The sequence below is a fragment of the Heliomicrobium gestii genome (assembly GCF_009877435.1).
Taxonomy (GTDB): Bacteria; Bacillota; Desulfitobacteriia; order Heliobacteriales; family Heliobacteriaceae; genus Heliomicrobium; species Heliomicrobium gestii.
Genome location: NZ_WXEX01000005.1, coordinates 115,344 through 171,795 on the forward strand (window position 1 = coordinate 115,344; position 56,452 = coordinate 171,795).

Here is a 56,452-nt window from a genome sequence, read left to right on the forward strand (position 1 = left end):
GCGAGCGCCCGCAAGCCTCGTTGCAGGCTGTCGATGGGATCTTCGCCGCCGGCGACGACGCTCACCCGTTTGTCCCCGGAATAATAGCTGCTCAGCGCCTCCGGTCCAACGATGACGATGCGATCGATCGCGCGGCAATGGCGCAGGGCCTGAACCACGTAATCGACCATGGGACGACGCCCGATGGGGATGAGGGCTTCCATGGACACGCCATGGCAGGAACGGAGCCGCCCGTTGTTCACACCCGCCGCCAGAACCAAGGCATCCATGCCGCTCCCACCTCCCGGCGGTTACGATTGCAGTTTTTGCTTCACCACACCCATCGCCTCGAGCATGCTGTTCTCGGCGTTTTCGATGTGTTCCCAGGCCAGCGACTGGGCCAGGACCACGTTGCGGTCGGCAATGGCCTCGACGAGCTTGCGGTGCTCCTCCCAAGCCTCGCGCATGCGGCCCGGATGACTGAGGGATGTTGTGCGGAACCGGCGCAACTGTTCGCGCAGGTTGTTGATGATCTGGACGAGCCGCTGGTTGCGGCTGGCCCGGTAGACCATGTCGTGGAAGTCGATGTCCGTTTCCACCAGGTCGTCGAGGTTGTCCTCTTCAAAGCAGGCCATCGTCTTGACGAGCAGCCGCTCCATCTGCTCCGTCTCGTCTTCAGTGATCCGTTGGGCCGCCAGGCCGGCCGCCAGCGATTCGAGAGCGGCCCGCAGTTCGAAGACATCGGTTATATCTTTGACCGAAATGTTGGAAACATAAGCGCCCTTGCGCGGAACCATGACGACAAAGCCTTCCAGTTCGAGTTTGCGGATGGCCTCACGCACGGGCGTGCGGCTCACGCCCATCTCCTCGGCCAGTTGGATCTCCATCAGCCGTTCCCCCGGCCGCAGCACCCCCGTGATGATGGCCTCGCGCAGGTTGTCAAAGACGATATCGCGCAGGGGGCGGTAGTTGTCCAGCTTTATCGGCAGCAGTCGGCGCTCCATTCGTCGGCCTCCTCTCGTTCCAGCGTGCGGGCGGTCAGCACCCGGTATTGTTGCGGTCCCCACTGTTCGTTCATGGCGGCGGCGACGGAACGGGCCGTCGCTTCCGACGCGGTAAAGCCGAGGATGGTCGGTCCGCTGCCCGACATGAGCGCCCGGTCACAGCCCAGCCGTTCCAGTTGCCCTTTGATCTCCTTCAGGACCGGATGCCACTCCAGGGTCACCTGCTCCAGGTCGTTGCCGAGCGCCGCCAGCAGGGCGCCGTAGTCGCCGGCCTGCAAGGCCGCCATCACGCGCTGGGAGGCCGTGCCGGTCGGTGTCGTCTCCGGCGTCATCGCCTCCGGCCAAGGCAGCGGCTCCGGCAGCGCCGGCGCGCCGAGGGCTTTGTACACCTGGGGCGTCGACGCGCCGAAGGGCGGCTTGACCAGGACGACCCAGAAGTTCGGCGCAGGGGGCAGCCTATGTACGATCTCCCCCCGCCCTGTCGCCAGGGCGGTGCCGCCGCGCACCAGGAAGGGGATGTCCGATCCCAGGCGCGCCAGCAGGGCTTCCATGTCTATATCACTCCACCGGAGGCCGAAGAGACGATTCATCGCCTTGACCGTGGCGGCCGCGTCCGAACTGCCGCCCGCCAGGCCCGCCGCCACAGGGATCACTTTTTCCAAATGGATCTGAACGCCGCAGGACAGGCCGGCCGCCTCTGAAAGGAGATGAGCGGCGCGGTAGACCAGGTTGTCCCGGTCCGGGGGGGCCTCTTCCGTCCCGCCTGCCAGGCGGATGGCGGTGTCGCCTTCATTGACGGTGACCGTCACCGTGTCGACGAGGGAGATCGTCTGCATGACCATGACCACCTGGTGGTAGCCATCGGCGCGACGACCGAGCACATCGAGGGCCAGGTTGATTTTGGCTGGCGCCAGCAAACGCAAGATTAGAAACCTCTCCTTTCCCCAAGGGCGGTTTCCTCTTAATTCCCCGGGAGTCCACGATTTTCCTTTATTTCGACAACTTGCGGCAGATCAGGAAAGGAGGCACTTTCAGCGTGACCCCGCCGCCAACGCCTTATACGGCGCAACCACAAGAAGCCTCATCGCCCGGTTTCCCGTCCGGCGCAATGAAGCTCACGAGGCCCTCCACACGGAAAGGGCGGGCGGCCCTTTTGAGAAGCTCGATATCCGCAGGGCGGTCATCGCCATCGCACCCGCTTGGCCTTCGCAAGTGCGGGATTCCGCCCCGCCCTAAAGACCTATGCGACCCCGTCCAAGGGTATGCGAACAGGAAAACCAAAAACGAAAACGACGCCGCTCGGAACGGCGTCAATCTCGATGTAAAATGGAATTGGCTTTGAATGGGGGCTTTGATGGATGGATTCCATATATATTGTAACATATATCACAAGTAATGAACATACCTGAGAAGATGATCGCTGTCACTTTTTCGTCGGGCTTTCCCGCGTATAATGGGGCCAAAACCATGCGGAGGTGAGGCCCGTGTCGGAACGTCCCGGAGGTTCCCCACACCATCCATACATTCCAAAGGTCCAACACAGTCAGAACACTACGAGCGCCCCACTCGGTCCGGGCGCCAACGCCCCACATGGCTCCGGCCATTCTCCCTATGACGTCGCTACCTGCCGCGGCGGTCATCCCTGTCCCGGCGGCAGCGGTTGCCCTCATCTGATCACGAACCCCGGCGACTTGGCCCAGCGGATCACAGCGCTGCTGCGTCGGCAGTTGGCTTCCCGCCCGGCGTCATCACCCCACAACATCCTGCGCGTCGCCCTCGCCGGCTGCCCCAACAGCTGTTCCCAGCCCCAGATCCGAGACTTTGGCCTGCAAGCGCGGGCGCCCGTGGACATCACCGAAGCGCCCTGCCTCTTCTGCGGGGCCTGTGTCGACGCCTGTCCGGAGCGGTTTGTCGAACTGACAGCCGCAGGTCCGCACATCTCCGCCGGCTGCCTCGCCTGTGGCCGCTGCGTCAGAGCCTGCCCCTCGGGGACGCTGCGCTCGGGCGCGCCTGGCTGGACCCTGCTGGTCGGGGGCAAGCTGGGCCGCACCCCCCAACTGGCCGAACCGATCGGCCATGGGCTCGATGATGACGCTGTCATAGAGCGGATCACCGCCATACTCACGGCCTATTTGCGCCAAGAGGCGCAGGGGGAGCCCATTCGTCAAGGAGAGCGGTTGCGAACCTGGCTGGACCGGACTAAGTGGGAGGTATCCCCCCTCGGAAGCCAGCCCGGTTCGGGCAAAATGGCCGATTAATGCCGATTAATATGGATAGAAAAAGCGCGCCCCCGTTCCCTTTGACTGGATTTTTCATATATTTCTAGTGCTTAGGCAACGCATTACGTAAAGGGGTGCGGTTTTCATGACCTACCGGGAACCCTATGGTTACTGGTATCCTTATCCGAGCGGATGGGCCTACTCCCCTGCGCCCGGCTGTGCGCCAGGATGCCGCCGGACCGTCTATCCCCTGCCCGGAGCCGCTTTGCCGGGGTCCGATTGGATAATGCCGGGTGACATCGCCCCAGGTGATTCAGGGGTCCAACTCCGCGAGCAAACGCTGGCCGCCATCGAACCGGTCGTTCAGTACGGCCTCCGGGAAGCCCGCTCGACCTCTGTTCCTCACGCCATGCGCGAAGTCGCCGCCATCACCCTGCTCATGGGCCGGGGGTATGATGCGTCGACAGCCCGCCGGATCGTCGAGTCCTGGGAGATCGATGAGCGGTTCCCTCGGGTGCGGGAAGGATAGGCAACGGGGCCGAGAAAATGGATGGCACTGAACCGGTATGAGAAAGCAAAAGAAAAACCCGCTGCCATCGAGCGGGTTTTTGCTTGCACATTTCAATTGTTGGTGTATGGGCGTACCGTTTTGGTATCGTATCGCTTGTCGATACCCCGATTTATACTTTCTTATCGATAATCGCGCCTACATACTCCCTGATTTTCCCGATCGTATCCAAAAATTCCTTTGGGGGATAGGTGCGCAGAACCTTTTCGTTCCGGTGGTCGTAGACCTCCACCATCATCTGCTTCGCTTTTTCGTGCCAGCGGAACCGGATGTCCGTGTTGATCGACTCCAAAAAGGCATTCGTGTCATCCATCATTTTCGTCAATGCATCCTGGGACAAGGGCGCCTCTTGGGCGGCTTGGGCTGATTGCTCCGCCTTCTCCCTTTCGTCTTCAGTAACGGTCATGGCGTTCTGGTCGCTGTTCAGAACCGTGGAGGCCGCGTTGGATGTCATATAAGACGTAGAAGGCGTGGGTACAGCAGCAGCGTTGACATTCATGTCAAATCCCCCATCGGCAGAAAAATGGCCCTTATCATCGATTGGTTTTTTAATTCTACGTTGCTATAAAAAATCCTTCACTAATTTACTATAAATCTGCTTCAAATTATATTAACATTTAATTAAATATCGATCGGGGTGTAACACCTAAAGGCGATAAATCAACTAAGGTTCTCCCAACCAATCTCCGTAACTTTTTATCATACCGGTGTACTTTGAGGGATGTTTCTTTTTAAGGTGGATTGGCGTGTACAAAAATATCAAATTAATAATTATGACAGCTAATAAATCAAGCATCACGGAAACACTTGAAAAACAGCAGCCCAAATCATTTACGTATCAGGCAACTTATTCATATTAAAAACATATATTTCTTTTTTTGTTATTCAATCCCTCGGACGACATCGATTATAGTTTAGCGCAACCGCTATTTCAACCTTGTTTATCTTAAAAAATGCACCCGAAGATTATGCGATTACACGACAACGCCCATGGCGGGCGCACTAAAAAACCTGCTGTTAGAAACAGCAGGTTTTTTAGCTGACAGACAGTATGAATCATTCAATAAATCCGTCGCGCGTTCCCCCAGCGAAAACAGCCCCTCGTCTTGATCCCGCCGATGCCTTCGGGGCCGCTGATGGTGTTGGCCAAGACATCCTGGACTTCCACATACTCGTGGACAGGCGTATAGGCGACTTTTTCAGCGATCAACACCGGATCCAGGGCATGGATCATGACACGATCCGGCGAGGAAGCGTAATTGGCGCCGGCTTTCAAGAGGGCTTCGAAGTTGGACTGGCAGCCGCCGGCGAAGATGACCAACTCATCGGGATCGTCGACGACCTTGCGCACCGCCTCTACGGCTTCGACAAAAAAACGAGAGTTGCGATACGCCTCTGCCTCCCCCGTGTCATTTGTGCGCTTTACAAGGCTGTCATGGCCGGTGATGATCAGGATATCGGGCTTGTAACGCTCCAGATGGCGGACGACGACGTCCGGAAAGTGTTTCTCGGGATAACAAAAGCCGCGCGCGCGGATGTTCAATTGTTTGTACGTCTCCAGGCAAAGCTCCAGGTATTCCTCATTGCCGTCGATGTGCAGCACCGAACCCGGCATGTGACAGGCCAGTTTCCGCTGCTGCTCCCGCGTCGGATCGTCATCAAGCGGGAGCGTGGACAACTGGCGCCGGTCGACCAGCCGGGCGATGCGCTTGTAGTTTTGCAATAAAACCCGCTGTTTGTATCTGAATATCTCCAACAGCGGCGGTGTATCGAGATCGCTCACCGGCGCGTCCGCCTCTAGTCGCACATCCAGCCCCAACAGCCGGACTTCCGGCTCCTCCTCCCCCGGCCAGATCTCGGCGATGCGGAAAAAGATGTCGTTTCCATATGAATGACGGGTCACGATGGTCCCGACGCGCATATCCTCCATTTCGCTGCATCTCCCCCATTTGCTACGCTCATACTCCACGTCAGTAATATGAGTATGAGGGGAACGGAGGATGGTGCAGGGGAATCGTCTTCCATTCCTGCCCGACAACGGTGCCGCCCACTCCGGTGTGCAGCAACAGCCGTCCTTTTGCGTCTCCGTCGCATTCCGGCGTCTCTTTCGCGCTGCTGTACAGGCCGAGTCCCTGCAACATGATATAAAAACCTGAACCCAGGGATCCTTTGGTCGAATAGCGATCCATCAGTGTGGCCTTCGGTATTTCTTCTAAGGGGATCCCCGGCCCCTGATCGGCAACCCAAAACCGCAGCGCGCCGTGCCATCGGGCAGGGCTTCCCTTTTCCTGACAAGGAACCGTCCCTGCGTCGCTCGCCGCCGCTGTTACCATTCCCACCGGCTCCGCTTTTTCTTCCTGCGCCCAACGCAGTTCAAAGCCTCCCTGACCGGCATGCTTCACCGCATTCGTCAGCGCCTCCATGCAGCACAAGAGGAACAGGTTGACCTTTCTGTCCGACCAAACCGGCGCTCTCCCTGCCGCAGCAACGGTGTCGGAGGGGCTGTCGGTGACATGGCCCACTTCCGTCTTGCCCTGTTCCGCCATTTTGGCTACGGTCTCGCATAAGACCTTTTTGATCTCGCTCCTCGCTTTTCGCACGTCGGCAGGGTTGCAAACCTCCCCCTCCGCCAACAGCACTCCTTCATCCTTCAACAGGCGCATCTCCGGCTCTTCCAGCAAAACCAGTCTCCCCTGTGTCGCCGCCAGGATCACATCGCGGTACACCTTCCGTTCATAGTCGCGACCAAAACGTTCCTTGCGAACCACCTCAGTGATGTCCAAGGCGACCACACCGCCCCGCCGGGGAGACAGGGGCAGAAAGTGCAGGTCGTAATAGCGCCCCTCCTGGGCGAGAAAATCCCGTTTGGCCGCTCCGTCGGCCAGGGCCGCTTGCATACCGCAAACCAAAAAATCATAGGGAAGGCTTAATTGGCCCCTGCCCAGCGATCGCAAGCCGCTTTCCCCGTAGGCCCAAATCTGCCCCACCGCCAGTTCGTCGATCAGTTGCAGCTTCTCCAGCCGCTCCAACAGTCGCCCTCGCACAGCGCCCTGCACCGATTCGGGCATATACTGGCAGACCATATCGATGAATTGCTCCGGCTCTCCGACGAGAAGGGCATATTCCTCATTGGACAACCGCTGCCCGACGATCCCGTCCCGCAACACCTCGACGATATCGTAGCCGCGGACGCCATCCAACTCCCGCCCGAATATCCCCCGGACGATGACATCGAGATTGGCCGACAGCCGCACCCGGTACCCTTGCTTCCACGGCGCGTCACTGCGGATGCCGAGTCCTGTCGGGCTGATGATCACGACGTCGCCAAAGAACCGTTCCTCCGTCCGGATATCGAGCATCTCGATAGCCAGCGGTTTCTCCAGCTTTCGCCGCAGGTTTCCCCCGTCAATCAAGTCGAGCCATGCCTTCATCGTTATCCCTCTCTCCATAGCCCGACGGCGGTCATATCATCCCACTGGGCGGCATCTTCGGGAAAAGCCCTCGCTGTTTCAAAAACCCCATCCAGCAGCCCTTTTGCTCGCCCGGTTTGAGAGCCGGAAGCCATCTTCCCGCCTGTCGCCTGGGCGGCAGCCTGTTCGCCTTGGGGCAACGGCGCCTCCGGCGTCTCTCTCGAAACCGCTTCGACGGCTCGAATCAGGCCATCCTTCCCGATCCGCCCTCCTTCGGCCGTCCTCGAATCGACCAGGCCGTCGGTAAAGAGCAACAGCCCGTCCCCCGGCCGCAGCGACTCCATCAACACAGGATAGACGGCCCGCTCCTGAAGCCCCAAGGCCGGTCCCTTCCCCGGCAAAAACTCCGCCTTCCCGTCACGGACGCGCAGGGGCGGATAATGGCCTGCATTGACATAGGTGAAGCGACCGCTGGCCACATCGAGGACGGCGTAAAGCAGGGTTACAAAGGTGTTCGACTGCGCCAAATCACGATACAGGCCCCGTTGTATCGCCTCGACCGTTCCACCGGTGTCCTGGTATCTCGTCGTCGCCTGACGGATCACCTGTCGCACCATCACCATCTGCAAGGCAGCCCGGACCCCTTTGCCCATCACATCGGCGATGACCAGGACAATCTTGCTGCCGCCCTGGATGGGGATGATGTCATAGTAATCTCCCCCCAAGGCCCGTGCCGCCATACTCCGTCCGACGATCTGCCAGCGGCCCGGGAGACTCCAGTCAGCCGGACGCATCAGGTGAAGCAGGTTCGCCGCAAGCCGGTCATCCTTCTCTCGGTGGGTCTCACGGGCCGATCCGGCCGGCTTGGCCGGCGTTTCTGCCAGCGCTCCCCCCCGATGCGCCTCTTGCCCTGCCGAAGGGGACGCCGCAGGTGTTGCATCCGCCGGCGCCACCGCCGCATCGGCTGCGCTCGTCGTCATCCCCCGCAGAGTGGCGATGACGCCCTCAAAACCGTTTTCTCCCCGCAGGGGCGCCATCGTTGCCTCGACAAGGGCCCACCCATCTGATGTTCCCTGCGTCTTCCGGACTTGGCCCGGCTTCGGTGTCTCCCCCCCGTCCGGCAGTTGCTTCCGCAGGATCGTGATGTCTGTGCTGTCACGATAGCGGTCGATGTCCAACTGCAACCAGGTGGCCACGCCGACCAGTTGGGAATCGGGCGTATCGCCCTTGAAATGACGCAAAAAGTCATCAGCCGCCCGATTCAGCCAGGGCAACCGGGCATCGGAAAAGAAGACGATGATCGGGTATGGGTAACTCTGGGCCATGGCATGGACAAGCGATGGCCTGATCGGGTAGTTCTGGCGTCGCAAAGCCATGGCATCTATTCCTCCAGCACCCCGAAGACTCCGATCAGTTCCAGGGCGTCTTGAATTTCCGGACTGTATCCCGCCAAGCGACAGACAACGCCCTGCTCCCTGGCGACCCGGATGACCTGCATGAGAGCGCCCACGCCAGTCGAATCCATAAACTCCACCGCTGACAGTTCGAAGACCAGTTCCTTCATACCCAGGTTCTGCGCCAAAAAGGCTTTGTTATCGTGGACAAAGTCTTCGGCGGACTGCATATCCAGATCCTCCGCAAGCCTACACATCCCCGTCTTGCCTTGCAGGGAAAACTGCATTTCCATCGCAACCACTCCCTTCCGACTCGATCGCTTCCGATTCGGTTGCATCCGATTCAGGTGCTTCCGATTCAGGTGCTTCCGATTCGATCGCTTTATATGATCGACTTCGATTCAATCGCTTGCGATGCGATACCTCTCCATAGAATCGCGTCGGTTCAAGGCCTTGCGGCTCGTCACTTCCCTTTCCCCTTCTCGACGACAATGGCTTCCCGTTCACGGTCGCCGCGACAATGGGCTTGCAGTTCCACACGCATGTTTTTCATGCCGTACCGGCCGATCCGCATCGCTACGTTGGGATGGAGCACCCGGGCGATGATGACACCGTCGTCTTTTCCATCGCCTTCGCCGACTTCTGCTCGCGTCTCCACGTTCCCTGTCGACCCCAACTCGCCGCAGACCACCTTTCGCCCAGCGCTGACGACACCGCCTCGAAAGGCGCCGTTGACCACCACGTCGACACCGGCTCTCACCTGCGCATTCACGGCCCCTTGCCCCGTGATCAGCACCGAGCCCGCGGCGGCGATCTGCCCGTTTTGCACATTCGCCACCGTCACATCGGCTGCTGTCGCGACAGACTTCAAGATATCCTGCTCCACCCTGCCCACTTCATCGGCAAGGGGGCTCAAGTCTTCCACTTGTTTGATCAACAATGGTCCCGAGCCGGTGAAGGCGCTCTTCAGCTTTCCCATGAGTTCGGTCAGGGCGGGCGCGCCGACGGCGACCATGGCATGGACATACTCGGGAATATCTTTATACCGGTTTTCCAGCATCAACTTCACGAGGGGGCCGTCGCCGGACAGGCGCAGATCCTTTTGCGAGAACCTGCTGTTTTGTTTTAATTCTTCAATCGCCTGAATGCACTCTCTCAACCGCTGCGCCAGCGGCGTCAATTGCACCAACAGCGACCGCAGCGACGACTTGTCCTTTCCCGACACCACCGTGCCGCCGATCAGGTTGCCCCGGATGGTCACATGGCCTCCGGCCTCGATGCGGGCGCCATAGACAAAGCCCGCCACCGACACCATGCCGGTCGCCTGGACGACAAATCCATCGAGCACATCGCCGGCGACCTGAACATCGCCAGGGAAGTGCACATTCCCGCTTCGGTAATCGACAGTCCCCACATCGAAGAGCGGCAGGATTTCCAATACCTTGGAAACGGGATCCCAATGGGGGCGTCCCGGCGCCGTTGCCACATACCGCCGTCCCATTTCCTGAATGCCGGGGCCGGCATGAACGGCCAGGGCAGCGCCTGATTTGGCAGGAACCTCCTCCCGGCGAACGTTCCATCCCGGGCGACCTGTCGTCTCTCCGGTCTTCACGGCGATCAAGGCGCCCACATCGACGCCTTTTACGGCGTTGCGCTCCCGGTAGTCGACTCGGTCCGTCTCTTTGATCTCCTGTTTCGATGGAAGGGCCAGCAGGCGCAGCACCTCGTCTTCTCCATGGGCCGGCGCCTGTCCATGGGCGATGAGGTAGGTTCCGTTTCGTTTTTCTTTCAGCGCCGCCGTGATCTCTTTCAATTCCAGGGGCGCGACGATTCCCGCTTTTCGCACCGCCTGGACGAGTTCCCACTCGGCTACATCCCGTGGAGGTATGACCTCCTTTACCTCTGCCTTCAGATACAACGTCTCCTGGGGCGGTTGATCGATGAGGTGAAAGACAAAGCCCGAGGCAAAATCCAGCGTTACCGACGCCTCTAACCCGTCCTTGGACACCTGAATCGTCATGTCCGCCCTTGCTTCCACCGGTTGCAACCGGACTTCAATTCGCGATTCCTGATAGATCACGCCTGTCCCCTGGATCTCCTGTTCATCCACCCAGACCTGCATGTGTTCGCCCGGCGCGAGAACGGCGTAATTGCAGGTGCCAACAGGGTTTTGCACATGAACGACGCCATTGTGAACCCCTGCTTTGCCATTGACACAGTCCTCGTCGCGCAGTGCTACTGCTGCGCTTTCTGAGGTTTTGTTCGCCAAGCCCATCCCTTTCTCACCACCGAAAAAGAAATTTTACGACAATTATTCGTGAAAAATTACGCTATCCCTTTTATTTTTGTAAAAAGTTCTTCTTTTCACGGTGAAGACGCGGCAAAAAGCCACAGCCGCCCTGTTGGAGCGGCTGTGGCTTTTTGGTGGGATTTTTTTACCCGGATTTTTTAGCCGGACTTAGTGGCTGTGGACCACACTGGAGCTGGTGCTGGCGCCGGTGTAGGTGACGGAGGAGAGGCCGCCGGCTTGCACAGCGAAGTCGGGGTAGCCTTCCTCGCCGTGTTGGGTGATGTCGAGGCCCGTTTCTTCGTCGTCCGCAGTGACGCGGGCTTTGAAGATGGCGTTGACGATGGTGTAAATGACCAGGGTGCCGATGGCGGCGAAGGCGTAGCTCGCGCCGACAGCGATGAGCTGTTTCACCAGCAGTTCGGACGTGCCGGAGTAGAAGAGGCCGTCGGCGCCGGCGGGGTTGACGGCGGTGGTGGCGAAGATACCGGTGGCGATGGCGCCGAAGGTGCCGCCGACACCGTGGATGCCAAAGGCGTCAAGGGCGTCATCGTAGCCGAGGCGGGGCTTGAGGATGACGGCGAAGTAGCAGAGGACGCCGGCGATGAGACCGATCACGATGGAGGAACCGGGGGTGACGAAACCAGCAGCCGGAGTGATGGCGACGAGACCGGCCACTGCGCCAGAAGCGGCGCCCAGGACGGTGGGTTTGCCTTGGCGAACCCATTCAGCGATGATCCAGCTCATGGCGGCTGCGGCAGCGGCGGTGTTGGTGGTGACGAAAGCGCTGCCGGCGAGGCCGTTGGCGCCGAGGGCGCTGCCGGCGTTGAAGCCGAACCAACCGAACCAGAGGAGACCGGCGCCGAGAACCGTCAGGGGCAGTTGGTGGGGAGGCATCGGGGTGCTGCCCAGGCCGCGGCGTTTGCCGAGCAGGATGGCCAGGACGAGACCGGAGACGCCGGAGCTGATGTGGACGACGGTGCCGCCGGCGAAGTCAAGAGCGCCCAGGTCGCGGATCCAGCCGTGGAGACCCCAGACCCAGTGGGCCAGCGGGAAGTAGATGACGGAGATCCAGACGGCGGTGAAGACCAGGAAGAAGGAGAATTTCATCCGTTCCGCATAGGCGCCGCTGATCAGGGCGGCGGTGATGACAGCAAACATGAGCTGGAACATGGAGAAGACGGAGTGGGGGATGGTGGCGGCATAGTCGGCGTTCGGTTCGGCGCCGACGTTGTTCAGCATGGCCCAGTCGAGAGAGCCGATGATGCCGTTGACATCGGGACCGAAGGCCAGGGAGTAGCCGTAGAGCACCCAGAGGACAGAGACGAGACAGATGATGATGAAGCTGTGCATCATGGTGCTGAGGACGTTTTTCTTGCGGACCATGCCGCCGTAGAACATGGCCAGACCCGGCGTCATCAACAGGACGAGGGCGGCGGAGATGATGATAAAGGCGGTGTCACCGGTATCCACTTTCGGAGCTTCCGGAGCAGCGGCAGCTGCGGTGGCGTCGGCGGCAGGGGCGTCCGTCGTTGCGGCTGCGGCGGTCGCAGCGGCGGGAGCGGTCTCATCGGCGAAGGCGGGCGCCAGGCCCAGGCAGGTCACCGCAATCATCAATAAAAGTGCAAATAAGGCAATGCGCTTCATGAGAAGTCCTCCTCTTCTATACCACTAGTTTTTGGGCTTTATTTTTATGTCGGAGAAACACATAGGGCTCCCGAAGGAAGTTTCACCTCTTCCCTCGGGAGCCCCTATGCTCCCCTAGGCAACCGTTCGGTTCGTCGGAACCGGCAAGGGCCTTTTGCCCCCATATCCTTAGAGCGCCACATCTCCCGTTTCTCCGGTGCGGATGCGGACGGCGTTTTCAATCGGTGATACGAAGATTTTCCCGTCGCCGATCTCTCCGGAACGAACCTGATCGGCGATGACCTTCACCAGTTCGTCGACAAGATTGTCGGCGACGACCACTTCCACCTTCACCTTGGGGAGAAGGTCAATGGTGTACTCGGAACCGCGGTAGAAACCTTTTTTCCCTTTCTGCAACCCGCAGCCGGCTACCTGAGTGACCGTCATCCCGCGCACCCCGATGCGGTTCAGGGCCTCTTTCACTTCATCCAGTTTCGTCGGGCGGATGATCGCTTCGATCTTCTTCATTGAAACCTTCACTCTCCTTACACACTCTGTTTGTCTGCAACGCTCCCGCTTTTACCCGGAGGCGCCGCCCCTCTCCGCCCATGTCGGTTGGCTGGTTCCCGCCAGACCGTGCCGGAAGAGATGATCTTCAGAAGGAAAACAAAAAAACAGAGACAATCCGTGTGGATACACCGGACGTCTCTGTCTTACTTTTATTGTAGCGATTCGGGGCCGAATTGGCAATCCCCCAAATGAACTTTTTTTACTGCTTCAGCGCGATCTCCACATAATTGTCGTTGAAGGAGGACCCGCCGGCCAGCCGTGTCCCCTTCCCGGCGGTGAGGTGATTGACGTTTTTCCCACCGGGCACCCGCGACTGCCAGCGCACCCCTTCCACCACGACGACGCCGGCGGGCACATCGGCGGTGACGCGGGCTTGGAAAAAGGCTTCTCCGAGGGCGTTGAAGGCCCGCACCGTCGCGCCGTCGACGATCTGGCGTTCAGCGGCGTCGGCTTCGGCGATCCGGATCTGCTGGGGACCTTCGCGGCGCTCCGTCTCGCTGGCGCCGCCGAAGGTGCTGTTGAGCAGGTGGTGACCGGGGTTGGCCAGCAGCCGCAAGGGATAGGGCCGCTCGGTCATATCCTTTACGCGGGCGCGGTACTCCGGCAAGGTGGGATAGCCTCGCTCGGCCAGCGCCGGATTCTCAAACATCAACCGGCCGGACTCTGTCTGAAAGCGACCAAAGCGCAGGGGCGGGTTGTCGCCCACATTCAGCCGGACGGCGCGGCCCGCCGCCAGGGCTGCCCGGTCGATCCCTTCCAGCAGCGGTGTTGGCTGGGCCAGCAGATCGTCGATCAGGTCGTCGGCGGTCTTTTGAAAATGAGCTTCCCCAAATCCGAAGGCCGTTGCCAGCAACGTGAAGACCTCCAGGTTGCTCTTGGCCTCCCCCGGCGGCGGCGCGACGGGACGGGCGCGCTGGATGTAAAAATGACCGTAGGAGCGGTAGAGGTCGGCATGTTCCGGCGCCGCCGTCGCCGGGAGCACCAGGTCGGCGTAGCGCGCCGTATCGGTGAGGACCTGTTCGTGAACGACGGTGAACAGGTCCGGTCGAAGCAGCCCCTGCAGCACCTTCTCCGATTCAGGCGCCACCGCCGCCGGGTTGGCGTGATAGACATAGAGGGCTTGGATGGGCGGATCCCGCCGTTCCAGCAGCGCCCGGCCCAGTTCGATCATGTTGATCTCCCGCGCCGGCTTCGGCTGCAGATCGTCGCGGGTGACGACGGCTGTGGGCAGCGCCTGGCCCGTGTTGGAGGAGGCGTGGATGCCGCCGCCTTTTTTGGCGAAGGCGCCGACGAGTCCGGGGAGGCAGGCCAGGGTGCGGTAGATCATCGCCCCGTCCCACTGGCGGTTAGGGCCGTTGCCGACGCGGATGAAGGGCGCGCGGGCGGCGCCGTAGGCGCGTCCCAGTTCCGTGACGGTCGAGGCGGTGATGCCGGTCATGGCCTCCACCTGTTCGGGAGCATAGTCGCGGAGCACTTTTTCCTTGAGCGCCTCATACCCCGCAGTGTGTTCGGCGATGAAGGCATGGTCGAGGCAGTCTTCGCTGATCAGGACGTGCATCATGCCAAGGGCCAAGGCGGTATCGGTTCCCGGCGGGATGAGGATGACACGATCAGCGACGGCGGAGGTGCGATTTTTATAGCAGTCCACCTGGATCACCTGGGCGCCTTTTTTGCGGGCTTCCTGGAGAAAGGGCAGCAGGTGGATGTGGGTGGAGGCGACGTTCATGCCCCAGATCAGGATCAGGTCGGCGTCGACCATCCCTTCAATGTCGCTGCCCATCGTATCCCCCAATGTCATCGACCAGCCCACATCAGCAGTGGTGGCGCAGATGGTTCGCTTGAGACGGCTCGCCCCCAGCCGGTGGAAAAAGGCGTGGCCGCTGTTGCGCTGGACGAGGCCCATGGTGCCGGCGTACGAGTAGGGCAGGATCGCTTCGGCGCCGCTCTCGTCGATGACGGCCTGAAAGCGGCGGACGATGGTGTCGATGGCCTCGTCCCAGGAGATGGGCGCAAAGGCGGCCGTCCCTTTCGGCCCGATGCGGCGCAGCGGTCGGGTCAACCGTTCCGGAGAATGGAGATGCTCCGGAAAGCGGCCCATCTTCCCACAGAGGAAGCCGCGGGTGAAGGGGTGATCCGGGTCGCCTTGACAGGACAGGACCTTGTTTCCTTCCACATCCAAGAGAAGTCCGCAGGCGTCGGGGCAATCGAGAGGGCAGACAGACGGCAAAAGGGGCATCGATTTCATCCTCCTTGTGCTTCAACAGGCAGTGCGCGCGTTCGCGCGTTATTGTCATTGATTCGATGTTTCTTTTATCGATGTTCCTTTGAGCGCAAGCTCGTCTTTCTTCATTTATACCTGAAAGGACCTTCTTCCTGCCTGTGAACCTTCCTCCATCGTAAAATCGGCCTTCCCCCGTCGCCGGCGAAGCAAAAAACCGGCCACAGACCTGACTGGTCCTGCCGGTTTTCTCTTTCCCCTTGCACGCCTGACGGGCTTCGACCTAGAGGGCCGACGCTTCCCGGTACAGGGCGTCGGCCGCTTTGGCAAACTCCTCCAGGTTCAACGTCTCCCCCCGCCGTCCCGTGTCGATGCCGGCCGTCGTCAGCCGTGTGGCCATCTCTTCCTTAGTCAAGGGCACGCCCAGGGCGCCCAGGGCGTTCAACAGCGTCTTGCGCCGCTGGTTGAAGGCGGCCCGGACGACGCGAAAAAAGGCAGCCTCATCGGTGACATCCACCGGAGGCGATGTCCGGCGGTCCAGGCGCACAACAGCGGAACTGACCTTTGGCGGCGGAATGAACGCGCCCGGCGGAACCTTGGTCACCAGTGTGGGAGCACAGCGGTACTGGATGGCCACCGAGAGGGCGCCATAGTCGCTGTGACCGGCCGGCGCAAGCATCCGATCGGCCACCTCCTTCTGCACCATGACCACCAGCCGCGATACGGCAAAGCCGCCCTCGAGAAGGCGCATCAGGATCGGCGTGGTGATGTAATAGGGGAGATTCGCCACAAGGACGAAGGGCTTGTCTCCCCGCCAGGGTTGGGTCACCGCGTCATAGTCGACCTTCAAGGCGTCCTGCCAGAGGATATCCACCTGAGGATGATCCCGGCACAGATCGCTGAGCAGCGGTCGCAGGCTCTCATCCACTTCGACGGCGATCACTTTGCCGCTGGGGCCGACGGCGCGGGCCAGATCGCCTGTCAAGGTGGCCGGACCCGGGCCGATCTCGACGACCACGTCGCCGGCGGACAGATCGGCCGCATCGATGATGCGCGCCACATAGTTCGGGTCGGCCAGGAAGTTCTGGCCCAGTCCCTTTTTGGCGCGAATGCCATACCGATTGAGGTTTTGTCGGAGTTCACCGGCCATCGTCTGTCTGTCTCCTATCTCTGCTTCGCCTATTGTTGCCTGTCTTCTCCTAGCGTTCCCTGCCGTCGATCGCGTCCAACGCCTGTTCGATCTCGCTCCGGCTGAGGCCGAAGTGGTTGACTCGCTGCAAAAACTGCTTGGCATTGGTCCGGCCGATGCCAAGGCGCTCGCCGAGGGCTTCGCGGCGCTGTCCCGCGCCCGGGACGCCGTCGATCCCCCACAGCCGCAGGTCGTCGCGGTTGTACATCTCTCGCTGCGTCCCCGGCGATCGCACCTGAGCCAGGGCCTCACGGATGGCTTGGGAAGAGGCATGTTCAATGCCCACTTTGCCGTCTTTTTTGGCCAGCGCCGCCGGCAAAAAGGCGTGCTTGGCGCCAGGCACGGCTTCGGTCACCCAGCGACGGATCCGTTCGCCCGGTCCGTCGGGATCGGTAAAGACGATGACGCCGCAGCGTTCCTGCGCCCTGCCGATGACCGCCATGGTTTCGGGGCTGATGCCCAATCCCTGTGTCACGATCACTTGGGCGTCGACAGCGCGCCGCACGGCCAGCAGGTCGTCGCGGCCCTCGACGACGATGACTTCCTGTATCTTTTCCCTGGACAGTCGATTCACCTCATTGTCGGTTTTCCCCGTTTGTAAACAAACCAAACCCGCCCCGGATCGGGGCGGGCCAAAAAGGCGCCCTTTGCGCGTTCGCCGCGCTGGATTACATTGCCTTATTCGAGCACATACACCTTTGTCGTCCGTTTGCCCCAACGCCTCGCCTCTTCCGACGACTCCACGAAGACGTCGATGCGCTCGCCGACGATGGCGGAGCCGCGATCAGCCGCCCGGGCAAAGCCATAGCCCTCAATATAGAGGCGTGAGCCCAAGGGGATGATCGATGTGTCAACAGCCACCATCCCTACTTCCGGATAGGCGCCGGAGGCGGTGTTCCGCCCTGTGTGGGAGTAGGCGGTCGCCACCATGTAACGGGCTTCGCGGATGTGGAAGTTAAGGCCGCCCCGCGAGACCTGGTCGATGGTGCCCATGGCCACCACCTGATTGACGGGAGAACGGACGATTTGCTGGGCGATCAGGTCTTTTTTCACCGGTTCGCCGTCTTCATAGGTGACCACCATCCGGTTCCGTTCGAGGCCGGTGCTGCCCCGGGAAACGATCTTGCGCAAGCCCTTTTCCAAGGTGTTGTCCGGTTTTTGCTCTGTCCGGTAGGGGACAGTCTCCTCCTCGACGACCTCTTCCTGGGTGACGCGAACGATGCGGACGGTGGAGGGCTTGTCTACCGTCTGATCGAGCGCTGGTTCCACGCGGTCAAGGGCGCCCAGTTGGATGGAGGTTTGGGCCAGGATATCCCGCACCGAAGCAGGCGTCGTGATCAGTTCCTGCTTTTTGCCGTCGGCAAAGACAGCGATGGGAAAGGCCCGGATGATATGTACGGTCAGCTTTTCTTGCAACAGTGTTGAAACGGGCGGGTCCACTTTGTCCTTTTCGGCCAGAGTCACGCCGGCTTCCGCCAGCGCTTCCCCGACGGTCGTCTTGAAGGTGCCGATGGCTCTTTGTTCGCCATCCACGTCGAGTACAATGTCTTTTTGGAGGTAGCTGTAGATTCCGAAGAGGACGAGCGCGATGCCGGCAAAGAGGCCCAGCGCTGTTCCCCACCGCCGCAGTTCGCCGCCGGGCGGCGGATCGGAGAGCCGTTTGGCCCGCCGGGGCGGGCCTGGGTGAAGTCGCTCGGTCAGATCAGTGGTGTCATCCAGCATGACGGATTCCCCTTTCGACCAAGTGCTTACCGGTAGTGTGCTCTCATTTTACTGAACGAAAGGGGGCTTGTCAAAGCCAAGAATGTTGAATAATGGAAGGAAGTCCATTTTTTATTCGACCTATTTGATCATTTTTTTACTTATGCCTTTTTACAGGCGTTGCTTATTTAAGTGAAGCCATGGTCATTCCAGAATATGTACGGTTACTTGCCGTCTTCCCCATTGAAAACACTCGGCATTGCTGTCGAAAAAAACATCAATGATTGAACCCCGGATGGCCCCGCCCGTGTCGGCAGCGCGCGCCAGCCCGTATCCCTCGACATACAGTGTGGAACCCAGGGGAATCACACTCGGATCGACCGCGACGATGCCCACATGGGGCCAGGTCCCTGTGGCGGTGCGGTTGCCCGTGTGGGTGTAGGCGGTGGCTTCCATGCGCATCGTCCGCCGGATCGCTGCGGCGACCTCTTCTTCGCTGTTCCCCTCGCCCTTTGTTGACGCGGCGATGTCCCGCTCGCCCGGCGCCGCGCCACGGCTGCCCCCCCGCGAGGCGACCAGCCGTCGTTCTCCGCTCCCGCCTCCCCCCCGGATGACCACCTCTGGCCGGGGACGTTGCGTCACTTCCCGCTCGACCGCCTCCGCCGAAACCTCCTGACCGTCTTCGAAGGTCACCTGTTCGCGAACAACAGCCACCCCGTCGGCGCCGGCCACGGCCACCCGCTCGACGCCTTCCGGGAGGGCGCCGTCGTAGATCACCTGCCGGGGGAAGGCAACCGGTTCGCTCCGTTCGCGGGTGCTCCGGGTCAGACGAACCAGCCGCCAACGGCTGGACGCCCCCCCTTCGACGCCGTCACGGCGGTCCAGGCGGTCTTCGGCGCCGACAGCGACACCCAAACCGGCGATGCGCTCCATCGACAGGTCGCCGATCTGGCGAAAGGTGACGATGCGGTTGTCGACGAGCAACTCGACCCAGCGGGATTTGCGAAACTGTACAACCATCCCCGGCAGGATCGGTTTGTCGGCGTCGGGATAGACCCAATCGCCGGGCTCACAGGCGATCCCCTGCCCCCTCAACATTTCACCGACCGTCCGTCCGTTGGCGCGGACAGCCCGCGCTTCCCCATCCACCTCCAGCATGACGGTTTTCCCTCGGACGTCATCAGAAAAAGGGGCCAAAAAAAGCGCGACGACCAATGAAAGGGAGAGCCCCATGACAATGGCCAGACGCGCGGCGCGGCTTTTCTGCCCTTTTTCCTTTGTCGTCATACCTGCAATTGTCATCATGCAACCCCTCCCTACCGCGTAGGATTGTCTTCCGGCATGGCGGCGATGGTCCAGAATATGAAGGGGTATAAAAAAAAAGAACCCCCAGAGGGGGGCTCATGACGAAGGGTTCTGTCAGGTGTTGATTCGCCGTCTGCATCGACAACGCGCCGGGACAGGCAAGGCTGCCCTTTCAGGGGTTCTCCCGTTGCGCCGGGAAGGGGAGCCGAAAGAGGGCGCAACCGTTGTGCAACAGTTGTTCCGCCAACTCATCGGGATCGTCGCCCCGCAGTTCCGCGACTTTTTTTGCCACCAAGGCCACATTGCCCGAGTGGTTGCGCGTCCCCCGCAGGGGATGGGGCGACAGGTAGGGGGAATCGGTCTCGACAAGCAAACGGTCGCGAGGAACCTGCCGGGCGATGTCGAGCAGACCCCGGGCATTCGTATAGGTGACCGGACCGGCCAGCGAGATATAAAAACCGAGATCCAGGCAGAACCGGGCCATCTCCCAACTGCCCGAAAAGCAGTGCAAGACGCCGGAAAGACCGCGGGCCTCCTGATCAAGGATCGCCATGATGTCGCCATGGGCGTCCCGGTCGTGGATGATGACAGGCTTGTCCAGACGCCGCGCCAGCGCCAGCTGGTTCACAAAGACCTCCCGCTGACAGTCGCGGGGCGACAGATCGCGGTAGTAATCGAGGCCGATCTCGCCAATGGCCACCACCTTGGGGTGGGCGGCCATCCGCTCCAGCGACCGGTAGTCGTCCTCGTCGACCCCCTCAGCGTCATGGGGGTGAATGCCGACAGCGGCGTAAATGAACGGGTAGTCCTCGGCCAGTTGGACCGAACGCTCTGACGACGGGATATCGTAACCCACGTTGACGATCCGTTCCACGCCCGCCGCCTGCGCTTGCCGCAACAGGGCCTCCCGGTCATCGTTGAAGGACTTGTCATCCATGTGGGCATGGGTGTCGAAGAGCCGCATCCTACTTCACCCGGCTGCCGGCGGGGATGTCGGCGGTCACGGTGAGGGCCTCGAGGACGCCGTCTTTGGAGGCCGCCAGGATCATGCCCTGCGAGAGGATGCCCCGCAGTTTGGCCGGTTTCAGGTTGGCCACCAAGACGAGCTTCTTGCCGACCAGTTCCTCCGGCGCGTAGTGCTGGGCGATGCCGGAGACGACGGTGCGCGTCTCGTCGCCCAGTTTGACCTGCAGCTTGAGCAGTTTGTCTGTCTTTGGCACCTTTTCGGCGGCAAGCACCTCAATCACCCGCAGGTCGACCTTGGCGAAGTCTTCAATGGTGATCTCCGGCAGGAGCGGCTCCATGGCCGGCTTTTCAACGGCAGTTTCGGAAGCCGCTTCGGCAGCGGCTTCCACGGGGGCTTCCACGGGGGCTTCGATGGCTCCTTTTTCGGCAATGGCTTCTTGGTTCGTCACGGAAGTCGCCTCCTTCGCAGGTGTGGATGTTTCTGGCGCCGATGGGGCGCTCTCTGCCAGCATCGCTGCCAGATCGATGCGCGGGAAAATGGGATCGCCCTTTTTGACGTTTACGCCGCCGGGGAAGAGACCCCACCGGGCGGCGTCCCATGTCGTCAGGTCGCTTCCCGACAGGCCCAACTGGGCAAAGATGTTGCCGGGAACCTTGGGCATGGCCGCTTGCAACAAGATGGCGGCGATGCGCAGGCTTTCGACCATCGTGTACAACACGGCCTCCAGTTCGGCCCGGGACTCCGGCTTTTTCGCCAGCGCCCAGGGGGCGCGCTCATCGATGTACTTGTTCATGCGGCCGATCAGCTTCCAGAGGGCGCCATGGGCGTTGGCCAGTTCAAAGCGGTCCATCAGGGCGCCGAAGTCGGCGACGGTTTTCGCGGCCAGTTCCTGGATCTCCTTCTCCAGGGGACCTTCGGCGGTCGCCTCGGGTTTTTGGACGATCCCGCCGGTGAACCGCTCCACCATGGACAGGGATCGGTGGAGCAGGTTCCCCAGGTCGTTGGCCAGGTCGGTGTTGATCCGGCCGACCAGGGTCTCCTCGGAGTAGACGGCGTCCTGGCCGCCGATCATCTCGCGGATGAGGAAGTAACGGAAGGCGTCGACGCCATAGCGGTCGGCGAGCATGAAGGGGTCCACGACGTTGCCCTTCGATTTCGACATTTTCCCCGATTCAAGCAGGAACCAGCCATGGCTGAAGACCTGTTTCGGCAGCGGTTCGCCCAGGGCCATCAGGATGATCGGCCAGATGATGGTGTGAAAACGGACGATGTCCTTGCCGACGAGGTGGATGTCAGCCGGCCAGTACTTCCGGTATTTCTCGTCGTTATCGCTGCCGTAGCCAAGGGCAGTGATGTAGTTGGACAGGGCGTCAAACCAGACATAGATCACATGGTTGGCGTTGATCGGCACGGGGATGCCCCATTTGAAGGTCGTCCGGGAGACGCAGAGGTCCTCCAGTCCCTGTTTGATGAAGCTGACCATCTCGTTGCGCCGGCTCACCGGCTGGATGAAGTCGGGGTGATCCTCGATATGTTGGAGCAGCCGGTCGGCATACTTGGACATGCGGAAGAAATAGCTCTCTTCCTTCATCCGCTCGACGGCGCGCTCACAGTCGGGGCAGAGCTTTTCGCCGTTTTCGCCGGTCTTCAGCTGCCGTTCGGGCCAAAAGGCCTCGCAAGGCGTGCAGTACCAGCCTTCATACTCCGACTTGTAAATGTCGCCGTTGTCCCAGATCTTCTGGAAAATGACCTGGACGGCTTGTTTATGGCGGTCCTCGGTGGTGCGGATGAAGTCGTCATAGGTGATGTCGAGCCGCTCCCAAAGCCGTTTGAACGTGTCGGCCACCGGATCGAGGTATTCGATGGGCGACAAGCCTTTTGCCTGGGCCGATCGCTCGATCTTCTGGCCATGCTCGTCCAATCCCGTCAAAAAACAGACGTCATACCCGCGCAACCGCTTGTAGCGCGCCATCGTATCGGTGGCCACCGTCGTATAGGCATGACCGATGTGCGGGTTGCCGCTCGGGTAGTAGATTGGTGTTGTGATATAGAAGGCGGGCCGGGTCTGATTCACCATGGGGACCTCCTCGCAAAAATCGTCAATTTCTCGCAAAAGGGAAGGGGTGAACAGCCAAATCATCAGATTCCTGGAAACTAAATATGCGGTATTTGCCGTTTTTTAAAGAAATTAGGGGTTGACTGTTCCTGGAACCCCTGGTACCATTAGGGTGCAGATTGTTGTCGAATTTTGTTGATACGTCAGAAGGGAGGGCATTTTTCGATGAAATCTACGGGCATTGTACGGAAGGTTGACGAACTGGGACGCGTCGTTATCCCGATTGAACTGCGCAGAACCCTGGGCATCGATGAAAAGGACGCGCTGGAAATCTACGTCGACCACGAGAAGATCATCCTCAAAAAGTACGAGCCGGCCTGCGTCTTCTGTGGCAGCGCTGTTGATGTTCAAAACTTCCGCGGCAAGATTGTTTGCCGGGAGTGCGCTGTTTCGATGGCGCAAAACGCCGGCTGATCATGGGATTGGTTTGATTGGCTACATAATACCATTATTTCCAGCCAATCAAAAGGTCATGTTCTCGCAATAGGACGGGATGGGTTTTCACCCATCCCGTTTTATTCGTTTTCGGGCGCTTCCTCCCCGTCCGGGTCGAGCAATCGAAGCCGGTAGGCCTCCCGTCGCGATAGGCCCAGTTCCTGGGCGGCCGTCTTGAGGGCGGCTTTGCTGTCCATGCCCTGCCCTTCCAGCCGCTCCAACCGTCGCCGGAGCAAGGCGGCTCGCTCGCCCTCGCTCTCGGGAAGGGCAGCCATGCCATAGAGGCCGCCATCGGCTTCGTTCCAAAAGCCGCCGGCGCTTTCTCCAGGTTGATCGATGTCACCGCTGGCCGCAGGCGATGCGAGGCCCCCTTCCCTCGACGAGGGGGCGCGCCCGGCGACGACAAGGGTGCATTCGCCGCGGACCCCCTCCCGAACCGATTCGACCAGTTCGGTCAAGGAACCCCGGCGCACCTCTTCAAACTTTTTCGTCAGCTCTCGCACCAGGGCGGCGGGTCGCTCCGGTCCGAGGGCGTCACGGAGGCTTTCCAAGGTCTCCCGCAGGCGATGGGGCGACTCGTAGAGGATGATCGTTCGATCCTCAAAAGCGAGCCGGCGGAGCCGTTCGCGAAACTCTTTTTTCAGCCGGGGCAAAAAACCCTCAAAGACAAAGCGGCCTGTGGGCAGACCTGACAGCACGAGCGCCGTCAGCGACGCCGACGGTCCCGGCAGGACCTCCAAGGGCAGCCCGCGCGCAACGCACTCCCGGACGATGTCTTCGCCGGGATCGGAGATGCCCGGCAGCCCGGCGTCGGAGACGAGGGCCACTGTGGCGCCGGCGGCCACCTGGTCGAGGATGACCGCGCCCTTGTGACGACGGTTGTGTTCATGGTAGGACGTGAGGGGCACATGGATGTCAAAGGCGCTGAGCAGTTTGCGGGTGTGACGGGTGTCTTCAGCGGCGATCAAGTCGGCTTCCTGCAAGGCTTTGAGCGCCCGCAGGGTGATGTCGTCCAAATTGCCGATCGGTGTGGCGCAGAGGATCAGTTTACCTGGACCCGAAGGCTTGTCTGTGGCGCCGTCATCATGGTCGTTCATCAAGGGGGCCTCATTCCTTATGGAGAAAGTTCACGCAGAAGAGACAATCGTCTCCCCGGCGGGGTTGGCCGAAGTTGACATGGCAGATATGAAAGCCCTCTTTGTAGAGGCGGCTCAGGTTTTCATAGCCCTCGCCCTGCAGTTGGCGCACATTGTCGTTGATCCGGCCCACCGCTTCGGGCGTCATGTTGGCCCGCTCCGCCCGCAGGCGGTCGTTCTCCTCTTCGAGGGTATAGATCTCCATCTTCAGGGCTTCGATCTCGGTCAGCATCTCCCGCAGTTGTTCTTCCAACGCGATCAGCCTGGCCGTCAGTTCTTTGTTCATCTGATCCACCTCCGCTTCAAGAGGGGCCTGCGCCTTGGTCGCTCACTGGACTTCCGGCCCGGGCATTTCGGGCGGTTTTTCCCTGCGTCTTCCCATTTCCTTGCGCTCGTAGCAGTCGTTTTCGAATTTGAGGCAGCACATCAACCGTCCGCAGATGCCGGAGATCTTCGTCGGATTCAGCGACAGGTTCTGGTCCTTCGCCATGCGGATCGATACAGGCTCAAAATCGCCCAAGAAGGAGGCGCAGCAGAGCACACGGCCGCAACAGCCGATGCCGCCGATCATCTTCGCCTCATCGCGGACGCCGATCTGGCGCAGTTCAATGCGAGTGCGGAAGACAGAGGCCAGGTCCTTGACGAGTTCCCGGAAATCGACGCGGCCATCGGCGGTAAAGTAGAAGATGATCTTGGAGGAGTCAAAGGTGTACTCCACATCGACGAGCTTCATGGGCAACTGGTGGGCGTTGATCTTTTTCTGGCAGATCTCATAGGCGGAGGTCTCCCTGGCGCGGTTTTCCTCCACCTGCTTGATGTCTTCCGGCGTGGCCACGCGCAACACCTTTTTCAAGGGGTTGACCAGGCTCTCTTCCGAAACCTCCCGAGGGGAGATGACGATCTCGCCAAACTCAATGCCGCGCGCCGTCTCGACGATCACCTTTTCCTGCAGCGGGAGATTCAGGTCGTCCGGGTCAAAGTAATACACTTTCCCGGTTTTCTTAAATCGGACACCGACAATTTTGACCAAGGACCCTTCCTCCTCAAGGTTTGGGCCGGATCGTCCGGCCTCGGATACTCTTATCTTCGGGCTGCAGTCGAGGGCGTCAGGGACTCGCCCCGGGCCAGATCGCGCAGCTTGAGCAGCGTGTCCTCCACCAGCAGGCGCGCGCTGGCGTTTGTGTCCAACAGGCGGCGCGCCGCCATCACCATATCCAAGGCGTTCAACAACACCGGCAAGGGCCAGCCGTGGGCGTCGCCGGCGATGTCGCCGTTGATGACCGGCACCTCGGCGCCGCCGGCGCCGGCGATCAGCAGCCGATCGCGCAGCAGGAGCGCCAGGTAATCGAAAAACTCGGCGATGCCTTCCTTATCCTTGTCCCATTCCTCGGCGACCTGAAAGATGCGGCTGTCGCCGGTCTGGACCAGACTGTCCAGCAGTTGGCGGGCCTTTTCCCGGCCTGCCGGCAGGCCCTCGGCCGCCAGTTTGGCCGCCCGGTCCCAGCGCCCGTCAGCCAGCAGCGTCAACAACGGCACATGGCCGGCGGGTACGCCCTTTTGCTGCAGGAAGCGCGCGATCTCGCCGCTCGGCGCCGGTTGAAAGTGGACAGGCAGGCAACGCGACCGGATCGTCGGCAAGATGCCGTGACCGCGATCGGTGATCAGGATGAACACGGTCGGCCCCGGCGGCTCTTCCAGGATCTTCAGAAGGGCGTTGGCCGAGGGCCCCTGCATCGTCTCGGCCTGTTCGAGCAAGACGACCTGATGGGCGGACAGGTACGGCCGGTAGCGGATGCGTTTTTGCAGATTCCGGATCTGATCGATCTTCAGCGTCGCTCCGTCAGGCGCCAGGTGAAAAAGATCGGGGTGGCTGCCGCCCTGCGCCTGCCGGCAAGCGGGACAGGCTTCACAGGCGTCGCCTTCGCTCGGTTCGAGGCAGAGGACAGACTGGGCAAAGGCGCGGGCGACGGTCTTCTTGCCGACACCCTGCGGTCCGGAAAACAGATAGGCATGGGCGACCCGATCGCCGGAGAGCCCGCGGACCAACTGCCGGACAGCCCGTTCCTGCCCCACGTATTGCGATAGACGCACCGCCATCTCTCCTAGGTAATGATATCCAATAAGAGCCCGCGAATTTCACCGATTTTCGCCAGGACGTCGATCGGCTCGGCCTGTTGCGAAAAAAACTGGGTGGCCATCTCCTCAAGGTGATGATCGACCTTTTCCACCGTAATCAGCGATTTGTGCCGGCCGCGGCGGTCCCAACCCGATTCCTCGCGGAGCTGATAGGCGCCCCCGACCACCTGGGCCAGGAACTTTTTCACCAGTTCCCGGTACTTCTTGAAATTGCCCACAGTCTGGTTCTGGGCCAGGGCATTGGCCGACTCGTCGATGCGGGCGAGCATCTCCTGCAGGTCTGACCGTTCCCGCCCGACGCGGGCTTTGCGCAGTTCGGCCAGAAAGGCTTCTTTGTTCCCCTCGGTTCCGGCGGCCCGGTCGCCTTCATGGGCCAGGCGCGGATCGCCGACGCCAGAGAAAAAGCCTTTGATTTTAATCCCGTCGGCCATGTATTACTCCTCCTGACAGTAGGGCAGGCTGGGCGCCAGCGCGCGCGCCGCGTCGATGAGCCGACAGTGGACCTCGGCGACAGCGCCGCCGGCCGGTATACGGCGGACCCGTTCCGGTTCCTTCTTCGCCAGTTCAAGAAACCCCCGGCGGACACGTTGGTGAAACGCGGCGGCTTCCCGTTCCATGCGATCGGCGCCTTGCCACTCGGCCTGTTCCGGCCGCCGCCGCGCCCGTTGCAGCCCCTCTTCGGTGTCGATATCGAGCAGGAGTGTCAAATCGGGGGTCAATCCTTCGGTGGCCATGCGGTTGATCGCCTCAAGCCGTTCCATCGGAAGACCGCGGCCGAATCCCTGGTAAGCCAAGGTGGAATCGATAAACCGGTCACAGATCACCACGGCGCCGGCGGCCAAGGCCGGCTGGATCACCTCAGTGACCAGTTGCGCCCGGGCGGCGGCATAGAGGAACACCTCAGCCATGGGCGCCATCCCCGTTAAGGAAGGATCAAGCAACACCCGGCGGGCCGCCTCGCTGACCGGCGTCCCCCCGGGTTCTCGCGTCTCGACAACGGAAAAACCGAGCTTTCGGAAGGCTTGCGCCAGCAGGGCGCCCTGGGTCGTCTTTCCGGCCCCGTCGGCCCCTTCCAGTGTGATGAACAATCCCGGCATAGCGCACCTGCTTCGTATGGTATTCATCTAAATCATTCGTCGATGATGACCAGTTCGTTCAGTCCCGAATCAGCGGCGCCCTGCCACTGGGCGCCCGCCCGCCGCAGTTCTTCCACGACCGCGGCGACTTCGGCGGTGATGCGCTCTCCAGGCGCAACGAGGGGGATCCCGGGGGGATAGGGGCAGATAAACTCGGCAGCCAGGCGGTCGCGGGCTTCCGTCCACCTCACCCGGCGGCGAGGGGCGTGAAAAGCCTGCCGTGGCGACAAGACCATCTCCGGCCGGAGCTGGTAGGCCTGTTGGAGCAAGGGCCCCGACGATGGCGCCTTTCCCCTGCCGCCCCCTTGAGCAAACTCCTGGGAAAGCGCCTGAAAGGCTCCGCGCAACCGAATGTCCGCATCAGGGCGGTCAAAGGGGGAGAGCAAAAAGAGCAGATAATTCGGTCCAGCCAGTTCGGCTTCGATGCCCTGCTCCTGTCGCAACCACTGGCGAAGGGCGTAGCCTGTCGGCATCGCGCCGCGCAGGACCACGAGCAGGCGCGTGGGGTCCCAGTCCGATAGGGCGGGATGATTCTTTATTTCTTCGCCCCAACAAAAAATTCCTTTGAGACGGTTGAGGTCTTTGCGCAGTCTTTGCGCTCGCTCGATGGTCCTGTCCCAGAGCGTCTCGCCCTCTTCCTCCATCCGGCGGCGCGCTTCGTCCAGGGAAGCCATCAGCAGGTAGGAGGGGCTGGTGGTCTGAAGCAACGAGAGGGCGCGGGCCAAGGCTTGTCTATCGTGGCTCGGCATGGCGTCGCTCACATGCAACATCGCCGCCTGGGTCAGGACCGGCAAGGTTTTATGGCTGCCGTGGACGACCGCTTGGGCGCCCAGGCGCAAGGCTGAATCAGGCAGGCGCCGGCAAAAGGCAAAGGCCGCGCCATGGGCCTCATCGACCCAGAGGGGCGCGCCGGTTTGCTCGGACGCCTGCCGCCAGGGGGCGAGATCCTCCGCCGTCCCCCAGTAGGTCGGTCGCAGGGCGAACAGCGCCGTCGCCCCCTCGGCCGCCGCCGCCAGGCCTGCCGGATCGAGCGCCAGCGGGAGTCCCGTTTCCTCGTCACAGAGCGGCGGGAGATAGCGGGGAATGGCCCCGCTCAAAACGAGGCCGGCAAAGACAGATCGGTGGCTGTGCCGTGGCAGGGCGACGGCTTCGCCGGGACGCAGGCCGGCGAGGCAGAGCGCCTGAATGCCCACGGTCGCCCCTTGCACCAAAAAAAAAGTCGCGCCGGCGCCAAAAGCTCGGGCCGCCAGGCGCTGAGCGCTGGCAATCACACCTTCCGGCGCATGGAGGTCATCGAGGCCGGGCAATTCGGTCGTATCGAGATGAATCGCCAACCCCGAAAGCGCTTGGCCCCGGCCATGGCCGGGCGTGTGAAAACCCAGCGCTCCTGCTTGATAATCCTCTTGCAACGCCTGCCATAAAGGTCGCTCCCCCATCATCAACCTCCTGCAAACGTTTCCTTCTATTGTATCATGGGCGACCGCCGGAGGCCAAATGACGCCGCCAGTCGGGACGCTGCCACAGCCGGTCCAGCGTGCTCTTGAGCGCCCGGTAGGACTCGTCTTCGTTGGTCCAGGCGGACAAATCCGCCAGGCAGTCTGCGCAAAGAAAAGCGCCGCAGAGCCAAAGTCCGCCGGCGATCCCGTCGGCGGGAACCTGTTTGCAGGTAGAACAGCGGGGCAACAAGGCGGCCTCGATCATGTCGCTCACCTCAACAACGTGTTTCCATTCCTAGTATGGACAAGGTTGTTCCGTAGAGAAACAGCCGGGCTTTATCCTATGTATCGATGGAGGCCCTTGTGCCATGATGGCGCAGCGGTGATTTTTCGAACCTGTTCCATATTCTTACACCTTTACTGATGTTCCACCCTTTACAGGGCGGTCCACTCTCAGGTATAGTGAAGCAGGGAGGTGCATGGCGTGACCGTTGTCGGAATTGAATCGATTCGCCAACAGATTCAGGCGCAGTGTCCCAAAGGACAGACCTTTGCCGATTTTGCCGATACCCTGGAGACCGCCATCAAGGCCCAGTCTCTCGGGCAGAATGTCAGCCTGCCTCCGCTGCCGGCCCTTCCCCTGGCAGCATCGGCCAATCCCGGAATGTCGGCGGTCACATCGGCGTTGCTCAGCCCCTTTACGGGCGCGAACCCGTCAGGGCAGTCGAACAGCCTGTCGCGGCCTCAGGCCGGACAGGCCTACGCGGCGCAAGCTCAAGTCACGGCCGGAAAATACGCCGACCTGATCAACCAGGCCGCCCAGAAATACAACGTGGCGCCCTCTCTGATCTGGGGCGTCATCAAAGCAGAATCCAGTTTCAACCCGCGCATCGTCTCTCCCGCCGGCGCGATGGGATTGATGCAGTTGATGCCCGGCACGGCCCGTTCCCTTGGCGTGGAGGACCCCTTTGACCCTGCCCAGAACATCGACGGCGGCGTCCGCTACCTCCGGCAGATGCTGGACCGGTTCGGCGGCCGGACCGACCTGGCCATCGCCGCCTACAACGCCGGCCCCGGCAACGTGGAAAGGTACAACGGCATCCCACCCTATGCGGAGACGCAGGCCTATGTGCCTCGGGTGCTCCGCTATCAGCAGGAAGGCCTAGCTTCTTTCAGTCAACCGGCCGGTTGAGCAGCCGTCGCAGCCAAGCGACGGCTTTTTCCTTTCCAGGCCTCGTCGACATATCGACAATTCACTGCAACCGGTTTACAATAGTGATATAAAGCATAAACAAACTATATTCAATCATAGAACAGAGAAAGGGCGGGAATCGTTGATGACCACGTCAACCGTGGACACTCCGCCACACCACGTGCCAGATGGGGCGCAAGAAGGCGCAGCGGCGGAAAGGAGCCCTAAACAAACCGTACGGGAACTGACGGCTCTCCTCATGGCCCAGGAAGCGCGAACCCATCGCCTGGAGGAAGAGGCTGTGGCGCTCAACCGGCGGCTGCAGGATGTGGAGTCCCGGACAGAGGACCTGCAAAAACGGATGCAGGACCTCCTGTCCCGACTGGACGAAGCCATCTCGTTGAACAATCTGTTCCTTGCCTACATCGAATCACATGGATTGACCCAGGATTTCAAACAGTTCTCTGAGCGGCTGACGCCGGTCAACGGAAAGGTCAACTAACCCACAGCGGCGACGATGGCGGCGGCGATAGCGGCGCCCACCTCGGAGCCGTTTTTTATTAGCCGGACGGAAACCTGTCCCGCCTTTTCTCCCAGCAACTCGGCCAGGGCATCATCCAGGTCTTGCGCGTAGCCAGGCATCTTTTCATAAAGGGAGCCGTCGACGGCGATGGTATGGCGGTTGGACAGGACCGGGTCTTCATGACGCAACGCGCCCAGGTAGGTGGCCGCCACGAGCCGGGCGGAACGGCGAGATGCCGCCGCTGCGATCCGCTGGAGCAAACGCCGTTCCGCCCGGTCGCTCGCCTCGATGCCGGCGCGCATTCGGAGCCATTGGCCGACGCCAGAGAGGTCGGCGGCCTGATCGGACAGGATTTCCGAGAGATCGGCGGCGGTCAGGGCATAGGGCGTCTCCAGCTTCGGCGTCCCTTGTCCCCCGAAAAGCCCCGTCGCCTGGATCCTTTCGTTCAGGATCTGGCGAACCAGTTCGCCCAGGTAGAGGCCGGAGACCATTTTCTCCAAGCGCTGGGCCCCCGGCTGCTGGCTCTGCCGGTCCAGTTGGTCGTCATAGTCGGTGGCGGGCGCGCCGTCGAAATTGCCCGATTCCATATTGATCACCATGGGCGCCGCAAAGGCTGGCACGAAACGATCCCGGTAGCAGCTGTTGTGGCCGGTGCCCAGGATGGATCCGATGCGGGTGTCCAGGTCGCTGTAGGTGGCGGTCAGGAGGGTTCCCACCGTATCGTTGATGATGGCGGCCGGTCGCACTCGCTCCAGCAAGCCCCGGCGGGCCAGGGCGTCGTTCAGGAGTTGTCCCACGTCGCGCCCCTCGACGCCGGCGGTGTGAAACTCTTTCACCCACCGGATCAATGCGGCGTGGCCGATGTTTTGTTGCCGGGCCGGGAAGGAAAAGGTATGGCCCAGGTAAAAGCGTCCCTGATGATGGCGAATCGTTTCGGCGATCAGGGACGCCAGGAAGTCAAAGAGTTCCTCCGCCGTCGCTGTGCGGCGGGTATAGTCGTAGCTCCCGTCGGCGGCCCGGAGGGGCCGGCTGACCCGTTCCAGGATCCGGCATTGACCGCCGGCGAGTTCGATCAGGGCGACGCGCGCGTTCGTTCCACCGAAATCAAGGGCCAGAAAGGTTCCGCGCTCTTGGCCCGTCGGTCCGGCCAGATAGGACGGCAGCATCTTCAAGGAGCCGCCCTTCCCGGTTAATCCCTGATCCATCGCTTGTTGAAATCGCCCGGCCACCGCGTCCAACGCCGCCGCCGGCAGGTGCAGACGCCCCTCCAGTTCTTCCGCCGCCGCCACCCATGTTTGCATCGGTCGCCCCCCTATTTCCAACCTGTTATCATCTCCCGGACAGGCCGACGCCGCTGCTGCATGCCGCCATCGCGGGGTTCGCCCTCTTCCAAGCTGTTTCAATTCTTTGCCAATTCAAGTGTAATACGAAAGCACCCATCTGTACAAGCAAAAACCGGCCAGAACGGCCGGTTTTATCTTTTGCCCATCAGGGGGCTTTTTTTCCCTGCGGCCGGATCAGCGCCGATCAGGTCAGCGGGATGTCGTGGTTCTCTTCAAACTGTTTGAGCAGCGGATAGGCGGCGATGCTCCAGGACAAGGACACGATGGCGGAGATGAATCCGAACTGCACGAAGGCGAGCCATGATTCGATGGGATGATTGATCAGATAGATGAACAGCCCGCACCAAAAGCCCTGGCAAAAGGGGCAGCCGAGGAGTTTGCGAAAGAGATAGTGGACCCCTTTGAGCCGCTCCCTCACCGGTTTAAAGAGGATAAAGTCGAAGAGGAAAAAGCGGATGCTCAGGGCGGCCAGTAGCTCAAGGACCATTACTTCATCGCCTCGATATCGTCGTACCGCTCAACAAGAAGCTTCAGTTGCTCTTTCGTCAGTGTGACCCGCCCCCCGTCGTCATCGGTGATGACGACCATCCCTTGGGAGACATGAACCGTCGGGCAGCAGCTGGACGAGCAAAGACTCAGCGTGATCATCGGATATCAACCCCTCCTCCAAAAACGTTAGCGCGTCTCATATACAGGATATGGTGAATCCTCGCCGAGAGACCCTGAAAAAGGAAGGCCCAAAAGCTTCAACATTCTTTAACTTGCCTGTTCCACAGGGAGCAAGATAAACTGAAATCGTCAAAGTTCTTCCTATTCCCAGGCGTTTTTACAGTTTTGAGGAGGTCCGTCCGATGGCATCCATCCTGCGCCCCCCTACACCTCATCACCGGGACTGGCTGGCCGATCAACTGGCCGCTTTTTACGCCGTCATCACCGACCACGCCCTATCGGTTGCGCAGGCGTTCCCGCTGCAAACACCGGAAGGCCGGCTCAGCCGCGACAACCTCCTGGCCTATCTGGCCATGCGCAGACATGACATTGTGGACTTGCAGATCGCTCTGGCCGATTACGGCCTCTCCTCCCTGGGTCGCCTGGAGGCGACGGTGCTGTCGGGGCTCGAACGCGTCCTGGCGCACCTGGGGTTGGAAGCCGCCCCGACCGGCTTGGCCCGGCCCGACTCGGAACAGGCGCGCTTTTTGACGCAGACGCGCTCCCGCCGCCTCCTCGGCCGGCCGCGGGACAAGCGTGACACCCGGATTATGGTGACCCTGGACGCCGCCTGCATCCACCGGCAGGAACTGCTGGAGGAACTCCTCCTCAACGGCATGGACCTGGCCCGTATCAATTGCGCCCATGACAGCCCTCCGGAATGGAAGCAACTGATCGCCGCCATCCGCCAGGCAGAAGACAGCCTGGAACAGCGCGGCGAGGGCGCCGGCCGGCGTTGCCGCATCCTCATGGATCTGGGCGGCCCCAAGATCCGCACCGGCCCGCTGATGGAGGAGACGCGGCCCCTCAAACTGGCGGCGCCGCGCGATCCCTTCGGTTCTCCCTACCGGCTGCTGGAGGGATACCTCGATGGGGAAGCCCTCTTCACCCAGCGGATCGCCGAGCCGGAAGGCAGGGCGCGCTTCGTCATCGCGCTGCCCCGTCAAATCGGCCTTGACCGGTTGCGCGTCGGCAGGCAGCTGCAGTTTCAGGACACGCGAGACCGGTTGCGGACGCTGCACGTGCTGGAGCGGGTGAGCGCAACGCGGGTGCGGGTAGGGCTGGACCGGACCGCCTACCTGCAAGGGGGCATCGTCCTGGCCGGGGAAAAAGACGCCGCCTTCACCGTCGGCCCCATCCTCCCCCAGCCGGTCGTCGTCGAGGTGCGCCAGGGCGACACCCTGCGCATCTACCGGAATCCGCTCCAGATGGGCCATCCCGCCTCTGCCGACAGCCCGGCCGGGATCAGTTGCACCCTTCCCGCGGCCCTTGATTTTGTGCAGCCCGATCAGCGGGTCTATATCGATGACGGCAAGATCGGCGCCGTGGCGCGCGCTGTCACAGCGGAATACCTGGAACTGGAGGTTCTCGTTACGGCGGGCCCCTCTGCAAGGATCAAACCGGAAAAGGGCCTGAACTTCCCTGACTCCCGCTTGGAGTTGCCTGCCCTGACCGAGCAGGACCGCCAGGACCTTCGCGTTGTGGCGAAGCATGCCGACGCCGTCGGCCTCTCCTTCGTACACAGCCCGAAGGACCTTCTCGATCTCCAGACCGCCTTGCAGGAACTGGGGCGGCCCGACATGGGCGTCATCGCCAAGATCGAAACGAGCGAGGCCATCCACCGGCTGGCTCACCTGCTGATCACCGGCCTCACCTTCCCCAGCTTCGGTGTCATGATCGCCCGCGGCGATCTGGCCGTCGAGGTCGGTTTTGAAAACCTGGCCCTCGTTCAGGAGGACATCCTCTGCATGTGCGAGGCGGCCCACACGCCCGTCATCTGGGCCACCCAGGTGCTGGAGACGCTGGCCAAGACAGGGCTGCCTGCCCGAGCGGAGATCACCGACGCCGCCATGGGCCATCGCGCCGACTGTGTCATGCTGAACAAAGGACCCCACATCCTGGAGGCCGTGAAAACACTGTCCACACTGCTCTGCGCCGAGGAACGGTGCCATCTGAAAAAGCGCCAGATCTTCCGGGAGTTCACAGCGCAGCACGGGATTTTTGAGGAGACCTAGGCGAGTACGGTAAGGACCACCATAAAGATCAGTGACGCCACACCCCACGCTGCCCCTGTTGAGCATTGACGCTTTCTCCGTTGCCCTTTACGATTAGATCCACAGGGATTTACACAACCTGGAACATAAAAGGTAAAGGAGACGGTATCGCCATGATCCCAGTTGTCTTTGTCACCCCCCACGGCGATGTGACTGTCGAGGCGGCGGAAGGCGTGACCTTGCTGGAGGCCGGACAGGCCAACGGCGTCGAGATCGAATACAGTTGCAAAGACGGCCGCTGCGGCGTCTGCCAGGTTACCCTTTTGGAAGGAGAAGCGAACCTGAGCGAACCGGACATCGACGAGGTGGACGAGTTGTTCGACCGCATCGATGATGGCGTGCGCCTCGCCTGCAAGGCCCGTATCCTGGGACCTGTCAAAGTACGGATCCGCTGACGCCCCGGGCGACGCCTTTCCATTTGTCTTCCTAAAAACAGGGAAACACAAGAAGCCTTTCGACGAATCTGCAACAGATACGTCGAAAGGCTTCTTCTCCATCTTGGATAAACGACTTGCTTCAAAAAGAGCACCCGCGCGAGCCGGGGAAGGCGGCGCCGCTCACTCGCCGCTGAGGGCCTTTTTGATGTTGGTCAGGTTCTCCCGCTGCACGGCGATATAATCCTTCCCTGCCTTCAGATCCTCTGCGGTGATGCCATCGAGCGGGTTCAACACGAGCGTCTGCGCGCCCGCTTCCTTGGCGATGGCCTCGGCCAGTTTGGGGCTGATCAGCGCCTCAAAGAAGATATATTTGACGTGATGCTCCTTGGCGAATGTGGTGATCTCCGCCATCGTCTTTGGTGTCGGTTCTGTCTCCGGGTTGACGCCCATGATGCCGAGTTGTGTCAGTCCATAATCGCGGGCCAGGTAACCGAAAGCGCGATGGGTGACGATGATCTCTTTTCTTTTGGTATTGCTGAGACCGTCGCGAAACTCCTGATCGAGCGTGTCCAGCTTGGCCAGATAGGCTTTGGCGTTGTTTTCGTAGTACTCGCTGTTGGCCGGATCGGCGGCGACGAGTCCTTTTTTGATGTTCTCCACTTCTACTTTGGCCTGCTTCGGCGACACCCAGAAGTGGGGATCAAACTCGTGATGATGGTCGCCCGGTTCTCCGCCATCCGGGCGCCCGCCGGCCCCAGGGGACGCTTCCTCCTCTTCGCCGGCAGGCAGCCGTTCGACCCCTTTGCCCGCCTCGATGACGGTCACGTTTTTCAGGCTGCCGCCGCCGATCACCTTGTCCAGCCAGCCCTCCATGCCGCCATTGACGACGAGCAGGTTGGCTTTGGCCATGGTTTCCATATCTTTCGGCGTCGGTTCCCAATCATGGGGCTCCGACCCCGGCGGCACCAGATTCAGCACGTCCACCTTGTCGCCGCCGACCTGCCGGGTGAATTCATACATGGGGTAAAAGCTGGCGACAACATTCAGTTTCTTCGAACCGGCAGCCTCGTTGGGCGATGTGGCCGGACCTTTCGCCGCACACCCCGCCAGCAGGGCCAGGGTCAGCAGCCCCGTCCCGACCATATGTAGCGCTTTGCGCATCTTTGTGGCTCCCCTTTCCTTGTCTCTTCGTTCCCCTACACCAGAACAACACTAAATAGGATTATTCTTATTTAATCCTAGCACTTGTTGGACCAAGACGCAATACTCCCTACTCCTCAAGGTCATTCTGCCACTTCCTCAGATAACCAAGTCCCTTGCGCAGGCCCAGGGCGCAAAGGAGCTTCCCTGTTCAATTTCGGTAGACATAGGGATTCGGCGGTTCTGGCATCGCGCGAAGGGACGTGACGGCGATGACAGGCATCGGTTTGCCTTGATACTCGCCTTTGCGCAGTTTCCCCCGAACTTCCACCCAGGCCGCGTCGGTTGGCGCCGCCATCCCCTCGGCCAGGAGGCCGATCACCGTGGCGTCGGCGGCGCAGCAGACGATCTGGTAACGAGCCGCCACAAACTGATCGGGCCGAAAGTCCTTGTCCCGGTAGGCGAATCCCTCGACGCGAATCGGGCGTCCCGCGTAGGCGTCAGGTTTTGCAAAAAGTTCTTCCAACCCCTCGACGTAGTTTTCCGCCGTGATGGTGATTTCGCCGGCCGGCGGAATCGCGGAGACCTGCTTTTTTGCGCCGACCGCCGGTTGAGCAAGGGCGGCCTCCTCGTCAATATCGGTCCCTGTCAAGCGATCCAGTTGCTCCTGGGTGATTTCAGGATCGCGGGCGAGGTCGACGATCGTCTTTGGCCCGGTCGCCGGAGCGCCCGCTGTCCCGCCGTCGCTGCCGGAACCATTCAAGGCAGCGGCAAAGGGGGCGTTTTTCTGCAGCGCCATCGCCGGATCGAGGGCCTTCGGCGGCGCCAGCCAGGCGATGGCGATCACCATGGCAAAGGCGGCATAGGTCCAGCGCCCCACCATGGACTGCCGTCCCCGGCACGCTCCAGACCAGAGAGAGAAACCGCCCAACAAGGCCATCAGAGCGATGGCCGCCAGCGTAAAGGGAACGAAACGCGGATTGATGTAGACGAGGATCGTCCCTGTCCAGTACAGCTTCCACAGATACCCGCAAAGGGCGACCATCAGCAGGCCTCCCATATAGCGTTGCATCACTGTCATCTCCTCCTTCAGCCGCCCGCTGTCGGGCCCTCTTTTGGCATGAACGGTCTTCCCCGTCCTACATCAGTAAAAAAGTCGCGGCGCCGCCAGATCGATGGCGCTGCCGATCAACAGGCAGAAGAGGGTGACAAAGAAGATCAGGCCGATGACGAAGGAACGGCGAAAAGAGGCGACCATCATCAAGGTGTTTTTAATATCCACCATGGGGCCATAAATCAAAAAGGCCAGCACCGCCCCGGACGGAACGGTGTTTAAAAACCCGGCGCCCACGAAGGCGTCGGCGGCTGAGCAGACGGAGAGTCCAAAAGCCAGTGCCATCATCAACAGGATCGACAGATGCGATTCCAGGCCGATCGCTTCCAATGCGGCGCGGGGCAGCCAGACCTGGGCCGCCGAGGCCAGCGCAGCGCCCAGGAAGAGGTAGACACCGGTGCTGAAAAACTCATCGCTGGCATGGGACAGGAGGCTGCCCCAACGTCCGTCGCCCCCGGCGATTTTGGGGTCGACAGGGGACGCGTGAGGATGACAACCATGCCCGTGGCCTTCTTCACGCCCATGGGCATGACCGTGACCGCAGCCGCAAGGGTGATCTCCGTCCACCCCTTCGGCCTGTTTGCGATCGATGGCCAAGTCGGCGGGATGGGCGTAGCGTTTCTCCAACAGCACCAGGAAAAATCCGAGGCTCACCGCCAATAGATAAGCGCTTCCCAGGCGGAAGAGGGGAAACTCCGGCCGGCCGTAAAAGGCGTAATGGGTCGAAAAGGCGGTTACAGGGTTGACGATCGGCGCGGCCAACAGAAATGGGACGACCAGGGAGGGACGCAGGCCCTTTCGCAGAAGGCGTCGCGCCAGCGGAACGAGGCCGCATTCGCAAAAAGGGAAGATCAGGCCGAGAAGAGCGGCCAACGGCGGTCCCACCCACCGGTTGCGCGGCAGCCAGCTTTCGAGTTGCCGCTCGCTGACGAAGACCTCCACCGCAGCCGATCCGAAAACCCCGATCAGCACAAAGGGGAGCGCCTCAATCACGATGGAGAGGAATATGGTGATCATGTTGGCTAGGCCAGGGGATAGGGCCAGGGTTGCGCCCCATGACTGCCAAAAGGGCGCCGTCCAGACAACCAGCAGGATCGCCACTACGAAAAGGAGCGCTTGCTGCAGGCGCTCCATCGTCTCGGAAAAAAACATCGCCATCCCCTTCCCTTTGGTCAGGCTGTCGCCGAGCGCCGCCGGGGGTTTCTCCGCCAGCCTTGCGGCGATCTTGTTTTGACCATCGGCATTCAGCAACAGTATTCCCCAGTATGTATCCGAAATAAGATTATTCTTATTTAACTTCGGCTTTTCTTTGGGATCTCCTACCCCTTGCGGCAGGGCGCAGAAAAAAACCAAAGAGAAAAGCCGGGCATTTCGCCCGGCTCGCCGTCGCAAGAACTATGTATTATCCCATCCCGCCCAGGTCAAAGCCCTTGCGCGCCGCCACCAACCGGAGGGTGTACTCGCCGGTGGGGTTCATCGGCTGTTGAATCAGCCGGGCGACGTCATCGCCGGTAAAGGGAACTGCCTTTTCCGCCAGGACCGGCCCGAGGTTCTCCGGCGCGGCCACCGAGGCTGTCAGGCAGACGCTGTAGTCAGCCTTGTCCACAAAAAGCTCATACCCGCGGATAGAACCTTCCAGTCCCGAAATCGCGCCTTGTTCCGTCCCTGTCACCTCAGCCAGACTGCGTGAGAGCCACTTGGCGAGGCTGAACTTGGATGTGCCGGACTGCAGGTCTGCTTCCATGAGTTCGCTCACCAGGGTGGCCCCGACCGGTTGTTGGCCGCCGGGGACGATGGCCTCGCCGCCCTTGGGCAAGGTGACCCAGGCATGCACCTTCAATTCCGTCAGAAAAGCGTTGTACCGGTTGACCTCGGTCGCCGTTTTCATGGTCAGCATCTCATGGTCCGCCGCCTGCAACTCCTTGTAGACGGCCCGGAAGACGCGGTGGGTGAACTCGTCGGTGCGGAAGATCTGCAGTTCCAATGCGTTTTTGCCTGCATGGCCCGACGTTCCGTAGGGGTTGATGTGCAGGACACCGAGCCGAGGGCGATTGACGGGGATCTCGCCGGAGGCGAGCCACTCCTGAGCGGCCAGTTGGCGATGGTGGTTGATCCGCTCCACCAGGTCATAGATGCCGGAGCGCATGGGAATATCCGAGTAATAATGAAAACCGTCGAAAGACTTGTCTCGATTGAATACAATCTCGGGGTTTTTGGCGCGGAAGTCTGCCTTCAGATCCTCCGGCACGTCGACGAAGAAGTATCGGTCGGCGTCGACGATGGTGATATCGCCCAACTCATAGTAGGGCACCGGCTGGGTCAGACTGACCACATTCCATTGCGCTTCCTTTGCCCGGACAGCATCGACAGGGGAACCGGACGGCGCAGCCTTGGCAGCCCCGATCCGCGGCGTTTCCCCGGCGGCGGGTTTATCGGAGCCCCCGCCAAACAGCTTGCTGAAAAATCCTGCCATTGTTTTTGCCTCACCTCTGCATTCATTATACTAAAGCCAAACCAAATTTCCACTCCTGTTGATTGAATAGAAAGAAAAGTGGCTGAGCCCATCTCAACCACCTTTTTTCACCGGCGCGGTTTCCTTTTGACCTGTTGCGAAACCGTTGTGCTTCTCTTCCATGCAGAGATTTCTTCACTAACCGGACAGTCACAGAGACCGGAAGGCAACCCGCCCATTTGCCAGACCGGTCACTTTCAAAACCAAGCCGCTAGGCGAACAGTTCGCCGTTGACCAGATTGGGCGGTCGGCGACCCTCAAAGACGGCCTGGATGTTCTCGACCGCCATCAGGCCCATCCGTGTCCGCGTTTCCACAGTGGCGCTGCCGATATGGGGCGCCACGACGACATTGGGCAGTTCCAACAAGGGTTCCTCCGGGTTGACCGGCTCGACGGCGAAGACGTCCAAGCCGGCGCCGCCGATCGTCCCTTGCTGCAAGGCCTCTGTCAATGCTGCCTGGTCGACGACGCCGCCGCGAGCCGTATTGATCAGGATGGCGGTCGGTTTCATCATGGCCAGTTCTTCCGCGCCGATCAGGTGACGCGTTTCCGCCGTCAACGGCATGTGCAACGACACATAGTCCGACTGGCGCAGCAATTCTTCCAGGGAACAGAACTGAAGCCCGAGTTCCGCCTCTGCCTGTAGGTTGCGGCGGCGGGCGGTGTAGAGGACGCGCATGTTGAAGCCGCGGGCGCGACGGGCGACGGCCTCCCCAATCCGGCCGAGGCCGACGATGCCCAGGGTGGCGCCGAAGACATCCTGGCCCAGCAACAGTTGGGGATGCCAGGCGATCCAAAAACCGTCACGGGTGAACCGGTCGGCGGCGATCAGGTTTCTCGCCGCCGCCATCAACAGGGTAAAGGCCAGATCAGCGGTGGCTTCGGTGAGCACGTCCGGCGTATTGGTCACGGCGATTCCGTGCCGGGTGGCCGCAGCCACGTCGATGTTGTCAAAGCCAACGGCATAGTTGGCGATAACGCGCAGGTTTTTGCCGGCTGCGATGACATCCTCGTCGATGGGATCGGTGAGCATGGAGAGCAAGGCATCGGCATCGCCCACCATCCGCAAAAGTTCGCTTTTTTCCGGCGGTGGAAAGGCCGGCCAGAGGTCGAGGCGGGCAAACTCCTTGATCCGATCGAGAGCCGGCTGGGGGATCTCCCGGGTGACGAGCACTTTGGGGCGCTGTGTTGGGTTCATGAAGAGGCGCTCCTTTCTGCGTTCAAAGAAGAACGAACCGTTATGATCATACCGCCCCGGGAGAAACTTGTCGAGCCGGCTCGTTCCGGTCAGATCTCGATGCGCTTCGATTCCTCGGGGTTGATCCCGAAGGTTTCCGTCGCGATCCCGGCGGCGTCATGGCGGTCCTTGATTCGCCGCGGTTGGCCGCCCAGGGGGACTTCCTTCTCAGCCGGCGCCTTTTTTTCTGTCAAGGCGATCACCTCCAGCCGTAGGTTGCCCCTCCTCGCCGGCTCGCTTGCGCAGCGCCGCTCTCAAGGCCCTGCTGGGATGTGTTTTTTCGCCAATATGGTGGACAGATAGGTCAGCTTCTGGCCGCGCAGCTTCTCCAGGTCAGACTCGATCAGTTCCCCCGACATGCCGCACCGGCTGATCAGCACGGCTTGCTTGTGGAAGCCGTGCTGTTCGAGGAGATCGATGATCCGGTCCAGGTTTTTATGTACCTTCAGGAGCACCACCGACTCGGACTTGCGAAGGGCCGCCTCGATGTTGGAGGCCTCATCGTCGACGGGCACGATGGTGATCGACTCCTCCTCGTCGGCCAAGGGAAAGCCGGCCCGGCAGGCGGCGGCGGTGAAGGATACGACACCAGGGACGGTTTCGACGGGGTAGCCCCGCTCTTCAAGCCGGCGGGCGATGTGCATGTATTTGCTGTAGAGCATCGGGTCGCCCCGGGAGATGAAGACGGTGAGTTTGCCCGAGTCCAGCAGTTCGATGATGGCCTGGCTGGCGGCCTCCACCTTTTCCTCATCATAGGCCCGGGGGATGGGCAGTTCATAGACCTCCGCGCCAGGGGACAGGCGGTCACGAACGATGGCGAGAGCGGCGCATCCGGTTCCCTTTTTCTTCGAATAGGGGGCGATGATCGCATCGGCTGCGCCGAGCAGGCGCACCGCTTTCAACGTGAGCAATTCAGGGTCCCCCGGTCCGACGCCGACACCGTAAAAGGTTCCTTTCATGAGCCTTCTCTCCTTTCCCGGACAAATCGATACATTCCCCTTCGGCAGTCGCGCCTTCCTGTCTGTCCTTTTTCTCGACAGTGCGGTGAAGAGGCGTGGTTTCCCTCTATTATACTGATTTTTCGCGGGATCTTTCGAGCAATCATGGTATTTTTTTCACGGGAAGGGGAAGCGCGGCCTGGGCTTTTCATCGGGGCATAATAGCCCCGGAGGTGAGCCACATGACGAAAGACAAGTCGACAAAAGATACCCAAACGACCAAAAAAGATCCCGACCAGACCAAGTTTCAAGCGCCGGGAGAGCCGCGGGTGCGCGACCTGCCGCAAAACAAGTAGCCGAGCCATCCACTCCGCAAGGGGTGGATTTTTCGTCTTGCCACCCATGGGCAGGGCGGTTCCGCAAAAGTGCCCAGTTGGGGGGCTGCTACTCGGGCAGCAGGTTGGCCAACAAGGGGCGCAAGCGCTCATAATTTCGGATCACGCCGTCATCGAGGGAGAGGGCGATCCCCTTTTGGGCAAACTCGGCGCATCGCCCCGCATAGGCGGCGAGTTCTTGCGCCTCGTCAGTCTCGGCTTCTACAGCGACCGTATCTTCTCCTTCAAAATCCGCTTGTCCTCCAAAAGCCGCTTCCTCCACAACCGGATCTCCGCCCCAAAAACCCTTTTCTCCTTCAAAAGATTCCTCTCTCGACCCAGACGTCCTCACTGCGGCCAGCGCCCGCTCCAACCGGACGGCGATGTGGTCTTGCCGGAGCCGCTCCAGGGTATCCGGCCCGAAACGGTGCAGATAGACGAAGGCCTGAAAGGCCTTGCGGGGGGTGGACGAGAAAAGCCAGTAGATGGGCCGCTTGTGGTACATTTTGAGGTGGTCTCCATAATATTCGCTGCGAAAATAGCGGCGCAACCGCGCTTCCGCTGTCTCCCCGCCTCTGCGGCGGAGCGCGTCGGCGAGCCAGTTCAGGTTTTCTTCGACCGTCCCTTCGCCAAAGGTATGGATGAGAAATGCCCGGAGGCGCCCCAGGGCGTCGTCGCCGCCTCCCTGCCGATCGTCAACAGGCAGGATCCCGTCCGGAACGGGCCGGAACGGGCCGTAGTTCTCTTCCTCAAAAAGGCCGCCGGCGTAGGCCAGACCCGGCCGGTCCAGGCTGTAACGTCCCAGGATGCAACCGACGGCATATGAAAGGAAGGAGCGCCCATCCCGCCCGCGGTCTGCCCGGGCGAGGGTGATATCGGCCTCGGCCACCTCCGGGGACAGTTCGCCCGAGAGGCCGTATACCTGGAGGAAGAGGGCGTTGATCCTTTCCTCATTGGCCCGCATCTGCCGGAAGCGGCCTTCCGCGTGCTCCTGCCAGCGAGCGAAGGCCTCGGCCAGGGTCGCCGCCCCCTGTCGATAGGTCAAAAAGGGGTGGGCGGCGAAGCGCCAGGACAGTTCCCGGTCGTCCCAGTCGGCTCGGGCCAGTTGGACGTTTTCGGCAGCCAGGCGCTCAATTTCCCTCCGGCGCCGGTCACCGGGCGCGCAGGCGGGGACCGGCAGCGCGGCGATGTTGCCGACCTGGAAGTTGAGGGTCGGGTTTATGACCTTCAGCAGGTAGAAGGAGAGGTTGCTGCACAAAAAGGCGAGCAGGAAGAGGCGGTCAACCTCCTCCGGGAACAGGGACGAGCCGCCCACATCGAAGATGAATCCCTGGGGCGTATAGCGAACGCCGAATTTGGAGGAACTGACAAAGGACCATGTGATCCCTTCTCGGAAATACCACGCCCGGTTTCGAATCACCGACGGCCGGTGCTGGCGCACGGCCCGACCGTCGTCTGCCCAGTCGATGACATACTCCTGATTGCCGTACCATTTGCGGTACCGCCCGCCCTTGTTGTAGGGGATCCAGCGCCGCCCCGAAACCAGTGCCGCCTCTGGGCTTCTGACATCAAATCCGATGGCGGCAAGGGCGACCTCATGCCAGCGGCGCAAGAAGCGGTCATTGTCAGCCGTCGCCAATCCTTGCCTGGGCGCCGCCAGGCGGCTGAGGGACGGGTGGCTGGTGAAGACCTGGCGCACCGCCTCAGGGATCCAGTAGGCGATGGGCGATCCGGCGATGGCGAGAAAGGACGCTCCGCCTCGATGACGGTAGCCTTTGCCGGGCGGCGGAAAGAACCGGGGTTCATCGCCCTCCAGGTCGGCAGGGTCCACATGGACAATGGTCCCTGCCACACTCGGGTCGCCTTTGCGCAGCACCGTCGCCACAGTGCCGAAAGCGATGCCCATGACCATGTTGGCCATGTGAACCATGGCCACGATCCCATAGGTCTGGAGCAGGTGCCGCCGGTAGGCCTCATAAGTGGCCAGAAACATCCAGGACTGCATGGTGACGGTCGCATGATAACCGCCCTCGGCGACGAGGGACTCCATCCGCTCCATGAAGGCGGCAAAGAGGTCGCCCTTTGTCTGCGGATAGTGACGCCGAAGGAACTCGCGCAGCTCGCCGTTCATGTTGCGAATGCCCATGTAGGGCGGGTTGGTGATCACCACATCGTAGCGGTCGGTCAGCAGCCGCCCTTGCCGCAGCGCCTGGCGCGCCCGGCGCAGGTCGCCGGCGCGCAGTCCCGTTCCTGGCACTGGGGAAGCTTCTCCCTCCCTACAGCAGGCCAAAAGCGCTTCGATCCGCCCTTCCCCATCGTCGAAGTCGATCCGTTCCGGCCGCAGCAGCGAGCCGAAGTGGCTGGCGTCTTCAAAGAGCGACAGGAGCGCCGTAATTTTGTCGGTATTTTCATCAGGGCCGGCGATCAATGCGGCAACAGCGTGAACGTCGATCCCCCGCGTCTCCTGCAGCCCATAGACCCGGATCTGCAGCGCCCTTTGCAAGACAGAAGGGCTGCGTTCCCGCGCTTTCATCAGCAGGGCGAACGCCGCCAAGCGGGCCGCCCGCTCGTCCACGTCAAGGCCGGCCAGGTTTTTCTCCAAGATCACCGGGAGGTATGCTTCCGGTGAGACTCCCTGGCGCTCGTACCCATCGGCCAGGAGATCGAAGGCGTAGACGAGGATGTGGCCGGCGCCGCAGGCCGGATCGAGCAGGCGGATCGACGCCAGATCTCGATCATCCGGTGAAAAGCCCCCGGCGGTCGTCTCTCCGGCCGGCGGCGATGACTTTTCTTCTTCGTCAGGAAGGGCGTAGCGCCACCGGCTGGCTGTGCCGGTCTGAGGCGACAACTGCCCCAGCAGCCGCCCGAGCGAATTCTCAACCATAAACCGGACGATCCAGCGGGGCGTGAACAATTGGGTCGCTGCCGGAATATCGGCCTCGGCGATCTTGCGGGAAGCCGGCTGCGTAAAGACCTCGTCTTTTCGCTCAGCCCAGTAGAATTGGTGCAACCAGCCCAGGATCTCCACATGGCCCATCTCCTCAGCCGGGATCTCCACGGCGAGGCGGCGGGCAAAACCATCGGCCGCCCAGAGCGCCTCGGGCAGCCACCGTTCCGTCCAGGGTGGGCAGGGATCGACGAAGAGATCCGCAAGGGTCTGCATCGCCCGGCAGCGTTCAATGGCGCGCGATCGGAGCGCGGCGGGGGTATCGCCCTCTATCCCGCCTACCGCCTCCAGATAGCCCTTTGCTTCCATGAAGCGCAGCGCGAGGAGCCGAATAAACCAGGTGTAGGCGACGGTCTCGACGGTGGCGGCATCTGTGACGGACACCGTGGAGACGGTGGCGGCGTTGCGATTGGCGGGGTCATGACCGGTGGCAGCGGCGGCGTCGGATCGGCAGGCGGCTTGCCCCACCAGGCGAACCAGTTCCGCCCGGGCGCGGACGGCGAAGTTTTTCAGTGCACCTCTGTTCATCGTCGCCTCCGTCTCCTTCTCCTGCTGTGTTTTCCCTGGAAAACAAGGTTGCCCCCGTGAAAAACCTGACGGTTCTTCCGGGGGCCTTCTTGTTGCCCTTACCGTCTCTTTCGGTCCAGGGCCGCCACCTTTTTCTGGGCTTCCTCGTCGCCCTGGGCCGCCGCCTTGCGGTACCATGCCAGGGCCTCGGCGCGATCCTGCCCGATTCCCTCGCCTTCCTCATACATGAAGGCCAGGTTGAACTGGGCGTCCATATGGCCCTGCTCGGCGGCGAGGCGATACCAGCGCACCGCTTCGGCGTCATCTTTTTCCACACCCTGGCCCAGGGCGTAGAGGAGAGCCAACTCGAACTGCCCATCGGCGTCTCCCTGGTCGGCCGCCTTCCGGTACCAATCCAGGGCGCGGCCGTCATCCCGCTCCACACCGCGACCCTCGGCATACATCTGGGCCAGGTACAACTGGGCCTCGGCAATCCCTTGGTCTGCCGCGCGCTCGTACCAGCGCGCCGCTTCGGCTGCATCGGGCGACAGGCCCGTTCCCTCTTCATAGAGCATGCCCAGGCTGAGTTGGGCCGGTCCATGCCCCTGCGCGGCGGCTCGGGAGAACCACGCGACCGCCTCTTTCGCGCTCTGGGGAACCCCCCGGCCTTCCTCACACCGGCGGGCCAGTTGGTACTGGGCTTCCGCGTCGCCGCCTTCGGCGGATTGGCGGAGCGCCGCGATGGACGGTTCATCCCCGTTTTTTCTATGTTTCTCTGTCTCCATGGGCGATCACCTCAGTTTCATCCTCTTCAACGACTGCCGCGGTTCCACTATGGCTTCATCTTCGACGGCATCCGCCATTCCTATTCCCATTCAAGGGCACCCTCATGTATTTCAAGCCGCCCCGCCATTTTCCTTCAATGAACCGGCCCCATCGTTATGACTTCCCCTGTCTGGCGGCAGTTCGGGCAGCACGGCCCAGAGCGCCTCCCGATACTCGTCAAATTCCAGCTTTAGCTGATCGATCTTCTGATCAGCGTCGTCAAAGCGGCCCTCGTGTCCCATCTTTTCCAGTTCGAGGCTGAGCAGGGAGAACCGTTTGGCGCCGAAGTTGGCGCCGACCGATTTCAGGCTGTGGGCGGCAATGGTGAATTTCTCTGGATCGCGCGCCTGCCATCCCGCTTCCAGTTTATGAAACAGTTCGTCCATGTTGCTGAAAAACATCTCAAACAACTGGACCAGCGCGCGCGGCTCCTTCGGGTCGACCCAATCGGTGCGGATCTCATTGAGCATGACCATGTCGAGGATCTGGGCCTTCGTCGCCGCGCCGGGCGCACCCGTTGCGCCGCCCACTGCCGGATTTTGGGTCGTTCCAATGGAGGGACTTTTCGCGGCAGTGCTCGCGTCGCTGCCGGCGCGCTCCGCCCCTTCGACCCGTTCGATTTGTTCTGCCGCCGCCCCCGTCGCCGGGGCCTCTGTGACGACGATGGAGGCTTCTGTTTCCATCGGCAGCCACCGGCGTAGGGTTCGCCACAGATCATCCCGCTTGAAGGGCTTGCTGATGTAGTCATCCATGCCGGCGGCGAGACACTCGTCACGATCGCCTTGCATGGCCCGGGCCGTTAACGCCACGATCGGCCTGTGTTCGCCTTCTCGCTCTGCTTGCCGGATCCGCCGGGTGGCCTCATAGCCATCCATCAACGGCATATGGCAGTCCATCAAGATCAGCCGGTAATCCTGCTGGGTGACCGCATCCACTGCCTCCAAGCCGTTTTCGGCCACATCAGCCGTTACGCCGAATTTTTCTAAGAGGTTCATGGCCAGCTTTTGATTGATCGGGTTGTCCTCCACGAGGAGCACCCGTCCCTCAAAGCGCACCGGGAAGGACGGGGCTTTTTCCCCGACGACAGCGGCGTAGCCGTGACCGACGGGACCGCCGAACCAATCGTTGCCGGTCAACCCCTCGGCGCGCTCCAGCGGTACAGAAAACCAGAACGTGGAGCCTTCGCCCGGCTCGCTGCTCAGGCCGATCCGGCCGCCCATCAAGTCGACAAGGCGCTTCGATATGGCCAGTCCCAGTCCGGTTCCTTCGTAGTTGCGGGTGCTCGAACCGTCCGCCTGGCTGAAGGGCTGGAAGAGCTTCTCTTGGTTGGCTTTCGCGATGCCGATGCCCGTGTCTCTGACCTCGAAACGCAAGATCCAGCGCCTCTCCGCTTTTTCTTCGGGAAGGACGCGAAGGTGAACCTCCCCTTTATCGGTAAACTTGATGGCGTTCCCGAGCAGATTGAAGAGGATCTGCTGGATGCGCACCGGATCGCCCCAAAAAGCGGGCGGTATGTCCGGCGCCAGCGATCCCCAGAGGAGCAGCCCTTTTTCGCTGGCCCGGAGGGCAAGGGTCTTTTCCACCTGCCGCACGGCCAGCGGCAGATCAAAGGCGCGGCGATCCAACTCCAGCTTGCCGGCCTCGATCTTGGAGAAATCCAGGATGTCGTTGATGATGTTCAACAGCAGTTGGGCCGAGAACTGCACCGTAGCCACATAGTCGCGCTGGCTATCGTCAAGAGGGGTGTCCAGGAGCAGGTCGGTCATGCCGATGACGCCGTTCATGGGGGTCCGGATCTCGTGGCTCATGGAGGCGAGGAATTCGCTCTTGGTCCGGTTCGCCTCTTCGGCCGCTTCCTTCGCCGCAATCAGTTCCGTCTCGACCTGTTCCCGCTCCTTGATCTCCTCGGCCAACTGCTGATTTGTCCGGGAGAGATCGTCGGCCATCTGCTTCAACCGCCCGTTCGATTGGTTCAACCGGTAGAAAAGCAGGTTGTAGGGCTCCTTCAAGCTCGTCTCGACGATGGCTTTATAGAGGTTATAATAGGCCGTTAGCTTGAACAAATGGCCGAGAAAATTGGAGAAGGCATACATCTCTGTATAGGAGGTGAAACAGAGCTCCGTGCCCACCGAGAGGGAGAAAAAGGCCGTGAGATAGCGATAGACCTTGGGGTGGAATTCATCCCGCTGCCTCCACAGGAGGTAGATGGAGAGAATCATGATTCCCGAGATGACATACTCACTGTTCTTCTTAAAAGGCGTCAAGCCCTGTCCGTCGACAAAACAAACAGGGAAGTTTCCCCATAAAAACACAGAGAGTAGAAAGAGGATGGACAAACCGGCATAGATCGCAAAGATCCCTGCCGGACTCGGCTTGCGATAAAGAAAAAAGATCGAGAGCAGCATGGCCGTGCTTTCGAGGTAACGGGCGATCAGCCACATCTGCGGCGCCAGGTTGGTTCCATAGGCCGGAAAAATGCCCATCCCCTGATAGGCCAGCGCGTGCAGCATGTCAAAGATGGCCGCTGAGGAGCAGGCGATACCCAAGTAGAGAAAAAAACTGTTGGACGCCAGGGCATAGGTATTGATGACAAGGATCAGAACAACGACGCTGATGCAGATGGTGGTGAATTCAATAAAGGTGTGAAAAAGCGGGTAGCTGATTTCACTGAGACCAAAAGCGCCGAGACACAAGGAGATCCAGAGGAACATTGAAAAACCACCCCAGGATCGGTCCTCCGATGTTGCGTTCGTCCCTTGCACAGAATCCCCTCCCTCTTCCCCTATTCCTTTCGATCCCCCCTCAGGGACAGCCGGTACATGATGAATCCCGAAACTTGTCCGGAACACTTGTGTTAATTGTAACTAACTCAAGTCCGACTTAATAGTAAAAAAATGCGAACTTTCTATTATCGAGGCGAACGGACGCTGTCATTTCCATGGCGACTCACGTTCCAACGATGAAACGCTCTCAAATAAAAAAAGAAAAACCGCCTAGCCCTATGAAGGACACGGTTAGGCGGTTTTTACGATGCAGTTTCCCTTCCCCCAGCGTCTGTTCAAGCCGTTGACGATCTAGCTGAACGGACGGAGCGCCGCCGTGGCAACGGCCAGCAGGAGCGCAGCGATGACGGTGCTGTCGATAACACCCAGTTTTTCGGAACGGTAGTAGGTTCGACCGGGCAGGCCAAAGCCGCGCGTCTCCATGGCCATGGCCATCCGTTCCGCCCGCTGCAGCGACAGGTTCACCAGGGGCAGCGCCAGCGGGAAGATCGCCTTCAGCCGAGCCAGCGATCCGCCGCCGAAGTCGTGGGCGCGCGCCTCCTGGGCCTCGCGGATCAGGCGCACCTCTTCCAGGAAGGTGGGGATGAAACGCAGCGATGTGATGAACAAGAAGGCGTAGTCATAGGGAACCTTCAGGTATTCGACCAGCGCGAGGACGGTGCTCCGCATGGGCGTCGTCAACAGAAAGAGCAGAAAGCTGGTGACGATTGTGATCATGCGCAGGGCCATTGAAATCCCAAAGAGCAGCCCGGCGTCGGTGATCGTCAGCCAGGAGAGGCCGGCGATGGGACCGACGATCACGTTGCCCTCGCTGATGAAAAAGATCTGCAAGAGGATCAGGATGAGGGCTACCTTGAACAGTCCCTTGACGGCGGCCAGGGTTTCGCGACCGACGCCGGCGATGGCGGAGAGGGCGAGCAGGGACAGCAGCAGCAGCGACAGGGATAGGGGATCGTGGAAGATGAGGCTGATCGTCAACACAGCCAGGGCGGCCGATAGTTTGGTCAGCGCATGCAGCCGGTGCACCGGCGACGCGACAGGGACATACTCGATCGTCACTGACATGCGGCCACCCTCCCCCTTCTGTCCTCCTGTTCGCCCAGGCGCGCCTTCGCCAGCCGGGCGACCGTTGCCGCAAGGGCGTCCACCGAATCGACCGTGGCCGGCACGCCAAAGGGCGCCAGGCGGCGGGCCAGTTCTGCAGCCAGGGGCAGCCGCAGGCCGGCCGATTGCAGGGCCGCCTCATGGCGGAAGAGTTCCGCCGGCGGGGCATCCAGGGTGATCTGCCCGTCATCCAGAGCCAGCACGCGGTGAGCGTACTCGTGAACCAACTCCATGTCATGGGTGATGAACAGCACGGCGTGGCCGCGCCGGTGTAACTGCTGCAGGATCGCCATGATCTGCCGGGCCTCACGAAAATCCTGGCCGCTGGTCGGTTCATCGACGATGATCACCGGCGTCTCCATGGCCAACACGGCGGCCAGGGCTGCTCGCTTGCGCTGTCCCCGGCTCAGCAAGGCCGGATCGCTGTCCCGGAATCCTTCCAAGCCGACGGCGGCAAGTGCCGTCTCTACCCGTTTCACCAGATCGGCGCCGGTAAGACCGAGGTTGCGCGGGCCAAAGGCCACTTCGTCAAAGAGGGTGTCGTGAAAGATCATGTGATCGGGGTTTTGAAAAACATAACCGACCGTCCGGGCCAGGCGGGCGACAGCGGTCTTGCCCGTATCCTGGCCGTCGACAAGGACCGTGCCGGCAGTCGGCTTCAGTAGGCCGTTAAAATGCTTCGTCAGCGTCGTCTTCCCGGCGCCGTTGCGACCGATGAGGGCGATCATCTCACCGGCGCGAATCGTCACATCGACGCCCCGCAAGGCCTCCCGGCCAGACCGGTAGGTGTGGCGCAGCGACCGCGCCTCAAGGATCACCTTGTCCGCGACAGCCTTGACGCCAGCGAAGGTGTCCTCGCTGTTCCCGTGGGCTGTGGCATTATCCCTTCCGGCTTTGCCGCCGCGAATCAAATTCATCGACTTCTCCTCCCTCGACATGACCGTTGCGGTTCCCCGTCTACCAGTTGGCGGCTCAGTGCAAAGGCTTCCTCCACCGTCAACGGCAGGGGAGGCGCGCCTGGTGTTCCGAAGGGAGGAATCAGTCCCTCGCGGACGAGCGCCTGGCCCAGACGCGCTGGCGCGGGAATTTCGATGCCGAGCTTCTCAAAGACGCCTTCATGGAGCAGCGCCTCCCGGGGCGATCCCTGGAGCGCCACACGGCCCCGGTCGAGGAGGATCAGCCGGTCACAGAGCGACGCCAGGTGGCCCACCTTCTGTTCGGCGATGATCACCGTGATCCGCTGCCGCCGGTTCAGATCGGCCAGGACTTGGAGCACCGCTTCCGTCCCGTCAGGATCCAGTTCTGACGTGGGTTCATCCAGGACAAGGATGGACGGCGACAGCGCCAGGGCGGCGGCCATGGCCACCCGTTGCTTCTGACCGCCCGACAAGCCGTTGGTGGGCCGGTGGCGCAGGTCGGTGATGCCGCAAGCGGCCAGGGCGCCGGCGATGCGCGGTTCCATTTCCGCCGGGGCGACGCCGGTGTTTTCGAGGCCGAAGGCGATCTCTTCCTCGACAATGGGCGATACGATCTGTCCCTCCGGGTCATCAAAGACGCTGCCGATCTGGCGCGCCAGATGGGCCGGCGCGATCCGGGCGACCGCCAAGGGGCCCTGTCCTTCCGGCTCGATCCAGACCTGCCCCTGCTGGCGACCCGGCTGAAAATGCGGGATCACGCCGTTGATGCAGCGGAGCAAGGTGCTTTTGCCGGCCCCGGTCGCGCCGGTGACGACGACAAATTCACCCGCTTGGATCGAAAGGTTCACGTCCGTCAGCGCCGGCGAGGCCGCGTCAGGGTATTGAAAAGACAGGTTCTCGATCGTGATGGCCGGCACCGGCGACACCTCCCCAGGTCGTATCTACGCGCATCGTTATACTCGCGTTATTTCGCGCCCTTGCGGTTATTAGGCTTAGCCTTATTTCTCATGGTTGCGATTATTTCTCATCTGCCAGGCACGGCGTTCCCGAGTGGATTCGCCTTGGCCAGGCGCTTCGCCGGCGCCAACGCAGGCGATAGGGTTTTACAGTCGCAGAAACTTCTTGGCCGGCAGGTAGACCGCCTGGGCGATGACGGCGTTGAAGGCGGTCACCGGGAGCACGACGCCAATCAGGGCGCCCTTGGCGACCTCCGCCGGCAGGCCCAAGGCCAGCTTGTTGACGAGCACATAGAGGGAACCGCTGACCAGGGTGCCGATGACGGTCGCCATGAGCGGCTTGATCGAGAAACGACCGATGGTCAGATCGGAGAGGGTCGCTACGATCATGGCGCAGGCGAGGGCGCCGGCCGGTTCGGTGATCAGGTTGATGTAGGGAATCGGCGACTTGGAGGTAACCATGCTGAGGGCGCCGCCGACAACGCCGATGGCGAGAGCTTCGCCGAATTTGGGCCGGATCAGGACGATGGACAGACAGTACATGGCGATGACGAAGTTCGGCGTTATGCCGAAGATCGGCGGCGCGACCATGCGCAGGACAGCGCCGATGGCGATGAGCATGGCCACGACGGCCAGTTGTTTCGTCCGGCCGGCGGCGCGGGCGCCCGTCTCGACATATTGGGCTTCACTATTGAAAGCGATGGGACGGTTATCTCCGTTCATCTGTGTACCCCTCCTGTTTTTTTCTTCCGAGAAAACTAAGAAAGCCAGACCGAGTTCGGCCTGGCTTGAGTGGGCAAAAACAATGCCCCTGATTATGATCCGATCGTACTCCATTTCCGAAGCGTTTCTCGGCTCAACTCAACTCGGCTCAACTCCTCTCGTATACAATTGTGCTCTTCACTCTTCTCAACTCCGGAATCAGGCTCTCCCGATTCCGCGCTCAGCCTTCGGAAAGGATGATTGGGTTTACTATACCACAAGGGAGACAGAAGCGCTATAGTTATTTTAATAAAAGCTGGCTATCGCTGAATGGTCTTTTCTACCGACAAGAGACCCTGCTGGTCAACAGAAACGATATCAACCATCACGGTGATTTTACTGATTAAATCAAAAGAACCCAATAGTTCTTCTTCGTTTTCTCTATTGTTCCGATCGGTATATTTCATGTGCAAGTTGCCTGCCAGGGGTTCCTTGGGGTGGATTTTTAATGAATATCGTTCCTGCTAACCCAAGCTTGGAATGGGATATTCTTGCGGGGATTGAAAGTACGAGATGGACAAACCATCGATTTTTTCGTCCGTCCCGTTATGGACAATAATCGTATAGCCATCTGTGAGGGTTGATGCGAATAAGAAAACAGCACTCCCCATGCACACTAAAATCCCTAGCCATACGGCGATGGCGATTTTTCTTTTACTCATCCTTGATCCTCTCTCTTTGATTCACAGACCTCACAAGGGAACCTTAAGCAAAGGACGCAGATCGGCATAGGGGATGGTCACTGGCAAAAAGGCGCCGCCATCCGGCGTGGATTCAGCACCTTCACCACCTTGGAAAAACAGGACGAGTCCCTCCGCACTGAGATGGAACCGTTGCGTCTGGAGCACGCCCGCCCCGTCCAGATTTCGCTCCGCGAAGGAACGGGCGATCTGCTCGGGGAGGGCTTTTTTGATCACGGGGAGATCGGCGCTGTCACGGAAGAGATCAGGCAAGGCGTACACCTGTCCCGTTGCGGTGTTGATGGTCAGGGCGGACACGTCGGTGTGTCCATGGGGGCCGCCGGAATAGGCGTCGTCGCGAAAGAATAAGCTGAGCAGCTCTTTTTGATTGTAGGTCACTTGATAGTTGCACTCTAGGGCCATTGTCGTATCGCGATAGCCGAAATTCAGCAGTTCAGCGGCCTTCGCCCGCAGTTCCCCCATGTGATCCTTTTTGAACGCGTCGATCCGCTCTTTGATCTGCCGGTTGAGGCGATCTTGGGCCGTCATGTCGGTCATCCCGGTAAGTTGCGGGTACTGGATCTTGACCGAGACGCCCCCGTCGTCATGGAACTCCTTGCGGGTGGCGATGGTGATGGGATTTTCCTTAATCGGTGTCATCGCCACTGTCTGGTTCGCCTGATCCCATTGAACCTGGAGTCCCAGGTTTTCCGCGATGAAACGGAGTGGGCCATAGGCGCGCCCATCGATGACACGAGAAGGACTGGGAAGGACAATTTCATGATCGTTGACGGTCACGTCATGATTCCCGATCTGGAGATGCAGCACTTTATCGCCCTTGGTGAAGGTGACAGACTGGCTCGCTTCATCCCAATCAACAGCGCAGTTCATTTTTTCACCGATCTCTCGCAGCGGGACGAAGGTCTGCCGATCGATGATGCGACCGGCGAGACTTACCGGCTGACCGTTGAGTTGAATCGGGATGAGGGAACCTGCATCGGCTGCAGCGATTCCGGGGAGAGATATCACCGCCGCTGCGGCGAGGACGAGGGTTCCTATCCTTTTCCTCATGGCACTGCTCCTTAAACGCACTCATTCAAAGGCGAAGATGGTCACCGCGTTCTTAACCGAAGTCGCTTGGTTACATTCGCACGTACCCGAAGCGTGGCAGGCAGGGTAGTGACGTCCGCACAAATATACAGAACGTCGTTTTCAAATCAATTTTATTTGATATAATGGGTTTAGGAGTTGATCACCGTGGACGTCGTCAAGATTGCCAAAGCCTTTTCCGATCCCTTGCGTTGGCAGATCTTCTTGCGCATTCTAAACCGCGAAGCCGCCTTTCGCGAAACAAACAAACCGGGGGTTTGCGTCTGCGACCTTGTCGAGGGCATGGGCCTGCTGCAATCGAAGGTTTCCTACCACATCAAAGAATTGAAAGAGGCCGGGTTAATTACCGAAGTGGCCCAGGGAAAGTGGAACTACTATTCCGTCAACCGGGATACCTTGCGAACATACCTGGGCACACTGGGCGAACTGTTCGATCGCTAGTCTTTTTTTGCCCGGAAACATCAAGATTCGTTGATGGATTGACGCTGTTAGGAGTGGAGCCACATGTTAGAATGGTTTGCCGACCTCGTCGTCTACCGGTGGATCGGCCTCACCAAAGGCGAGCACCTCACAGAAGCGCTGCACTTTTTTATCTACGATGTCCTGAAAATCCTCCTGCTCTTGACGGTGATCATCTATGCCGTCTCCATCGTCCGCAGCTTCTTCCCACCAGAGCGGACGAAGAAGCTCCTCTCCCACAAGCGGGAGTTTGTCGGCAACATCGCGGCTGCCCTGTTGGGCGTCGTGACGCCTTTTTGTTCCTGTTCCGCCGTCCCCATGTTCATCGGGTTCGTCGAATCAGGGGTGCCGCTGGGGGTGACCTTCTCCTTCCTGATCTCGTCGCCGATGGTGAATGAGGTCGCCCTGGTGCTGTTGTTCGGACTGTTCGGCTGGAAAATCGCCGGCATCTACATGGCCACCGGCTTGACCGTCGCCGTCGTCGGCGGGATGCTCATCGGCCGGGCCAAGATGGAGGATCAGGTCGCCGAGTATGTCTACCAGATCAAGATGCCGGAGGTGGAAATCGCGTCGCTCACATGGCGGCAGCGACATGATTACGGTGTGCAATACACCCGAGATATCCTGAAAAAAATCTGGATCTACGTCATCGCCGCCATCGCCATCGGCGGCTTGATCCACGGGTATGCGCCAGCCGATTTCCTGGTCCGTTACGCCGGTCCCGATAACCTCTTCGCCGTTCCCCTGGCCGTGCTCATCGGCATCCCCTTGTACTCGAATGCCGCGGGCATCATTCCGATTGTCCACGTATTGATGGAAAAGGGCGTGGCCTTCGGCACCGTGCTCGCCTTCATGATGGCCGTCACCGCCCTTTCCCTGCCGGAGATGATCATCTTGAAGCAGGTGCTGAAACCCAAGTTGATCGGCCTGTTTGTGGGGATCATGGCGCTAACGATCACCTTTGTCGGGTACCTCTTTAACGCCATCCTATAAATCATCAAATCATCGGGGAGGAATCGTTCCATGGAGATCAAAGTCCTGGGCGCCGGGTGCGCCAA

General features: G+C 60.8%; 55 protein-coding genes (2 of these 55 only partly in view). 10 read left to right on the forward strand and 45 right to left on the reverse strand.

The window, feature by feature from the left end:
- The 3 genes in view from GTO89_RS07240 to ispE are tightly spaced (at most 21 nt apart) and all read right to left on the reverse strand, a layout consistent with a single transcriptional unit that may run on beyond the window.
- Positions 1-269 carry the 5' portion of an NTP transferase domain-containing protein gene (locus tag GTO89_RS07240; RefSeq protein ID WP_161261409.1) on the reverse strand. The gene continues 583 nt to the left of window position 1, outside the view, so 269 of the gene's 852 nt are visible here — the first part of the coding sequence; its start codon is at positions 267-269; the stop codon falls past the left edge of the window.
- 21 nt (positions 270-290) lie between these two features.
- Entirely contained in the window at positions 291-983 is a 693-nt protein-coding gene (locus GTO89_RS07245) for a GntR family transcriptional regulator (protein ID WP_161261410.1), read from the reverse strand.
- Positions 959-1,906 (reverse strand): 4-(cytidine 5'-diphospho)-2-C-methyl-D-erythritol kinase, encoded by a 948-nt coding sequence (ispE, locus tag GTO89_RS07250; RefSeq protein WP_170294415.1) that lies wholly within the window; start codon positions 1,904-1,906, stop codon positions 959-961. The genes GTO89_RS07245 and ispE overlap by 25 nt, the downstream gene beginning before the upstream one ends.
- 561 nt (positions 1,907-2,467) lie before the next feature.
- Here ispE and GTO89_RS07255 point away from each other — a divergent pair.
- Complete coding sequence (locus GTO89_RS07255; protein ID WP_161261411.1) at positions 2,468-3,241, forward strand: 4Fe-4S dicluster domain-containing protein; 774 nt, start codon at positions 2,468-2,470, stop codon at positions 3,239-3,241.
- Positions 3,242-3,347: 106 nt separating this feature from the next.
- On the forward strand, positions 3,348-3,731 hold the full coding sequence (locus GTO89_RS17155; protein ID WP_204758187.1) for a hypothetical protein: 384 nt from the start codon (positions 3,348-3,350) through the stop codon (positions 3,729-3,731).
- Positions 3,732-3,882: 151 nt separating this feature from the next.
- Here the strand turns inward: GTO89_RS17155 and GTO89_RS07265 are convergent, their stop codons facing one another.
- From GTO89_RS07265 to metG, 15 genes are all read right to left on the reverse strand, one after another.
- Complete coding sequence (locus GTO89_RS07265; RefSeq protein WP_161261412.1) at positions 3,883-4,269, reverse strand: flagellar protein FlaG; 387 nt, start codon at positions 4,267-4,269, stop codon at positions 3,883-3,885.
- A 561-nt stretch (positions 4,270-4,830) separates the two neighbouring features.
- The gene (gene yabG / locus GTO89_RS07270) at positions 4,831-5,700 is read right to left on the reverse strand and encodes a sporulation peptidase YabG (protein ID WP_161261413.1); all 870 of its coding nucleotides are present in this window, start codon (positions 5,698-5,700) and stop codon (positions 4,831-4,833) included.
- A gap of 40 nt (positions 5,701-5,740) precedes the next feature.
- Entirely contained in the window at positions 5,741-7,201 is a 1,461-nt protein-coding gene (locus GTO89_RS07275) for an ATP-binding protein (RefSeq protein WP_161261414.1), read from the reverse strand.
- 2 nt (positions 7,202-7,203) lie between these two features.
- A complete protein-coding gene (locus tag GTO89_RS07280) occupies positions 7,204-8,556 on the reverse strand; it encodes a PP2C family protein-serine/threonine phosphatase (protein WP_161261415.1) in 1,353 nt (450 codons plus the stop codon).
- 5 nt (positions 8,557-8,561) lie between these two features.
- On the reverse strand, positions 8,562-8,867 hold the full coding sequence (locus tag GTO89_RS07285) for an STAS domain-containing protein (RefSeq protein ID WP_161261416.1): 306 nt from the start codon (positions 8,865-8,867) through the stop codon (positions 8,562-8,564).
- A gap of 170 nt (positions 8,868-9,037) precedes the next feature.
- Positions 9,038-10,843, reverse strand: coding sequence for a DUF342 domain-containing protein (locus GTO89_RS07290; protein ID WP_161261417.1), 1,806 nt, complete (start codon positions 10,841-10,843; stop codon positions 9,038-9,040).
- Between the two features lie 189 nt (positions 10,844-11,032).
- Positions 11,033-12,508, reverse strand: a complete 1,476-nt coding sequence (locus GTO89_RS07295; RefSeq protein WP_161261418.1) for an ammonium transporter — start codon at positions 12,506-12,508, stop codon at positions 11,033-11,035.
- 168 nt (positions 12,509-12,676) lie between these two features.
- Positions 12,677-13,015: a P-II family nitrogen regulator gene (locus GTO89_RS07300; protein WP_161261419.1), complete on the reverse strand. Its 339-nt coding sequence runs from the start codon at positions 13,013-13,015 to the stop codon at positions 12,677-12,679.
- A 241-nt stretch (positions 13,016-13,256) separates the two neighbouring features.
- Positions 13,257-15,293 carry a molybdopterin-dependent oxidoreductase gene (locus tag GTO89_RS07305; RefSeq protein ID WP_161261420.1) on the reverse strand — a complete coding sequence of 679 codons (2,037 nt, stop codon included), beginning with the start codon at positions 15,291-15,293 and terminating at the stop codon, positions 13,257-13,259.
- Between the two features lie 265 nt (positions 15,294-15,558).
- The gene (gene rsmA, locus GTO89_RS07310) at positions 15,559-16,425 is read right to left on the reverse strand and encodes a 16S rRNA (adenine(1518)-N(6)/adenine(1519)-N(6))-dimethyltransferase RsmA (RefSeq protein ID WP_161261421.1); all 867 of its coding nucleotides are present in this window, start codon (positions 16,423-16,425) and stop codon (positions 15,559-15,561) included.
- A 49-nt stretch (positions 16,426-16,474) separates the two neighbouring features.
- A complete protein-coding gene (gene rnmV, locus GTO89_RS07315) occupies positions 16,475-17,038 on the reverse strand; it encodes a ribonuclease M5 (RefSeq protein ID WP_161261422.1) in 564 nt (187 codons plus the stop codon).
- 104 nt (positions 17,039-17,142) lie between these two features.
- Positions 17,143-18,186 (reverse strand): 3D domain-containing protein, encoded by a 1,044-nt coding sequence (locus GTO89_RS07320; RefSeq protein WP_161261423.1) that lies wholly within the window; start codon positions 18,184-18,186, stop codon positions 17,143-17,145.
- 183 nt (positions 18,187-18,369) lie between these two features.
- Positions 18,370-19,467, reverse strand: a complete 1,098-nt coding sequence (locus tag GTO89_RS17805; protein ID WP_161261424.1) for a 3D domain-containing protein — start codon at positions 19,465-19,467, stop codon at positions 18,370-18,372.
- 175 nt (positions 19,468-19,642) lie between these two features.
- Complete coding sequence (locus GTO89_RS07330; RefSeq protein WP_161261425.1) at positions 19,643-20,434, reverse strand: TatD family hydrolase; 792 nt, start codon at positions 20,432-20,434, stop codon at positions 19,643-19,645.
- Position 20,435: 1 nt separating this feature from the next.
- Entirely contained in the window at positions 20,436-22,514 is a 2,079-nt protein-coding gene (gene metG, locus GTO89_RS07335) for a methionine--tRNA ligase (protein ID WP_161261426.1), read from the reverse strand.
- A 204-nt stretch (positions 22,515-22,718) separates the two neighbouring features.
- Here metG and GTO89_RS07340 point away from each other — a divergent pair, with 204 nt between their 5' ends.
- Positions 22,719-22,967, forward strand: coding sequence for an AbrB/MazE/SpoVT family DNA-binding domain-containing protein (locus tag GTO89_RS07340; protein ID WP_161261427.1), 249 nt, complete (start codon positions 22,719-22,721; stop codon positions 22,965-22,967).
- Positions 22,968-23,068: 101 nt separating this feature from the next.
- Here GTO89_RS07340 and rsmI read toward each other — a convergent pair whose 3' ends face one another.
- Genes rsmI through GTO89_RS07380 form a run of 8 tightly spaced genes read right to left on the reverse strand, consistent with a single transcriptional unit; the run spans position 23,069 to position 29,097 of the window.
- On the reverse strand, positions 23,069-24,085 hold the full coding sequence (gene rsmI / locus GTO89_RS07345) for a 16S rRNA (cytidine(1402)-2'-O)-methyltransferase (RefSeq protein WP_161261428.1): 1,017 nt from the start codon (positions 24,083-24,085) through the stop codon (positions 23,069-23,071).
- Between the two features lie 10 nt (positions 24,086-24,095).
- Positions 24,096-24,410, reverse strand: coding sequence for an initiation-control protein YabA (locus tag GTO89_RS07350; RefSeq protein ID WP_161261429.1), 315 nt, complete (start codon positions 24,408-24,410; stop codon positions 24,096-24,098).
- Positions 24,411-24,452: 42 nt separating this feature from the next.
- Positions 24,453-25,154 carry a PSP1 domain-containing protein gene (locus GTO89_RS07355; RefSeq protein WP_161261430.1) on the reverse strand — a complete coding sequence of 234 codons (702 nt, stop codon included), beginning with the start codon at positions 25,152-25,154 and terminating at the stop codon, positions 24,453-24,455.
- A 50-nt stretch (positions 25,155-25,204) separates the two neighbouring features.
- Complete coding sequence (holB, locus tag GTO89_RS07360) at positions 25,205-26,215, reverse strand: DNA polymerase III subunit delta' (RefSeq protein WP_161261431.1); 1,011 nt, start codon at positions 26,213-26,215, stop codon at positions 25,205-25,207.
- Positions 26,216-26,226: 11 nt separating this feature from the next.
- On the reverse strand, positions 26,227-26,691 hold the full coding sequence (locus tag GTO89_RS07365; protein WP_161261432.1) for a YaaR family protein: 465 nt from the start codon (positions 26,689-26,691) through the stop codon (positions 26,227-26,229).
- A 3-nt stretch (positions 26,692-26,694) separates the two neighbouring features.
- Complete coding sequence (gene tmk / locus GTO89_RS07370) at positions 26,695-27,357, reverse strand: dTMP kinase (RefSeq protein WP_204758186.1); 663 nt, start codon at positions 27,355-27,357, stop codon at positions 26,695-26,697.
- A 32-nt stretch (positions 27,358-27,389) separates the two neighbouring features.
- The gene (locus tag GTO89_RS07375) at positions 27,390-28,832 is read right to left on the reverse strand and encodes an aminotransferase class I/II-fold pyridoxal phosphate-dependent enzyme (protein ID WP_161261433.1); all 1,443 of its coding nucleotides are present in this window, start codon (positions 28,830-28,832) and stop codon (positions 27,390-27,392) included.
- Positions 28,833-28,866: 34 nt separating this feature from the next.
- Positions 28,867-29,097, reverse strand: coding sequence for a sigma factor G inhibitor Gin (locus GTO89_RS07380; RefSeq protein WP_235920322.1), 231 nt, complete (start codon positions 29,095-29,097; stop codon positions 28,867-28,869).
- A 219-nt stretch (positions 29,098-29,316) separates the two neighbouring features.
- Between GTO89_RS07380 and GTO89_RS07385 the strand changes: the two genes are divergently transcribed.
- On the forward strand, positions 29,317-30,024 hold the full coding sequence (locus GTO89_RS07385; protein WP_328793878.1) for a lytic transglycosylase domain-containing protein: 708 nt from the start codon (positions 29,317-29,319) through the stop codon (positions 30,022-30,024).
- 145 nt (positions 30,025-30,169) lie between these two features.
- Positions 30,170-30,526, forward strand: a complete 357-nt coding sequence (locus GTO89_RS07390) for a hypothetical protein (RefSeq protein WP_161261435.1) — start codon at positions 30,170-30,172, stop codon at positions 30,524-30,526.
- Here GTO89_RS07390 and GTO89_RS07395 read toward each other — a convergent pair.
- From GTO89_RS07395 to GTO89_RS07405, 3 genes are all read right to left on the reverse strand, one after another.
- The gene (locus GTO89_RS07395) at positions 30,523-31,848 is read right to left on the reverse strand and encodes a hexokinase family protein (protein ID WP_161261436.1); all 1,326 of its coding nucleotides are present in this window, start codon (positions 31,846-31,848) and stop codon (positions 30,523-30,525) included. The two genes, GTO89_RS07390 and GTO89_RS07395, sit on opposite strands and share 4 nt — an antisense overlap.
- A 226-nt stretch (positions 31,849-32,074) precedes the next feature.
- The gene (locus GTO89_RS07400; protein WP_161261437.1) at positions 32,075-32,377 is read right to left on the reverse strand and encodes a DUF1360 domain-containing protein; all 303 of its coding nucleotides are present in this window, start codon (positions 32,375-32,377) and stop codon (positions 32,075-32,077) included.
- Positions 32,377-32,538, reverse strand: coding sequence for a hypothetical protein (locus tag GTO89_RS07405; RefSeq protein WP_161261438.1), 162 nt, complete (start codon positions 32,536-32,538; stop codon positions 32,377-32,379). Before GTO89_RS07405 ends, GTO89_RS07400 begins: the two co-directional genes overlap by 1 nt.
- 203 nt (positions 32,539-32,741) lie before the next feature.
- Here GTO89_RS07405 and GTO89_RS07410 point away from each other — a divergent pair, with 203 nt between their 5' ends.
- Together GTO89_RS07410 and GTO89_RS07415 are read left to right on the forward strand one after the other, a co-directional pair.
- The gene (locus tag GTO89_RS07410; protein WP_161261439.1) at positions 32,742-34,613 is read left to right on the forward strand and encodes a pyruvate kinase; all 1,872 of its coding nucleotides are present in this window, start codon (positions 32,742-32,744) and stop codon (positions 34,611-34,613) included.
- A 152-nt stretch (positions 34,614-34,765) separates the two neighbouring features.
- The gene (locus GTO89_RS07415) at positions 34,766-35,047 is read left to right on the forward strand and encodes a 2Fe-2S iron-sulfur cluster-binding protein (protein ID WP_161261440.1); all 282 of its coding nucleotides are present in this window, start codon (positions 34,766-34,768) and stop codon (positions 35,045-35,047) included.
- Between the two features lie 162 nt (positions 35,048-35,209).
- Here the strand turns inward: GTO89_RS07415 and GTO89_RS07420 are convergent, their stop codons facing one another.
- The 16 genes from GTO89_RS07420 to GTO89_RS07500 all read right to left on the reverse strand — a co-directional run bounded on the left by GTO89_RS07420 (position 35,210) and on the right by GTO89_RS07500 (position 54,896).
- Positions 35,210-36,190 carry a metal ABC transporter substrate-binding protein gene (locus tag GTO89_RS07420; protein ID WP_161261441.1) on the reverse strand — a complete coding sequence of 327 codons (981 nt, stop codon included), beginning with the start codon at positions 36,188-36,190 and terminating at the stop codon, positions 35,210-35,212.
- A 190-nt stretch (positions 36,191-36,380) separates the two neighbouring features.
- The gene (locus tag GTO89_RS07425; protein ID WP_235920324.1) at positions 36,381-37,241 is read right to left on the reverse strand and encodes a TIGR03943 family putative permease subunit; all 861 of its coding nucleotides are present in this window, start codon (positions 37,239-37,241) and stop codon (positions 36,381-36,383) included.
- A gap of 72 nt (positions 37,242-37,313) precedes the next feature.
- On the reverse strand, positions 37,314-38,534 hold the full coding sequence (locus GTO89_RS07430) for a permease (protein ID WP_161261443.1): 1,221 nt from the start codon (positions 38,532-38,534) through the stop codon (positions 37,314-37,316).
- Positions 38,535-38,685: 151 nt separating this feature from the next.
- On the reverse strand, positions 38,686-39,756 hold the full coding sequence (locus tag GTO89_RS07435; RefSeq protein WP_161261444.1) for a hypothetical protein: 1,071 nt from the start codon (positions 39,754-39,756) through the stop codon (positions 38,686-38,688).
- 250 nt (positions 39,757-40,006) lie between these two features.
- A complete protein-coding gene (locus tag GTO89_RS07440; RefSeq protein WP_161261445.1) occupies positions 40,007-40,993 on the reverse strand; it encodes a 2-hydroxyacid dehydrogenase in 987 nt (328 codons plus the stop codon).
- A gap of 89 nt (positions 40,994-41,082) precedes the next feature.
- Positions 41,083-41,226: a hypothetical protein gene (locus GTO89_RS07445; protein WP_161261446.1), complete on the reverse strand. Its 144-nt coding sequence runs from the start codon at positions 41,224-41,226 to the stop codon at positions 41,083-41,085.
- A gap of 60 nt (positions 41,227-41,286) precedes the next feature.
- Positions 41,287-41,991, reverse strand: a complete 705-nt coding sequence (cobI, locus tag GTO89_RS07450; protein ID WP_161261447.1) for a precorrin-2 C(20)-methyltransferase — start codon at positions 41,989-41,991, stop codon at positions 41,287-41,289.
- A 423-nt stretch (positions 41,992-42,414) separates the two neighbouring features.
- Positions 42,415-45,819 (reverse strand): BREX-1 system adenine-specific DNA-methyltransferase PglX, encoded by a 3,405-nt coding sequence (gene pglX / locus GTO89_RS07455; RefSeq protein WP_161261448.1) that lies wholly within the window; start codon positions 45,817-45,819, stop codon positions 42,415-42,417.
- 98 nt (positions 45,820-45,917) lie between these two features.
- Positions 45,918-46,583, reverse strand: a complete 666-nt coding sequence (locus GTO89_RS17810; protein ID WP_161261449.1) for a tetratricopeptide repeat protein — start codon at positions 46,581-46,583, stop codon at positions 45,918-45,920.
- Between the two features lie 111 nt (positions 46,584-46,694).
- A complete protein-coding gene (locus GTO89_RS07465; protein ID WP_161261450.1) occupies positions 46,695-49,334 on the reverse strand; it encodes an MASE3 domain-containing protein in 2,640 nt (879 codons plus the stop codon).
- A gap of 363 nt (positions 49,335-49,697) precedes the next feature.
- On the reverse strand, positions 49,698-50,471 hold the full coding sequence (locus tag GTO89_RS07470) for an energy-coupling factor transporter transmembrane component T family protein (RefSeq protein ID WP_161261451.1): 774 nt from the start codon (positions 50,469-50,471) through the stop codon (positions 49,698-49,700).
- Positions 50,462-51,427 (reverse strand): energy-coupling factor ABC transporter ATP-binding protein, encoded by a 966-nt coding sequence (locus tag GTO89_RS07475; RefSeq protein WP_161261452.1) that lies wholly within the window; start codon positions 51,425-51,427, stop codon positions 50,462-50,464. The genes GTO89_RS07470 and GTO89_RS07475 overlap by 10 nt, the downstream gene beginning before the upstream one ends.
- Complete coding sequence (locus GTO89_RS07480) at positions 51,424-52,344, reverse strand: energy-coupling factor ABC transporter ATP-binding protein (RefSeq protein ID WP_161261453.1); 921 nt, start codon at positions 52,342-52,344, stop codon at positions 51,424-51,426. The genes GTO89_RS07475 and GTO89_RS07480 overlap by 4 nt, the downstream gene beginning before the upstream one ends.
- 186 nt (positions 52,345-52,530) lie before the next feature.
- Positions 52,531-53,106, reverse strand: coding sequence for a tryptophan transporter (locus GTO89_RS07485; RefSeq protein WP_161261454.1), 576 nt, complete (start codon positions 53,104-53,106; stop codon positions 52,531-52,533).
- A gap of 503 nt (positions 53,107-53,609) precedes the next feature.
- On the reverse strand, positions 53,610-53,807 hold the full coding sequence (locus tag GTO89_RS07495) for a hypothetical protein (protein ID WP_161261456.1): 198 nt from the start codon (positions 53,805-53,807) through the stop codon (positions 53,610-53,612).
- A 30-nt stretch (positions 53,808-53,837) separates the two neighbouring features.
- Entirely contained in the window at positions 53,838-54,896 is a 1,059-nt protein-coding gene (locus GTO89_RS07500; protein WP_161261457.1) for a stalk domain-containing protein, read from the reverse strand.
- A gap of 186 nt (positions 54,897-55,082) precedes the next feature.
- Between GTO89_RS07500 and GTO89_RS07505 the strand changes: the two genes are divergently transcribed.
- The 3 genes from GTO89_RS07505 to GTO89_RS07515 all read left to right on the forward strand — a co-directional run.
- Positions 55,083-55,376: an ArsR/SmtB family transcription factor gene (locus tag GTO89_RS07505; RefSeq protein ID WP_161261458.1), complete on the forward strand. Its 294-nt coding sequence runs from the start codon at positions 55,083-55,085 to the stop codon at positions 55,374-55,376.
- A 63-nt stretch (positions 55,377-55,439) separates the two neighbouring features.
- On the forward strand, positions 55,440-56,387 hold the full coding sequence (locus tag GTO89_RS07510) for a permease (RefSeq protein WP_161261459.1): 948 nt from the start codon (positions 55,440-55,442) through the stop codon (positions 56,385-56,387).
- Positions 56,388-56,417: 30 nt separating this feature from the next.
- Positions 56,418-56,452, forward strand: the start of a protein-coding gene (locus tag GTO89_RS07515; RefSeq protein ID WP_161261460.1) for a thioredoxin family protein. The gene runs 196 nt beyond the window's last position; 35 of the gene's 231 nt are visible here — the first part of the coding sequence; its start codon is at positions 56,418-56,420; its stop codon lies off the right edge, out of view.

Coding starts and splice junctions, on each gene's coding strand:
- GTO89_RS07245 (WP_161261410.1), bottom strand. CDS start 983: ATGGAGCGCCGACTGCTGCCGATAAAGCTGGACAACTACCGCCCCCTG.
- GTO89_RS17155 (WP_204758187.1), top strand. CDS start 3,348: ATGACCTACCGGGAACCCTATGGTTACTGGTATCCTTATCCGAGCGGA.
- GTO89_RS07265 (WP_161261412.1), bottom strand. CDS start 4,269: ATGAATGTCAACGCTGCTGCTGTACCCACGCCTTCTACGTCTTATATG.
- yabG (WP_161261413.1), bottom strand. CDS start 5,700: ATGGAGGATATGCGCGTCGGGACCATCGTGACCCGTCATTCATATGGA.
- GTO89_RS07275 (WP_161261414.1), bottom strand. CDS start 7,201: ATGAAGGCATGGCTCGACTTGATTGACGGGGGAAACCTGCGGCGAAAG.
- GTO89_RS07280 (WP_161261415.1), bottom strand. CDS start 8,556: ATGGCTTTGCGACGCCAGAACTACCCGATCAGGCCATCGCTTGTCCAT.
- GTO89_RS07285 (WP_161261416.1), bottom strand. CDS start 8,867: ATGGAAATGCAGTTTTCCCTGCAAGGCAAGACGGGGATGTGTAGGCTT.
- GTO89_RS07295 (WP_161261418.1), bottom strand. CDS start 12,508: ATGAAGCGCATTGCCTTATTTGCACTTTTATTGATGATTGCGGTGACC.
- GTO89_RS07300 (WP_161261419.1), bottom strand. CDS start 13,015: ATGAAGAAGATCGAAGCGATCATCCGCCCGACGAAACTGGATGAAGTG.
- GTO89_RS07305 (WP_161261420.1), bottom strand. CDS start 15,293: ATGCCCCTTTTGCCGTCTGTCTGCCCTCTCGATTGCCCCGACGCCTGC.
- rsmA (WP_161261421.1), bottom strand. CDS start 16,425: ATGGCCGGTGAACTCCGACAAAACCTCAATCGGTATGGCATTCGCGCC.
- GTO89_RS07320 (WP_161261423.1), bottom strand. CDS start 18,186: ATGCTGGATGACACCACTGATCTGACCGAGCGACTTCACCCAGGCCCG.
- GTO89_RS17805 (WP_161261424.1), bottom strand. CDS start 19,467: ATGACAATTGCAGGTATGACGACAAAGGAAAAAGGGCAGAAAAGCCGC.
- GTO89_RS07330 (WP_161261425.1), bottom strand. CDS start 20,434: ATGCGGCTCTTCGACACCCATGCCCACATGGATGACAAGTCCTTCAAC.
- metG (WP_161261426.1), bottom strand. CDS start 22,514: ATGGTGAATCAGACCCGGCCCGCCTTCTATATCACAACACCAATCTAC.
- GTO89_RS07340 (WP_161261427.1), top strand. CDS start 22,719: ATGAAATCTACGGGCATTGTACGGAAGGTTGACGAACTGGGACGCGTC.
- rsmI (WP_161261428.1), bottom strand. CDS start 24,085: ATGAACGACCATGATGACGGCGCCACAGACAAGCCTTCGGGTCCAGGT.
- GTO89_RS07350 (WP_161261429.1), bottom strand. CDS start 24,410: ATGAACAAAGAACTGACGGCCAGGCTGATCGCGTTGGAAGAACAACTG.
- GTO89_RS07365 (WP_161261432.1), bottom strand. CDS start 26,691: ATGGCCGACGGGATTAAAATCAAAGGCTTTTTCTCTGGCGTCGGCGAT.
- tmk (WP_204758186.1), bottom strand. CDS start 27,357: ATGCCGGGATTGTTCATCACACTGGAAGGGGCCGACGGGGCCGGAAAG.
- GTO89_RS07375 (WP_161261433.1), bottom strand. CDS start 28,832: ATGGGGGAGCGACCTTTATGGCAGGCGTTGCAAGAGGATTATCAAGCA.
- GTO89_RS07380 (WP_235920322.1), bottom strand. CDS start 29,097: ATGATCGAGGCCGCCTTGTTGCCCCGCTGTTCTACCTGCAAACAGGTT.
- GTO89_RS07390 (WP_161261435.1), top strand. CDS start 30,170: ATGACCACGTCAACCGTGGACACTCCGCCACACCACGTGCCAGATGGG.
- GTO89_RS07395 (WP_161261436.1), bottom strand. CDS start 31,848: ATGCAAACATGGGTGGCGGCGGCGGAAGAACTGGAGGGGCGTCTGCAC.
- GTO89_RS07400 (WP_161261437.1), bottom strand. CDS start 32,377: ATGGTCCTTGAGCTACTGGCCGCCCTGAGCATCCGCTTTTTCCTCTTC.
- GTO89_RS07405 (WP_161261438.1), bottom strand. CDS start 32,538: ATGATCACGCTGAGTCTTTGCTCGTCCAGCTGCTGCCCGACGGTTCAT.
- GTO89_RS07410 (WP_161261439.1), top strand. CDS start 32,742: ATGGCATCCATCCTGCGCCCCCCTACACCTCATCACCGGGACTGGCTG.
- GTO89_RS07415 (WP_161261440.1), top strand. CDS start 34,766: ATGATCCCAGTTGTCTTTGTCACCCCCCACGGCGATGTGACTGTCGAG.
- GTO89_RS07420 (WP_161261441.1), bottom strand. CDS start 36,190: ATGCGCAAAGCGCTACATATGGTCGGGACGGGGCTGCTGACCCTGGCC.
- GTO89_RS07425 (WP_235920324.1), bottom strand. CDS start 37,241: ATGCAACGCTATATGGGAGGCCTGCTGATGGTCGCCCTTTGCGGGTAT.
- GTO89_RS07435 (WP_161261444.1), bottom strand. CDS start 39,756: ATGGCAGGATTTTTCAGCAAGCTGTTTGGCGGGGGCTCCGATAAACCC.
- GTO89_RS07440 (WP_161261445.1), bottom strand. CDS start 40,993: ATGAACCCAACACAGCGCCCCAAAGTGCTCGTCACCCGGGAGATCCCC.
- cobI (WP_161261447.1), bottom strand. CDS start 41,991: ATGAAAGGAACCTTTTACGGTGTCGGCGTCGGACCGGGGGACCCTGAA.
- pglX (WP_161261448.1), bottom strand. CDS start 45,819: ATGAACAGAGGTGCACTGAAAAACTTCGCCGTCCGCGCCCGGGCGGAA.
- GTO89_RS17810 (WP_161261449.1), bottom strand. CDS start 46,583: ATGGAGACAGAGAAACATAGAAAAAACGGGGATGAACCGTCCATCGCG.
- GTO89_RS07465 (WP_161261450.1), bottom strand. CDS start 49,334: ATGTTCCTCTGGATCTCCTTGTGTCTCGGCGCTTTTGGTCTCAGTGAA.
- GTO89_RS07470 (WP_161261451.1), bottom strand. CDS start 50,471: ATGTCAGTGACGATCGAGTATGTCCCTGTCGCGTCGCCGGTGCACCGG.
- GTO89_RS07475 (WP_161261452.1), bottom strand. CDS start 51,427: ATGAATTTGATTCGCGGCGGCAAAGCCGGAAGGGATAATGCCACAGCC.
- GTO89_RS07485 (WP_161261454.1), bottom strand. CDS start 53,106: ATGAACGGAGATAACCGTCCCATCGCTTTCAATAGTGAAGCCCAATAT.
- GTO89_RS07495 (WP_161261456.1), bottom strand. CDS start 53,807: ATGAGTAAAAGAAAAATCGCCATCGCCGTATGGCTAGGGATTTTAGTG.
- GTO89_RS07500 (WP_161261457.1), bottom strand. CDS start 54,896: ATGAGGAAAAGGATAGGAACCCTCGTCCTCGCCGCAGCGGCGGTGATA.
- GTO89_RS07510 (WP_161261459.1), top strand. CDS start 55,440: ATGTTAGAATGGTTTGCCGACCTCGTCGTCTACCGGTGGATCGGCCTC.